This window comes from Occallatibacter sp. (assembly GCF_036502485.1).
GTDB lineage: Bacteria > Acidobacteriota > Terriglobia > Terriglobales > Acidobacteriaceae > Telmatobacter.
Genome location: NZ_DASXYM010000158.1, coordinates 1 through 48,754, shown reverse-complemented (window position 1 = coordinate 48,754; position 48,754 = coordinate 1). Strand labels below are relative to the sequence as shown.

At 60.0% G+C, this 48,754-nt stretch carries 51 protein-coding genes and 1 tRNA gene; 18 read left to right on the top strand and 34 right to left on the bottom strand.

The genetic code is table 11. From position 1 onward, the window contains the following. The 18 genes from VGL22_RS20055 to VGL22_RS19970 all read right to left on the bottom strand — a co-directional run. Positions 1-231 (bottom strand): hypothetical protein (locus tag VGL22_RS20055; protein WP_465268737.1); only part of this gene is annotated, 231 nt, incomplete at its 3' end. A 253-nt stretch (positions 232-484) separates the two neighbouring features. Further along, positions 485-784: a hypothetical protein gene (locus VGL22_RS20050; RefSeq protein ID WP_465268736.1), complete on the bottom strand. Its 300-nt coding sequence runs from the start codon at positions 782-784 to the stop codon at positions 485-487. Beyond that, the gene (locus tag VGL22_RS20045; RefSeq protein WP_465268735.1) at positions 784-1,527 is read right to left on the bottom strand and encodes a VirB8 family type IV secretion system protein; all 744 of its coding nucleotides are present in this window, start codon (positions 1,525-1,527) and stop codon (positions 784-786) included. Before VGL22_RS20045 ends, VGL22_RS20050 begins: the two co-directional genes overlap by 1 nt. A gap of 8 nt (positions 1,528-1,535) precedes the next feature. After that, the gene (locus VGL22_RS20040; RefSeq protein WP_465268734.1) at positions 1,536-2,948 is read right to left on the bottom strand and encodes a hypothetical protein; all 1,413 of its coding nucleotides are present in this window, start codon (positions 2,946-2,948) and stop codon (positions 1,536-1,538) included. Next, a complete protein-coding gene (locus tag VGL22_RS20035; RefSeq protein ID WP_465268733.1) occupies positions 2,945-3,850 on the bottom strand; it encodes a hypothetical protein in 906 nt (301 codons plus the stop codon). Before VGL22_RS20035 ends, VGL22_RS20040 begins: the two co-directional genes overlap by 4 nt. Before the next feature lie 10 nt (positions 3,851-3,860). Further along, complete coding sequence (locus tag VGL22_RS20030) at positions 3,861-4,706, bottom strand: hypothetical protein (protein WP_465268732.1); 846 nt, start codon at positions 4,704-4,706, stop codon at positions 3,861-3,863. Then, positions 4,703-7,255: a VirB4 family type IV secretion system protein gene (locus VGL22_RS20025; protein ID WP_465268738.1), complete on the bottom strand. Its 2,553-nt coding sequence runs from the start codon at positions 7,253-7,255 to the stop codon at positions 4,703-4,705. Before VGL22_RS20025 ends, VGL22_RS20030 begins: the two co-directional genes overlap by 4 nt. Positions 7,256-7,322: 67 nt before the next feature. After that, on the bottom strand, positions 7,323-7,541 hold the full coding sequence (locus VGL22_RS20020) for a hypothetical protein (RefSeq protein ID WP_465268731.1): 219 nt from the start codon (positions 7,539-7,541) through the stop codon (positions 7,323-7,325). 2 nt (positions 7,542-7,543) lie between these two features. Beyond that, positions 7,544-7,888, bottom strand: a complete 345-nt coding sequence (locus VGL22_RS20015) for a hypothetical protein (protein ID WP_465268730.1) — start codon at positions 7,886-7,888, stop codon at positions 7,544-7,546. A 4-nt stretch (positions 7,889-7,892) separates the two neighbouring features. After that, positions 7,893-8,348, bottom strand: a complete 456-nt coding sequence (locus VGL22_RS20010; protein ID WP_465268729.1) for a hypothetical protein — start codon at positions 8,346-8,348, stop codon at positions 7,893-7,895. 10 nt (positions 8,349-8,358) lie between these two features. Beyond that, the gene (locus tag VGL22_RS20005; protein WP_465268728.1) at positions 8,359-9,021 is read right to left on the bottom strand and encodes a hypothetical protein; all 663 of its coding nucleotides are present in this window, start codon (positions 9,019-9,021) and stop codon (positions 8,359-8,361) included. Positions 9,022-9,036: 15 nt separating this feature from the next. Further along, entirely contained in the window at positions 9,037-9,471 is a 435-nt protein-coding gene (locus VGL22_RS20000; protein ID WP_465268727.1) for a hypothetical protein, read from the bottom strand. A 1,355-nt stretch (positions 9,472-10,826) separates the two neighbouring features. Further along, the gene (locus tag VGL22_RS19995; protein ID WP_465268726.1) at positions 10,827-12,086 is read right to left on the bottom strand and encodes a TrbI/VirB10 family protein; all 1,260 of its coding nucleotides are present in this window, start codon (positions 12,084-12,086) and stop codon (positions 10,827-10,829) included. 17 nt (positions 12,087-12,103) lie between these two features. Continuing rightward, positions 12,104-13,060 (bottom strand): hypothetical protein, encoded by a 957-nt coding sequence (locus tag VGL22_RS19990; protein WP_465268725.1) that lies wholly within the window; start codon positions 13,058-13,060, stop codon positions 12,104-12,106. After that, a complete protein-coding gene (locus tag VGL22_RS19985; protein WP_465268724.1) occupies positions 13,057-13,536 on the bottom strand; it encodes a lytic transglycosylase domain-containing protein in 480 nt (159 codons plus the stop codon). The genes VGL22_RS19990 and VGL22_RS19985 overlap by 4 nt, the downstream gene beginning before the upstream one ends. Further along, positions 13,533-14,453 (bottom strand): AAA family ATPase, encoded by a 921-nt coding sequence (locus VGL22_RS19980; protein WP_465268723.1) that lies wholly within the window; start codon positions 14,451-14,453, stop codon positions 13,533-13,535. Before VGL22_RS19980 ends, VGL22_RS19985 begins: the two co-directional genes overlap by 4 nt. Positions 14,454-14,861: 408 nt before the next feature. Further along, complete coding sequence (locus VGL22_RS19975; RefSeq protein ID WP_465268722.1) at positions 14,862-15,842, bottom strand: tyrosine-type recombinase/integrase; 981 nt, start codon at positions 15,840-15,842, stop codon at positions 14,862-14,864. 357 nt (positions 15,843-16,199) lie between these two features. Continuing rightward, positions 16,200-16,274 (bottom strand) — tRNA-Asn (locus tag VGL22_RS19970). A gap of 153 nt (positions 16,275-16,427) precedes the next feature. On the opposite strand from VGL22_RS19970, the gene VGL22_RS19965 reads away from it, so the two are divergent. The 3 genes from VGL22_RS19965 (at position 16,428) to VGL22_RS19955 (ending at position 19,356) form a co-directional block, all read left to right on the top strand. Beyond that, positions 16,428-17,024, top strand: coding sequence for a carboxymuconolactone decarboxylase family protein (locus VGL22_RS19965; protein ID WP_465268721.1), 597 nt, complete (start codon positions 16,428-16,430; stop codon positions 17,022-17,024). Positions 17,025-17,078: 54 nt separating this feature from the next. Further along, entirely contained in the window at positions 17,079-17,675 is a 597-nt protein-coding gene (locus VGL22_RS19960; RefSeq protein ID WP_465268720.1) for an HAD family hydrolase, read from the top strand. Positions 17,676-17,808: 133 nt separating this feature from the next. Beyond that, positions 17,809-19,356 carry a glycosyltransferase family 39 protein gene (locus VGL22_RS19955; protein ID WP_465268719.1) on the top strand — a complete coding sequence of 516 codons (1,548 nt, stop codon included), beginning with the start codon at positions 17,809-17,811 and terminating at the stop codon, positions 19,354-19,356. A gap of 248 nt (positions 19,357-19,604) precedes the next feature. Here VGL22_RS19955 and VGL22_RS19950 read toward each other — a convergent pair whose 3' ends face one another. The 3 genes from VGL22_RS19950 to VGL22_RS19940 form a co-directional block, all read right to left on the bottom strand. Next, entirely contained in the window at positions 19,605-20,240 is a 636-nt protein-coding gene (locus tag VGL22_RS19950) for an MOSC domain-containing protein (protein ID WP_465268718.1), read from the bottom strand. A gap of 175 nt (positions 20,241-20,415) precedes the next feature. Then, complete coding sequence (locus VGL22_RS19945; protein ID WP_465268717.1) at positions 20,416-21,144, bottom strand: CAP domain-containing protein; 729 nt, start codon at positions 21,142-21,144, stop codon at positions 20,416-20,418. A 125-nt stretch (positions 21,145-21,269) separates the two neighbouring features. After that, positions 21,270-22,637 carry an AmpG family muropeptide MFS transporter gene (locus tag VGL22_RS19940; RefSeq protein WP_465268716.1) on the bottom strand — a complete coding sequence of 456 codons (1,368 nt, stop codon included), beginning with the start codon at positions 22,635-22,637 and terminating at the stop codon, positions 21,270-21,272. A gap of 252 nt (positions 22,638-22,889) precedes the next feature. Here VGL22_RS19940 and VGL22_RS19935 point away from each other — a divergent pair, with 252 nt between their 5' ends. Both VGL22_RS19935 and VGL22_RS19930 read left to right on the top strand, forming a co-directional pair. After that, positions 22,890-23,363 (top strand): metallophosphoesterase family protein, encoded by a 474-nt coding sequence (locus VGL22_RS19935; RefSeq protein ID WP_465268715.1) that lies wholly within the window; start codon positions 22,890-22,892, stop codon positions 23,361-23,363. A 253-nt stretch (positions 23,364-23,616) separates the two neighbouring features. Continuing rightward, entirely contained in the window at positions 23,617-24,597 is a 981-nt protein-coding gene (locus VGL22_RS19930) for a M23 family metallopeptidase (RefSeq protein WP_465268714.1), read from the top strand. 455 nt (positions 24,598-25,052) lie between these two features. On the opposite strand, the gene VGL22_RS19925 is transcribed toward VGL22_RS19930, so the two are convergent. Then, complete coding sequence (locus VGL22_RS19925) at positions 25,053-26,099, bottom strand: LLM class flavin-dependent oxidoreductase (protein ID WP_465268713.1); 1,047 nt, start codon at positions 26,097-26,099, stop codon at positions 25,053-25,055. A 118-nt stretch (positions 26,100-26,217) separates the two neighbouring features. Here VGL22_RS19925 and VGL22_RS19920 point away from each other — a divergent pair, with 118 nt between their 5' ends. The 3 genes from VGL22_RS19920 to VGL22_RS19910 all read left to right on the top strand — a co-directional run bounded on the left by VGL22_RS19920 (position 26,218) and on the right by VGL22_RS19910 (position 28,556). Continuing rightward, entirely contained in the window at positions 26,218-26,718 is a 501-nt protein-coding gene (locus tag VGL22_RS19920) for an O-acetyl-ADP-ribose deacetylase (protein WP_465268712.1), read from the top strand. A gap of 93 nt (positions 26,719-26,811) precedes the next feature. Beyond that, positions 26,812-27,810 (top strand): aldo/keto reductase, encoded by a 999-nt coding sequence (locus VGL22_RS19915; protein WP_465268711.1) that lies wholly within the window; start codon positions 26,812-26,814, stop codon positions 27,808-27,810. A gap of 176 nt (positions 27,811-27,986) precedes the next feature. Further along, the gene (locus tag VGL22_RS19910) at positions 27,987-28,556 is read left to right on the top strand and encodes a BON domain-containing protein (protein ID WP_465268710.1); all 570 of its coding nucleotides are present in this window, start codon (positions 27,987-27,989) and stop codon (positions 28,554-28,556) included. Positions 28,557-28,825: 269 nt separating this feature from the next. Here the strand turns inward: VGL22_RS19910 and VGL22_RS19905 are convergent, their stop codons facing one another. Then, positions 28,826-29,833 (bottom strand): zinc-dependent alcohol dehydrogenase family protein, encoded by a 1,008-nt coding sequence (locus VGL22_RS19905; RefSeq protein WP_465268709.1) that lies wholly within the window; start codon positions 29,831-29,833, stop codon positions 28,826-28,828. Positions 29,834-29,963: 130 nt separating this feature from the next. On the opposite strand from VGL22_RS19905, the gene VGL22_RS19900 reads away from it, so the two are divergent. Then, the gene (locus VGL22_RS19900; RefSeq protein ID WP_465268708.1) at positions 29,964-30,200 is read left to right on the top strand and encodes a hypothetical protein; all 237 of its coding nucleotides are present in this window, start codon (positions 29,964-29,966) and stop codon (positions 30,198-30,200) included. 59 nt (positions 30,201-30,259) lie between these two features. Here VGL22_RS19900 and VGL22_RS19895 read toward each other — a convergent pair whose 3' ends face one another. From VGL22_RS19895 to VGL22_RS19880, 4 genes are all read right to left on the bottom strand, one after another. After that, a complete protein-coding gene (locus VGL22_RS19895; protein ID WP_465268707.1) occupies positions 30,260-31,030 on the bottom strand; it encodes an SDR family NAD(P)-dependent oxidoreductase in 771 nt (256 codons plus the stop codon). 85 nt (positions 31,031-31,115) lie between these two features. Continuing rightward, complete coding sequence (locus tag VGL22_RS19890; protein ID WP_465268706.1) at positions 31,116-32,480, bottom strand: hypothetical protein; 1,365 nt, start codon at positions 32,478-32,480, stop codon at positions 31,116-31,118. 126 nt (positions 32,481-32,606) lie between these two features. Next, positions 32,607-33,485, bottom strand: coding sequence for an NAD(P)-dependent oxidoreductase (locus VGL22_RS19885; RefSeq protein WP_465268705.1), 879 nt, complete (start codon positions 33,483-33,485; stop codon positions 32,607-32,609). A gap of 85 nt (positions 33,486-33,570) precedes the next feature. Next, positions 33,571-34,134 (bottom strand): NADPH-dependent FMN reductase, encoded by a 564-nt coding sequence (locus VGL22_RS19880; protein WP_465268704.1) that lies wholly within the window; start codon positions 34,132-34,134, stop codon positions 33,571-33,573. A 79-nt stretch (positions 34,135-34,213) separates the two neighbouring features. Between VGL22_RS19880 and soxR the strand changes: the two genes are divergently transcribed. From soxR to VGL22_RS19865, 3 genes are read left to right on the top strand one after another with little or no spacing between them, the layout of a single operon-like run. Beyond that, on the top strand, positions 34,214-34,774 hold the full coding sequence (gene soxR, locus VGL22_RS19875) for a redox-sensitive transcriptional activator SoxR (protein WP_465268703.1): 561 nt from the start codon (positions 34,214-34,216) through the stop codon (positions 34,772-34,774). A gap of 29 nt (positions 34,775-34,803) precedes the next feature. Continuing rightward, positions 34,804-35,586, top strand: coding sequence for a HipA family kinase (locus VGL22_RS19870; RefSeq protein ID WP_465268702.1), 783 nt, complete (start codon positions 34,804-34,806; stop codon positions 35,584-35,586). Beyond that, a complete protein-coding gene (locus VGL22_RS19865; RefSeq protein ID WP_465268701.1) occupies positions 35,564-35,950 on the top strand; it encodes a DUF3037 domain-containing protein in 387 nt (128 codons plus the stop codon). The genes VGL22_RS19870 and VGL22_RS19865 overlap by 23 nt, the downstream gene beginning before the upstream one ends. A 76-nt stretch (positions 35,951-36,026) precedes the next feature. On the opposite strand, the gene VGL22_RS19860 is transcribed toward VGL22_RS19865, so the two are convergent. The 7 genes from VGL22_RS19860 to VGL22_RS19830 all read right to left on the bottom strand — a co-directional run bounded on the left by VGL22_RS19860 (position 36,027) and on the right by VGL22_RS19830 (position 43,414). Further along, positions 36,027-36,689: a response regulator gene (locus tag VGL22_RS19860; RefSeq protein WP_465268700.1), complete on the bottom strand. Its 663-nt coding sequence runs from the start codon at positions 36,687-36,689 to the stop codon at positions 36,027-36,029. 92 nt (positions 36,690-36,781) lie between these two features. Beyond that, a complete protein-coding gene (locus VGL22_RS19855) occupies positions 36,782-37,600 on the bottom strand; it encodes a response regulator (RefSeq protein ID WP_465268699.1) in 819 nt (272 codons plus the stop codon). A gap of 83 nt (positions 37,601-37,683) precedes the next feature. Next, on the bottom strand, positions 37,684-38,733 hold the full coding sequence (locus tag VGL22_RS19850; protein ID WP_465268698.1) for a sugar phosphate isomerase/epimerase family protein: 1,050 nt from the start codon (positions 38,731-38,733) through the stop codon (positions 37,684-37,686). A 66-nt stretch (positions 38,734-38,799) separates the two neighbouring features. Continuing rightward, positions 38,800-39,942 carry a Gfo/Idh/MocA family protein gene (locus VGL22_RS19845; RefSeq protein ID WP_465268697.1) on the bottom strand — a complete coding sequence of 381 codons (1,143 nt, stop codon included), beginning with the start codon at positions 39,940-39,942 and terminating at the stop codon, positions 38,800-38,802. Positions 39,943-39,990: 48 nt separating this feature from the next. Further along, the gene (locus tag VGL22_RS19840; protein WP_465268696.1) at positions 39,991-41,334 is read right to left on the bottom strand and encodes an MFS transporter; all 1,344 of its coding nucleotides are present in this window, start codon (positions 41,332-41,334) and stop codon (positions 39,991-39,993) included. A 29-nt stretch (positions 41,335-41,363) separates the two neighbouring features. After that, a complete protein-coding gene (gene manD / locus VGL22_RS19835) occupies positions 41,364-42,572 on the bottom strand; it encodes a D-mannonate dehydratase ManD (protein WP_465268695.1) in 1,209 nt (402 codons plus the stop codon). 65 nt (positions 42,573-42,637) lie between these two features. Continuing rightward, positions 42,638-43,414, bottom strand: coding sequence for an SDR family NAD(P)-dependent oxidoreductase (locus tag VGL22_RS19830; protein ID WP_465268694.1), 777 nt, complete (start codon positions 43,412-43,414; stop codon positions 42,638-42,640). Between the two features lie 188 nt (positions 43,415-43,602). Here VGL22_RS19830 and VGL22_RS19825 point away from each other — a divergent pair, with 188 nt between their 5' ends. From VGL22_RS19825 to glyS, 6 genes are all read left to right on the top strand, one after another. Further along, positions 43,603-44,700 (top strand): PfkB family carbohydrate kinase, encoded by a 1,098-nt coding sequence (locus VGL22_RS19825; RefSeq protein ID WP_465268693.1) that lies wholly within the window; start codon positions 43,603-43,605, stop codon positions 44,698-44,700. 21 nt (positions 44,701-44,721) lie between these two features. Further along, complete coding sequence (locus VGL22_RS19820; protein WP_465268692.1) at positions 44,722-45,366, top strand: bifunctional 4-hydroxy-2-oxoglutarate aldolase/2-dehydro-3-deoxy-phosphogluconate aldolase; 645 nt, start codon at positions 44,722-44,724, stop codon at positions 45,364-45,366. Positions 45,367-45,554: 188 nt separating this feature from the next. Then, a complete protein-coding gene (locus tag VGL22_RS19815) occupies positions 45,555-45,815 on the top strand; it encodes a 4Fe-4S dicluster domain-containing protein (protein ID WP_465268691.1) in 261 nt (86 codons plus the stop codon). 95 nt (positions 45,816-45,910) lie between these two features. Further along, complete coding sequence (gene recO, locus VGL22_RS19810; RefSeq protein ID WP_465268690.1) at positions 45,911-46,663, top strand: DNA repair protein RecO; 753 nt, start codon at positions 45,911-45,913, stop codon at positions 46,661-46,663. 71 nt (positions 46,664-46,734) lie between these two features. Continuing rightward, complete coding sequence (locus VGL22_RS19805; protein WP_465268689.1) at positions 46,735-47,697, top strand: glycine--tRNA ligase subunit alpha; 963 nt, start codon at positions 46,735-46,737, stop codon at positions 47,695-47,697. A 131-nt stretch (positions 47,698-47,828) separates the two neighbouring features. Further along, positions 47,829-48,754, top strand: a 926-nt coding sequence (glyS, locus tag VGL22_RS19800) for a glycine--tRNA ligase subunit beta (protein WP_465268688.1), incomplete at its 3' end; no start/stop codon positions are given.

The following is a 48,754-nucleotide window of genomic DNA, read 5'->3' as shown; positions in this document are numbered from 1 at the left end:
GCTCGCCATGCGGTTTTCGACCACAGACTGCTCATACGGCGTCAACTCATACGGCACGCTGACGCGCGCGACTCGGATGCCAGGATAAAGCTGACCGAGGAGCTTTCCCTCGAGCGTATCCTTCCGTCCGAGCTTGGTTGGCTTGCGGGTCACTTCACCGGACGCATCGATCCTAAGTTCGAGAATGAGCTGTTGATCGAGTGCCGCGTTTTGTGTCCTGTTCGCTGTCATGTTCTCCTCACTTGTCTGGCGCTTCGAGACGAAGTGATTAGAGACTTGGCTGAACGCCGGTCTTCAATCTCTTCGCCTGGCCGCCCGGGTTAGGGGTGGGTGTTAACCGAACCAGGCTTCGAGAGTGCAAACCGGGTCAGCGGAATTCCTCATCGCACTTGAGCGATAAGGCGTCAATGAGGCGACACGAGCCGTATTTCAGGTTTGTCTCCTCTTTGAATCCGAACTGACCGGTACTACTTATGTCGGCGCCTTACTTGCGCAGGGGCCGCTTTACCAATGTTGGAGATCCTCCATCGATCTCCGCTTCCGCCTTGTAGGCGAGAACCGTGTAAATCACGCCATTCTTTGACTGAAACGCTTTGATCAGAGCCTCCCCTTCGCTTGCCACTTCCGCACCAAGCTCCGGTTTCTCAATCGACGATCCGTCCTTGGCGAGAAAGTATCGAACACCCTCCTCCGCTTCCCGGCGAGATTTGCGCGTGTTCTTAGGCTTCGATACCTGTGTCGGTTGCGGCAGTATCTCCGCCACCCGAGCGACCGTAGTTGCCATCACTGACCTCCCTTGTTTTGACCTGTGCCACTCTCCGGAACAGCATCGGGGGAATTCAGGATGCGGTCGCGGCGCTCGCCGTCAATCGGCCGTTCGCTGTAATCCGCAATCCAGAGCCCGTCCGGGTTCACATCCGAACGTTTGTCCGCGATGAGGCGCACCCGATACTCGTTGACGAAGTGGTCCGTTGTCTCTGTTCCGTTGGTCAGATGATGAACGTCTTTCACGCCATAGACCAGATAAGTGAGCGGCCCACCACCGACTGCTTCGATCTCGCGCAGATGAAACGCAGACTGGATTTGCCCATCGTCGATCTTGCCTCGCGTATTGTCGTCCGCAATTGCCTTCAACGTGTATGCGCGCAAGTTGCGCGTCATCATATTGAGGCTGCTGGCCCAGTGGTCGTCCACGTCCGCGGGCGAATAGTTAAGGTAGCTCGATAGGAATCGCTTCACGAAAGCTTCATCAAGGAATTGATCAGTCCCTGCGGTCGCGATATCTGTAACGGCGCCCTTTGCGGGTTCGCCCAACACCGAAGCGTCGCCGTTCGGGCCAATACGAATTACTGTCGGCGGCTGCAACCGAACGAAGACCGCAAGCCCGATTGCAAGCAGTGCAATCGGGATGGTCAAAAAAGCGAGGAGCCAGGCGCAATTCGCATTCGCTCTGAGCGCCCCATCCATCTCGTAGTACTTCGGCCTTGAAAATGTCGCTTCGTCCGATACAGCAGCGCTGGTTTTCATGATCCCTCCTATTCGTGCTCCGTACCTCGACTGGCCACTCCGGCGATGCTTCCCGCCGCAATGCGCGCCGCATGGTAGGCAGTCCAGGTTCCCAGGTTGTAGCGATGCACGCTCGGTCCTCTTTTCACGGCCGCTGTTGATCTGGTCACGACCTTGGGCGTCTGCCCACCGGTATTCAGCTGACTCGATAGGTTGCTGGAGTTTTCCGAGGCAACGGTGATTGCGCCTCCGCTCTCCTCCACGGCGCTGCTTGTGCCCATCACGTCACTAATGGAATTGCGAATCTGGTCGGCATGGCTCTCCAGCGAAGGATTGCCGCCGCCGAGCGATAACCCACTTGTGGTAGAGGAAGAGGAGGCAGGTATCGGCTGCGGCGGTACTGGCTGGTTGCCGCCCGACGCTCCCGCAAGTGCGCGCGCAGATCCAGCGGTCGCAGTTCCGGAGGATGCTCCAGCCGAAGTTGCACCTGCAGATCCCGCTCGCGCTGCAGCAACGCCGGCCGCTGCTCCCTCAATGCCGGCAGCGCCAGCGGTTAGCGCGGTGACCGCAGTGCCCACCATAGCAACCGCTGTACTCCCTACATCGCCGCTCACAATCCGCTTCGCGACGAAGGGAATGACGGCAATTGCCAGAGAATAGACAATGCTCACAATGCCAATCAGAATCGAGCCTTCGAGGTTACCAAGCCCTCCGAGAAAATTGTTCTGGTTAAGCATCTGACCAATCTGGCCCATCTGCACTGCACTTAACAGTGCACCGAAGCCGCCATAGAGTATGGGCCATGCATTCCAGATGAAGATGTTTTCTACATATGACTTAGCGAGCCGGTTCGCACCGCCTAGAGGCATGAGAGCAATCACAATCGGACCGAAGATGTACAAAATGCTGCCGTAGAAGATATAAAAGAACCCAAAAATGACAACGACGATCGGATAAAGCAAATAGGCAACAAGAATCAAAAGACCATCAAGGAGCCCAGGAATGTCAGCCGTTATGAGCCCCCATAGCTTTTGATAACCCACCTGGCTGAACTGGGTCTGTAGATCGCTCTTCCAATTGTCAAGGAGATTCAAGGCTCCTGAAGCATCGCTGATCCAGTTGCCTCCATTCACAAAGCCCTGGTTGACTGTAGTGAATATGGTTCCGTAGTTCATCACAACTACCGCGGTGACCACATACTTGATAAGGTTGGTGCCCAATCCACGGACGTCCCCACCGTGCAGCGCCGATTGATAGACCTGCCACAGAAAGCCCACGAGCAGGACTACATACGCTACGTTTTGCATCCCGGAGGTAATGCCGGTCGAGTCGATGCCTGACCTTGCCTGCGTCAGGAAGCGCTCGAAGAGATTTAACTGCGTCGCCTGGAACAACGCGAGCATCAATGCGGGATGAAATTGAGTGAACACCATGTCGGTCACCGATTGGTCAGCGCCCCGTTAATGAGGCCGTTGTTGTTGGTGTTGTCCGATGTCGCGAGTTTTGAGCCCTTGCTCTGGTTGGCGAGATCGATGCCGCGAGTCCGCATCAATTCCGCCAGCGCAGCCTGCGTGTAGGCATTCGCACGTACGACCCACACGTCAGCCTCGGCCTCCAGAATCTCTGCGCTGCCAGGAGCCGCTTCCGAAATCTGCTGCCCCATTTGGTTCGCTTCGCTCAGTTCCGCATCGGCGAGGGCATCGATCTCGATGGCCCGCTTCATCGCGTCCTGCGCCTGCGCGTCTGTCATGTCGGTCATCGTTCTCACCTGGGAGGATGCCGCGTTTTGAGCCATGACAACGCCATACACATTTTGAAATTGACCGGATAGGATAGGGACATTTGCCGCATTCCGGGAAAGCAGTAGGGATTCTAGATTCTGCGACCGCGGTAGCGTGGCACTCGAAACATTCACACGGAACATGCTGCTAACGTTGTTGAATTGATTCTCGAACTGCACCACCGAGGACTTCGCCTGGTTGATGGCTGCGAGTGGGTACATGACTTGTTGTTCGTACTTCGCTATGCTTTGTTCGTTTTGGTTGATGACCCTGAGCGGCGCGGCGATATAGGTATTCATCAACGACTGCATCTTGGATAGCGCCGCCATGATCGCGGCCGTGTCGATGCCGAACTGCCCGTTCGCATGCGTCGGCAGGATTGCGGCCACTGCGAGCACAACCACTGCCACTTTAAGCAAGGTTGGTTGGTACCAGGGTTGCGCCTTGCTATCGATCGCTTGGACACTATGTACAGGTCTAGCCAATTCCTGCGCTAAAGCTGGTTTACGCTGCCAGAAGAATGACCTGCGCTGCTTGTTCGGATTGTTCTTGGGATCGGTCATCGAAACCTCCTTAATGTGCGGTCAGCGCCCCAGTTATAAGGCTGTTGATGCCGCCGGTTGCGGCCGTGCGGCGCTTAACGAAAACGTTGTCGTGTGCGACGCGGCCTGCCTCCTGACGCAACTCCGCCGCGAGCATCTTCTGCATGTATGCCTGACAGCGGAGATTGGCGACTTGCGCTTGAGCCGTAAGGAACGGATTGGAACCGGGAGTACTGACTGCGACCTGATTCTCCATCTGGTTTGCGGTTTGAAGGATGACATCGGCGCCCTGGTCAGCGATGAGCGTTGTCTTCAGGTTTTCCTGGCCTAGGGCGTCGTCGACATCCATCATCACGCGGTCTTGTGGGGAAGCGGCATTTACCTGCGGGATAGCACCGTAATTCGTAGTGAAGCTCGCCTGCAATGCTGGGATCTCGGACGAAAGCCTGCTATGCAAGATGCTCTCGAACTGTTGCGGGCCGGGAGTCACTGCGCTTGTGAACGGCATGTTGAACACCTGATTCATCTGCCCACCAAAACTGTTGATCGAGTAGGCCACAAAGCCGCGAGCCTGATTGAGGGCCGCCAATGGCGCTAGGGTGGTCTGATACAGCTTCTGCGTTTGTTGCATGATCTGATTGATTTGGCTCAGCGAACTGCCAATGTCGTTTTGGATGGAACTGAATATCGAATCGAAAACGCTAAGGAATTGCCCGTGGGCGTATTTCGGCACGAGGACAAAGGCTTCGATCAGAAGGATGCAGGCGACGATTCTCCTTCGCCGGTGCCCCCCACGCCGCCGATTGCGCTTGTCCTCGGCGATGTACGGCTCACCGTTCAGAAGCAATCTCTGCTGATTTTGCGGCATGTCCTTCATCGGCTTATCGCCTCCTGCATTTCTTTCGAGAGTTCGACCGCCAAAGGAGCCAAATCCGCCAGCCCCCTCGGATATTGCGCGGCAAGTTCTTCGTAGGCTTGGATGAGCGGTAGTGACTGGTGCTGATGCAACCACCATTTCCGAAACGCTCGTTCACGTGCGTATGTCGTGGTGATCCAATAGTCCACTGGGCTCGGAACAATCCGGATCGCATGCGTTGATTCTGCCTTTTCCCCAATCGCAATCAGAAACTCAGCGCTGTGACCTTTCTTCGGGTGCGCGAAGGTTTTGATCTGATTCAGTGCCGTCTCGTTCAGGTGGACATGTTCGCGCAGAGCAGTCATATCGCCTGGCTGTTTGCCAATGATTTTCGTAGTCGCGTTCTTGACGATTCCTGCGCCGTGCTCATTGGGCTTGTCAGGTGTGCCAACAAAGTCTTCAGGTGTCTGGCTGATCCCCCAGACGCTGGCATTGCGTTTGCGGGCTGTGCGGAAGAGTTGCACGACGACACTGGCCAGGATCGGCGACTCCAGAAGCGCCCAACACTCATCGAGCAGGACAATGCTGGGTTGTCCAGTCATCCCTGATGCGCGGTACGTGGCCGTGTGCGCAATCAGAAGGCTCATGGCCCGTTCGAGGCGCGGATCGTCCCTTAACTTCTCAACATTGAAGTAGAGCCACGGATTGTTTAGCTGAACCGTGGTCGGCCGGTCAAAGAGGCGTGCATACGGACCCTCATCAACCCAAGCCCGCAGTTTGGTCGAGGCCATCTGCGCCATCGCATTGATCTTCTGATTGCGATCCCGATCCTGCCAGTGGGCCAGTTCGGCGGCCAGATCGCCGAACAGCGGAATCGGGTTCGACGTCTTGGCGCTGCACCGCTTGTAGGTTGAAGCGATGGCTTCAAGCAGGACGCTGTCGAGCAGGTCGATGTCGAGGTCGGGCGGCGTATTCTCGCCCAGCATATGCCGGGTAAGATTTTTGAGAAACGAGATCTGGTCGTTGGAAGGCCTGTCTTCGCCTCTGGGCAAGTCCCAGGGATTGATCGTTTGCTCCGAGTTGAGCGACATTTCGATCATCTCTCCGCCCATCAGCTCCACCAATGGTTGATAGGAGTCACCCCGTTCGAGGATGGAAATGAGCGGATTCGCGCGCGCCGCCATCAGCAGCATTTGTTGAGCAGCGAGAGTTTTACCGCCGCCGCTCTTTGCCATCAGCAAGCCGTTCGCATCGGAAAGATCCGGATCGAACATCGAGAACGGAATGAGCTGGCGATAGGGCGTCTCAAAGAGAATGAGCGGGCTCCTCCGTGTCCCGGTCCAGGGCATCTCTATTGGGACAAGATCGGCGGCATTGGAGGTAAGCATGTCCTGATCGCGCTTGTCTGCCTCGGCCATGCCCGGCAACGTCCCCAGAAAGATGCGCAGCTTTGCGATCGTCTCGGCCACGGCCTTTGCGCCGTTCATGTGCGTGAAGCCGTTCAGCACTTCCTGCGTGCGGTTGGCGAGTTCGCGCTCCGATCGTTCGAGATCGTGCAAGGTGATTGCCGGCTGCGAGGTGCGCACCACGACAGAAAGACTGAGCTTGGCAGTCTTGAGAGAGGAGGAGATGATGTCTCGCTGCACCTGGATGAGCTGCGCCTGAGCTACCTCGGCCTCGGGATTCGATTTGAAGTTTCCGTTGGCGTCCTTTTGCGCAGCGGTCATCTTCTGCAGGCGCTTCTTATAGCTCTTGAGAACCTTTACCTGGTCGGGGATCACGATCTGCCCACTGACGACTACCGGGAAGCCAAGTGTCGAGAAGTTCTGCAGCATCCCCGGAAAAGTCGCATCAGGGAGCTCTTTCAGACTGACAACGGCGTAGAGATACCCATCGATATTCAGGTAGTTCTCGGTTTCGTTGAGAATGCTCGCCTCGACTGCCTGGGACCTCGCGCTCCGATACTCGATCATCTCTTCTGGAGGCACATACGGCCGCCGGTCGCGCCGGCTCGGGTGCTGCGCATGCTTCAACTCCTCAAAGAGTTCTTGTGTAGAGAGTCTCCGGGGCCCGAGGTTGGCCGCCTCCATCGACCCCTCGATGCCCCGGAGGATGGATTCGAACTCGGCCAGGTAGGTCTCGTGCTCCTTCCGCGCACGCTGGATGGCCTTGTTCTGGCTCAGAGTGAATCCACCAAGACTGCGGTTCTGTTGAGTGGAGTGGTAAAGCTTCGCATGTATGCGCGGATCCCAGATCAGATACACATGAAGCCGATTCTCGAAGAAGAATCCACTGTTCTCCTTCTGCCGCCACATCCGGAGCCGATGAGAATCAAGCGCCATCACCTCCGACTGCTCAGTCCGTTGTTCGTGAATGTAACTATTCAGAAGATCTCCGAGATGCTCAGAAATCTCGTAGCGGAACTGAACGCGCATGCTGACATCGGGAACACTGCGAAAAAGCGCTTCAAGCATCGACTTCGACTGATTGCGATCTCCGTCCGTTGCGAAGTATGCGAGAATGCCTCGCAACTCGTAACCAGCGACGAAAGCCCCATTGGTGCGCACCATGATGTTGTCTCCGAATGGGAGATCGCGCAGAGGCAGCAACTCGCATACCGCCGGTACTTTGAGCGCTTTATCGTGTTCTGCTTGGGTCACCGGCATAGCTAACGTCTCCTTCTAGAGTTCCGCCCACCTCAATCTGCAATTGCTGCTCGACGATGCGCGCGAGTGGCGCGATCTCTTCATGAAACCGCGCTGCGAACATCACGCACGCGAATGTGACACGGGCCGCTTCGGCGTCTAGAACAGCAATGACCATTCCGTTTCTCTCGGTTGTGATCGATGCCTGCATCCCTATTCCTCCTCTTCGATCACGTAAGGTTGGGTCAACTCCGAATCCCGTTCAAGCGCACACCAGGCCTTGGGCGAGAAGAGCGAGCGGGCGAGGTCGGTGAGATAGCCGCGCGGCCTCCCATACTTGAACAAGATCAAGAAAGGCACAGCCAACGCCGGGACGATGAACTCCATGAAGACGTTCAGCGGAATTCCGAACACATGCGCATTGCCATTCACGAAGTGCGCAAGGAGATTCATCAGCGCTGCCAAGGCGAGCACAAGAATCAGGTCCTCGAACTCCAGGCCAAGGAACGTCACCTTGGTGTGGAGGTTGCGGTGAACCGGCGTCATATCGAGACTCATGACATCACCCTCCGATTCCATGCGCTTGTGTCACCATCGATTCGGCCAGGCGCACCATCCCCGATACCATCAGCGCGCCAATGGCCGCGACGAATTTTCTGATCCAGGTCGAACCCGGATAGATTTCCGAAACTACGCCTGCCATGTGCATGGCCATCGCTGCCAACTGTGTGAGTGCAAACATGGGCAAGATCACGTTAGCTGTCCAGCTCACCAGGTTCATCGTGGCCATCCAAAATGCGTCGGCATTCGTCGCTCCAGCGTGTTGCACGAAGCCTTCCAGCGCCCGCAACATCCCGGAACACATCAGCGAAGCAAATCCTCCGTACAACGGCTGCTCGAAAGGAGCACCCTTGCTGTAGCGATACACGGCTCCCGCAAAGAACAGTCCGGCCATCGTGGGCATCATGGTGTTACCCGCCCAGGATGCAAGGTTCGTGATGGCTCCATCGAGACTCATACCCTTCTCCTCATGCTGCCATTGCCCGAAAGAGCGAGAGAATGCCGCTTACGCTCAGGAAAGAGATCGCGGCGAAGACAAGCCTGCTCCAGGGTCTGTGCCGCACGAAATTGATCACCGCTCCCACACATGCGAGCCCCGCCGCAGCCGGCAGAATCTGCCCGGCGATGTAGTTCCACAGGGAGGCGAGCATGTCAGTCATCGCGTACTGACCTCCTGAGTTCCATCCCTGAAAGAGCTGCATCGTCGCCGAGAGCGACATCAGAAAAAGTGCCGCAATGATCGAGCCAAGCGGGTTCTCGCCTGCGGCCCCATCAAGGGTCGCTTTCAGAACGAAGTACGCCGCCAGGATCGGCACCAACTTCGCAACCACGATCTGATTCACGAAATTCTTGAAGACTGTCTCCATGCTCGCCAGCCAACTCGTGCCCACCGATCCGCTCGCGGACGGAATGTTGATGCCCTGCACCGCGATCCACGACAACAGTTGCGGAAGTGTCAGAAGAACGACGGTCCACAGAATCCACTTGCCGGCCCGGCCGTTTACGTGGAAGTTGATCCCGCCTTCATGCCGTAAGCTCACCCCCGCGGCGGCCAGCGTGCAGAACGCCGCCGGCACCGCGAGATCGAGCAGCAACTGGAGAAGGTCGAGGAGGAACTGTGGCGTCTGCATCGCTCTGCGCCTCTACTACTGAATGCCTTGCGCCTGAGTGATGAAACCCTCGGCCATGCGTCCGAGACCGGAGATCACCATGAGGGCGACGCCGCTGACGCCCCAACCCATGTAGCCACGCCCGGACTTGAAGTGCCATCCCGCGATGCCGAGGCAGGCGACTGCGATCACTGGAGCAATGACATTGCAACCCCAGTTCACGATGTTGAGAACCGTTCCTTCGACAGTTGTCGCTTGTTGACCTTGCACAGCCTGTCCGAATTGCGGGGAGGTTCCGAGGTTTTGCGCTCTCGCAGCGAAGGGCGCGAGCAGGTTGCCAACAAGGATCAAACTCAGGCCCATCTTGATGGCGAGGTGCAACCAGTTGATCTCGTCGGGGCGATGAAAAACGTGCGTGGAGTTGGGAGCGGACACATGCGAGCGCCGCCAGAAGGCCGGTACAGTTCTCATAGGTTTTCTCTCCTGGACCCGGCTGCACTCACGGCATCCGTGTCGAATCAGAGAATGAGTGGGAACCGAAACTCGGTCAAATCGGTTGGCGGTGCCAGGATGGGCCGTCGTTCTATCTCCAGTCGCATGAGTAGGTTCAGCAGACTGAGAGACGCCAGCTAGGGCCTCCGCCCACTGGTGGGTTGGATAAATATGGAGAAATCGAGCTAAAATTTCAATCGAGGAGCCCGGTGTCGCAAGCTGTCGCCAGGTCATGGACAACGGCATGGCATCCGTTTCGCAGTTGAACCCGTATCAATGCGACCAATGCGGTACCGCGAACATCGTGGCTGCGCCCGTCCTCTATCAACAAGGCACACACACGTACTCGACCAGGTTCCATTCGGGAACAACCCAATCCTTTTCCGCGCAAGCCGCTGGCCCGCCAGATCCACGCGGATATGGACGCCCTCTTCTGCTTTGGGGAATACCAATATGCTTTACCCTCTTTTGGGGATTCGTCGGTCTAGTCGGCATTCTCGATCACTCCAAGTCCGCCACAAGCTTGGGAAGCACCGCCGCAATTCTTTTGTTTCTCGGTTCCGCCTGCATTGGTGGAATGCTCCTGAGCTTCAGCAAGATCGCACGCTACAATCGCGAGGTTTATCCACGACTGCGTTGGAACTGGGAGCACACCTATATTTGCAGGCGTTGCGGACGGTTCCGCTTGATTCCTTCCTAGTCATCCACCGGCTTCGCCGACCCAGGGGAAATGAAGCGGTGCCCCATCCATCGGACGTTCTTGTCTTTGTCCGATGGGTGGGCGTCCGTAGAAGTCCAATGACGAACAAAAGCTTGTTTCTTTGTAGCTCATAGACCTATCCATTTCATCTGGACCGCGATCAGCATAACCCTTGAGTCTCTGAAAGTCTCCGCGCAATCATTGTCATGAGCACGCCTGATTAATTGGGGAACGACGATAACCCAACTCGCACATTGGGGCATTTGGAAGGATCTTTGCTCAATCAGGAAGTGGGTAATCGGGAACGAAAATGCCCCAATCTGCGCACAGGGTAAACGGGACCGTTGTTTACCCATTAGCGAATTGAGTCAACGGGACCGATCTTTGCTCACCTTCATATTGGGACAACGGGCACGAACATTACCCAACTGCGTAGTGGGTCATGCGGACTGATCTTAACCCGAGCGCGAAGTGCGTTCCGAGGGGATACGCATTGCGATTGTTCTATTAGCGCCGCGGCGCAAGAGCAGATGAGCCGCAACGCCCACTCGCCAGTTGAATATGATTGGCCAAACACAAGAACGCCCCGGCACTGAGGCCAGGGCGAAGAAGTGTCGTGCGGTGTGCGGACAATTTATTGAACCGTCGGGTTGACCTTGTGAAGCTCGGAAGGTGTCTGTTCGTGTTTGGTGAATACGACATAGATCTTTGTGTCGGCAGGAACAGAAACCACCACGCGGCTGTTGGCATTGAGGCTCATCACTTCCGAGTCGCCGGCCGTGCCGACATTCTCGGCCAGCCGCTCACGAAGCATGTCGTCCTCAGAGAACGCAGCGCTGGAGTTGTTCCCGGCCACTTCTGCAAGCACCGAACCGATGCCAGATGCCGCCCGCACCAGAAAGTTCTTGCCCGTGTTCTTCCCGTACACGCTTCCTTTGATGGGCCCGAGGTCGAGACTGGTGCCGACGGCGTCGATCTTCTCCCGCGCTCCGTCGAGAAGTTCGATCTCATCGAATTTCAGGCTGACCAATCCGCTTCGGTCGGCCTGCTGAAGTTGGCCATACACGCGCGCTCCTGCGGGAACAATGATCCTGTCGCCGATCGCATAGGTGTATTCGACCACGGCTACCACCGGGGCCTGCACGGCGCTCGATATCTGTGTTTTAAGTTTCGCCTGAATGCGCGTGCCTGGTGTGAGTTCCAGCCGTGGAGCACCATCGTCGTCGGCATTGACCTTTTGTGCAGCCAATACGGGGCCTTGCGTCACAGTCCGCACGAAGATCAGAGACGGCTCCTTGAGGGTGTTTTGTTGCGTTTGCGGCGTCTCTGCGGTGGGACTTGCGCCATAGGGTGCCGGATCTTCCCATTTCTGTTGCGTGTCAGCGAAAGAGGGCACGTTTCCCAGAGAGCTCGCGACAACCAGCTTGCCAGCAAACGGCTTTGTGCCTGCGCTGTTGTCCAGAGTACGTGTCCGCCGAATATCCCCAGGACCGAGCTGCCCACTGCTGTTATCCGGCGCAGGCGTGCGCACGGTATCCATGAGAGGCGTCACACTCCCTTTGGTCGGCGGCGCCTGTTCTTGCTTGGCCTGCTGCGACGGCTGTTTAGCTACCACCAGTTTCTTTGGCGACTTGCCAACGATCGCTGTGAAAACGAAGAAGAGAACCGCAACTGCAAGTCCGCCTCCGAGGAGTATCAGTTTGCCCTTGCTGATTCCTTCAGCTCCCTTGGCGGCAGTTCGCGTTGCAAACCGGATGACAGGTTCCACTTTCTCCGTGCCATCAAGAGGGTCGGGCGCATGAATCGGTCCTTCTGTGGAACTTTGTTCTGACGATTCGCTAATTGGAGTGTTCAGACCCACGCTTCCGTTCCTGTTGTTGTCATTGATGCTCATGGCTTCGGAGCTCCCTTCTATTTGCCATCGCCGGATATAGGCGGGGTGAATGGCAGATGGATCAAGATCGGACGATCCACTTGATCGGCTTGGGCTATTTGCAGAAATAGTTTTTCCGTCGACTCCTTGAAGTTCGGCCGGTCAAAGACGACCACTCCGTCTGCGCGTTCTCCCGGCTCAAGGCGTGTCGTGCTCAACCTGTAGTCCCGGATTTCCAGTTGGTCCGAGATAATGCCTTTTCCTTCTTTCTTTTTCTTCTTGGTGGCTTTGCGACCTGTGATCTGGATCTGCGGTGGAACAATCTCGATCGGCTCATTCGAGCTGTTCAGGATGGAGTAAGAAATCATGGTCTGGTTGCTCAACTGCCGGATGTCGCAAATGGACGTCTCGATTTGCTTGTCGTCCCATCTCGTCCACTTGGGAGCGTTCACGGTCTCCTGCTGTTTGAATGCCTCGTCGAGACTCGACAGCGGTGCCAAACCCAACCGCGTGTTGCCGCTACTCAAGCTGCGCTCTGGTTCCCTGGCGGGCACGCTTCGCATCGCCAGCGATCCCGAATCGGCGGAGATGAGGAAGCTCCGCGCCGTTCTGTATTCGATGAGGAAATCCACCGGTTGCGTTGGGTTCGGGGCACTCGCGCCATCGCTGACCAGTTCGAGCGTCACATGCTGGCCCGATTTGGTTGCGATGAGAAGGTTCGACTGCGCAGCCTCTTTCACGATCGGCTTGACGTAGACGTACTCCGGCTCGCCCTCGTTATGTTCAGCCTTGAAATCCCCCGGACTGCCGAGAATCACGGATGTGATCTCCTCCGGCATGCGAATGGTCGACTCAAACTCTGGCCTGAGACGGAGGACCGTGACCTCTTTCGGATTGATTGTGACAGTGGCGACACGTGCTCCAACTGGTGTGTCACTCGCGCTGAGATGAAGTGGAATGAGGACTGCGACAGGGATGAGCCAGCGAAGTTTCATGGGGTTGACCTCCTCGACGGCCTTGCGGCCGGATACCTGCGAAGCATGTACTGCCTTCGCACCGCTTGCACGTACGCGACAACGGCCGGGTTACGATAATCCAGTTGTTCCCGTCCAATGTTGCGGTGGCCGGCGTAGTAAGCCGCGGCGACCAGACGCAGATCTCCGTGGAATTCCCACATCAACGTCGTCACGTAGCGAGTGCCGGCGGCAATGTTCTGTTCCACATCAAAGGGCTGCAAGGCGCCAAATCGCTTGGCCGTCGCAGGCATGAGCTGCATTAGTCCCATCGCCCCCTTGGCGGAAACCGCTCGCGGGTTCCAACGCGATTCGACATCGATGAACGCAGCGATCAACTCAGGTGGCACACGATAGTGCGCTGCATACTGCCTTACGATCCGCGCCGCCGGCGATGGATCGGTCTGCCCAACGGCAAGACCGGGAACTACAAGCAGCATGAGAACGCACCGAATCATGATGCTGATCCTCCTCGGAGCGCGAGACTCTGGGCGAACCTTGCCCCGTCGTCGAGCAGGCTCTTAAAACCCTCCCGCAACAGGAGATGTCGGCGGTCTTTCTCGGTCTTCGCCAAAAAGGGAAGCAGCACGTCACGGTGCTCCTCTGTGACGTGGTCGGTCCCGAGTAATTGAAGTGCATTGGCAAAATCGATCATCTCTGAGACCGAGGGCGGCTTTTCGAGCGAGTAATTTCGGAAGGAACGAGCAATACCCGCCATCTCGCGGTGAAACTCCTCATTGGCCTGCGGCGTTCGGCTGGCGATGATCTCAGCTTCACGCTCCGGTGTCGGATGCTCGACGCGGACATAAAGGCTGCGCCTACGGATCGGATCACCCAGCCTGCGCTCCTCATTGCTGGTCAGCACGACAAAGGGAATGGTTTTTGCAATGACCGTACCAAACTCAGGAATTGAGAGCTGCCAGGCGGAGAGGATTTCCAGTAGCATGGCCTCAAAACCATCGTCTACTTTGTCCAATTCGTCAATCAACAGCACGCACGGCTTTTCATATTCGAGCGCGCGCATCAGAGGACCAGGACGAAAGAAGTCTCGTCCCTTGAGGTTCGCCTGCAGCGTTTGCCAATCCTCGTGCTGGCCCTTTGAGAACTCCATGTAGAGTCGCTGCAAGCCCTCATCAAAGCGGCCGATGGCCTTGTCTTCGGTCACACCACGGAAGCACTGAAGCCGCTCGATGTTTGTTCGGGCTGCGGCAGCAACAGAAACGGCTAGTTGCGTTTTGCCTGATCCTGCGGGCCCTTCGAGCAGCAGCGGCTTTTGCAGCTTGGCGGCGAGAAAGACCACCTGGGTCATTACTGGGTCGATGAAGTAGCCGGCTCCTTGCAGACTCTCAGAGAGATCTTGGATCGTATCAAACATCGCAGGTCCTCATTTTGGTCAAGCCAGCAGGTCTGAATGTGTCCGGCGTATCACGCACTCGCCGCCAATTTGGTTCGAATCACGCTTCGCGGGGAAAGCCGTCTTCCGTTTCCCGCGCTGGGCAACTCCGCCATCCAATTGTTGAGATCCGATTCTCTATACCGGACCAGGTTGTTGACCTTCACGTATTGGGGCCCGTCGCCACAAAGCCTCCAGCGGCGAAGGCAAGCCAAACTCACCTTGAGGTGAGCCGAAACATCGTTTTCCGTAAGAAGTGATTCCATAAACACCTCGCATGGATGAAAGGGCCTGCATTCCCGGGCGGGACGAAATCCGCGGGTATGCAGGCGTTGAACGTAATGTGATTTGAAAACTCGGTCAAATCGGGCGCGTCGGCTGGCGAATTTTCTATTCTTCTTTCTTTGTGTCTGGTTGCACCACGATGCCTTCGAGCGCTTCGCGCTTGGCCTTCATGCGTATGTGAAGGTAGTCCCGAAGCACTTCCTTCGATACGTGGCCGACGATCTGCCGAATGGTTTCTTCGCCCGCTCCGGATTCGGCGAGTTGCGTTATAAGGGTGTGACGATGATCGTGCCAGCGGCCTGTCACGTTCGCGTTCTTCCGCACATTCTTCCAAGCAGTCTTGAGTGTCGTAACGTGCCGGGTCGGATCACTCGGACGCGGTTTGCCGAATGGGAAGATGTACCACTCGTCCGCAACGGTTTTGAATCTCTTTTCATATTGCTCCCGGTGTTCGAGAATGGCCTGCCGCAAGACCGAGTTGATCGGAATTGTCCTTCCTTCACCGGCCGCCGTCTTACTCTCTTTGACCTCCAGGTATCCCTTGCCCAGATGGATTTGCCCCCAGGTGAGCGATTTGATCTCGGAGTCCCTCATTCCGGCGTTCAATGCGAGCGTGAGAGCAAGCCGGATGTGCGGAGAGCGCGATTGACCGGAAATCTCTCCCATCCTCCGCGTCTCCTCCGGCTCGTAGGCTTTCCCGATTTTGCGTCGCGCGGGCAGCTTAAGTTTCTTTTTCTTGCGGAGCCGGACTCGAATGACATCTCCGGATTCGCCCATTAAGGTCAAAAGAAACCGGACTTCTTCGTTGATCGATTTCGGTGCTGCCTGCTCCTTCAGCCGCGAGGTCTGGTATGCCAGAACCGTCGTCTCATCGATGTCGATCAGGAGTTTGTCGCCGAGCTGGCGAACCACGTGTCCGATTGCGTATTCGGCGAAGGTGACTCCGCGAAAACGCAGCCGGTAATCCGCAAGATACTCGTCAGCAACCTCCCGCAGTTGGCGTACTCGATTCTCTCGTTTGGTCTGAACATTGTTGAAGCCCTGTTCAAGTTCACGTCGCCTCTGGTTCTCGGCGTTTTTGGCCACCGTCTTTGAGGTTGATTTTGACGACTCCCGAATGAGCCGTCCGGCGAAGTAGAATTTGTACCACCAGATTTTGCCGCGTGAAAAAATTGCCATCGATCCCTCCCGTCTCTCGTTTGGCACTAGTACCAATTGGCCTGTGCAGATGGAGATTGGAGCAGGAGGAGAACTCGTGCAAATCGGCAAGTCAGCCGAGAAGTTGCAGTAGATCGAGTCAATTTACTGAGGATGGAAACAACTGAGCAGGATAGCTATGGACAGGGCATCCATTTTGAAGGAGAGTGGGCACAAAAATGGGCACAATTTGAAAAATTGGCGAATTTTTGACTGCTCAATCTTGCTCTAAGTTGTTGATTTGATTGGCTCCTCAGGTAGGACTCGAACCTACAACCCTTCGGTTAACAGCCGAATGCTCTGCCATTGAGCTACTGAGGAGTGTCTGGCGCTTGATTGTCCATTTCCAAGTTACCAGACACCGCGCCCAAGGTCAAAACATCGCGCCTCTCAGGCCTCACGCAGCAGGAAACGCCTGCCACGCGCCTCCGCAACCCCGGTGCCATAATGATCTTGAACGCTCAGGAGCCCCGCATGGCCCGCATCTCCCGTCTCGACCGCAACCAGGTTCGCCCTGGAATCGCCACTCGCTACGACAAGATTTTCGCCCAACGGGGGAATGTTCCCAACATGTTCCGCGTGATGGCGCACCGGCCTGAGATCTTTGCCACCATGCAGGACCACTTCGCTGCCGTCCTCAACACCGGCACCCTCTCCACGAAGCTTAAAGAGCTGATCATCGTTCGCACCAGCCAGATCAACCAGACTCCCTACTGCCTTGCAAGCCACACCATCCTTGCCCGCAATCTGGGCTGGTCTGACGACCAGCTTTCCCACCTCGCCGACTGGCAGACCCGCGACGATTTCAACCCCGCCGAAAGGGCGGCCCTACGTTTTGCCGAGACCGTCACCCGCGACGCCAACGCTGTCACGAACGAGCAGTTTGCCGAGCTCCGCACCTTCTACGCCGAAGGCGAAATCGTTGAGCTCCTCTGCGCCATCGGCCTCTTCAATTACTTCAACCGCTTCAACAACGCCCTACTCATGGAGCCCACCCAACCTGGAGAAGGCGGTTGCGAAGCCCCGGCGGCCACATCCGCGGAATCCCTCGCCGTCCACGGCCTCGAATAGCTCCTTGCGCCGCTCCCCGCGATACCATAAAGGAAGGAGCCATAGCCTTCCTTCATGAAACTTGAACTTCCCGCGGGCACGTTCCGCGCCTATCTCTTCGACTGCGACGGCACCATCGTCGATTCCATGCCTCTCCACTACAAAGCCTGGAGGAGTTCTCTCGCCGAATACGGCGCCACCTACGAAGAGGAGCTCTTCTACTCCTGGGGCGGCCGGCCCATCCGCGAAATCATCCGCTTGCTCAATGAAATGCAGGGCCTCGACATGCCCGTAGAACAGGTCGCCGAGCGCAAGGAAGCCCTCTACCACCAGCTCGTTCCCACCCTTCGGCCCATCCCTGAAGTCGTCGAGCACATCGACGCCAAGCACGGCCATATCCCGATGGCAGTGGTCTCCGGCAGCCGCCGCAGCTCCGTCACGGCTTCGCTCAGCGCGGTCGGGCTGCTCGACAAGTTCGACACTCTGGTTTGCGCTGAGGACTACATAAACGGCAAGCCGGCACCAGACGCCTTCCTCCTTGCCGCCCAGCGCCTCGGCGTCGCCCCGTCTGACTGTCTTGTTTTTGAAGACACCAACCTTGGCATTGAGGCAGCTACAGCCGCCGGAATGCTCAGCGTCAAGGTCCCCCAGCCCCTAGAGCGCCTCTCCTGACCCGATCACAAGCGGGTGCTCCAGGTCTCTCGCATTTTGGAGATCTGGAGGAACCGCTCCTTTCTCACAGTTTGCCAGTGGGGAACTGATATTCTCCCGACATCGTACCCACTCCTGACCCACAAGGAGCACCATGCCTCCCCAACCCGCAGCCACAGCCGATATCCCCACGCTCGCCTCCGCCCCTCCGACGCGCCGCGACACCGCCGTCCTCCTCGCCATCGCCACCGTCTTCGCCCTCGGCCACATCCTCACCAATGGCCGCTACGGTTTCCATCGCGACGAACTTCAGTTCCTATCCGACGCGCGCCATCTCGACTGGGGCTTCGTCGCCTACCCGCCGCTCACACCGTTCCTGCAACGCATCGGCCTCACACTCTTCGGCCTCTCCCTCACCGGCCTGCGACTCTTGTCGGTCGTCGCCCAGGCCGCGGTCATCTTCGTTTGCGGACTGATGGCCCGGGACCTCGGCGGCAATCGCCTCGCCCAGGTCGCCACCGCCGTCACCGTCGGCCTGTCCGGTCTTCCCCTCTTTGAGGCCACGGAGTTCCAATACACATCCTTTTCTTACCTCTGGTGGATTCTCGTCTGCTGGTCCGTCATTCGCCTTCTTAAATCAGAAAATCCCCGCTGGTGGATGGCCATCGGAGCCGCCATCGGCCTTGGCCTTCTCACCAAGTATTCCGTGGCCTTCTTCATCGCCGGCCTTCTCGGCGGACTCGCGTTCACCCGCGCGCGCCGCTACTTTGCGAGCCCCTGGTTCTATGCAGGCGTCGCCCTCGCATTGCTGCTCTTCCTGCCTAACCTTGTCTGGCTCGCAAGCCATCACTTCGTCTCGTACCACTTCCTCCAGAGCATTCATACGCGCGACGTGGGCCAGGGCCGCGCCGACGGCTACTGGAAATATCAGTTCCTGCTCGACGTCAATCTCGTTTCCACGCCCGTCTGGATCGCCGGCCTCATCGCCCTGTTCCGCTCCAGCCGCTATCGCATGCTCGCGTGGATGTACGCCGTCCCCGTCATCGTCTTCTGGCTCAATAAAGGGCGCTTCTACTACGTCGCCGAAGCTTACCCCGCGCTCCTGGCCATGGGCTGCGTGGTAGCTGAGCGGTGGCTCATCGTGCGTCCGCGGTGGGCACGGCGCACCGTCACCACAATCTACTTCGCGGGCGTCCTCGCCATGGGCGCCTACCTTGTCGCCATCCTCGTACCCATTGCACCCAGCGGCCCGCTCCGCGACTTCGCGCTCAAAAACAATGGCGACCTTCGCGAAGAGTTTGGCTGGGACGACCTCGTTCGCGCCGTCGCCGCCGTTCGCGATTCCCTGCCCCCAGACCAATCCGGCCAACGTACCAGCTACGCCATTCTCACCGGCAACTACGGTGAAGCGGGAGCCATCGAGAACCTTGGCTCCGCGTACCAGCTCCCGCCGCCCGTCAGCCTCACCAACTCCTTTTACCTGCGCACCTATCCGCAACAGCAGCCGTCCACTGTCATCGTCGTCGGATGGTCTCAGCAGCAGCTCGATCGCCAGTTCACCGGCTGCCGCCTCGCGGGCCACAACGGCAACACCCTCGGCATCCAGAACGAAGAGAGCAAGAGTCACCCCGACATCTTCGTCTGCGGCCCACCCCAGAAAGGCTGGCCCCAGTTCTGGAAAACCAACCAGCGCTTCGGGTGACGCAGGCAATCAAGACTTCGATTTTCGGGTCGATTCCTTGCTTTAATGGCTGAACTGGTGGCCATGCTGTGGCTGCTGATTGTGGGAGCGAAGGAACAGCCGGCGGTGTCTGCAACTTGATAGTCCCAATCGTTGGCTGTCGGGCTTCCGGCAACAATTCTCACCCTCACCAGAGAGCGATGGGCACAGATCGGAATCACCGTCCAGTTCCTCATGATCGTGAGGACTCTCGGTGATGCGAAAGAGAATCAGGCTCGCGTTTGTCGCTCCAGCTTTTCCTGGAAATACTCCCTCCAGCTCTCCGGCAAGGCATCCAACTCGATTGCCCGCCGCGCCTGGCGCACATCCGCGCTGGTGAATCTCTTGGCGAGGTAGAGCCGCGAAATCGCAGCCACGGGCACCGGCTCCGGCTCCCGGCTGAGCAGCGCAATCTCATCTCCCGCGCCAACCTCTCCCTCACGCGCCACCGCGATGTAGAACCCGCTTCGTCCGGCTTCGAGAAATCGCTTCACCATCCCATCATCTTCAAACCGGATCCCCAGTTTGAAACATGGCAGCCGCGGCTGGGTGACAACCACCTCCGCACTGCCAACAGCGAAACGGTCTCCTATGAAAACCGCGTCTTCGCTCGCCAGCCCTTCGGTGGTGAAATTTTCGCCGAAAGCCCCCGGCGACAACTCCCGATCCGGCAGCTCCGATTTCCAGTACGTGTAGTGCTCCAGCGGGTAGCAATAGACGGCCTTGTCCTTGCCGCCATGGACCGTCAGATCGCTCTGCCGGTCTCCATCAAGGTTCAGAGTCCGCAGAGCAACGCTGCCCTCCACCGGCTCCTTGTAGATGGAAGTGGTCACAGGCCTGCCGTGCCACACAACCTCTCTGGGCATTCCGCGCTGTATCGAGACAATTCTCATAGCTTCGATTGGATGATCCACTCAGCCTCTCGTCGCGAATAGATTTCTGCGACGCCCGGTTGCGAGTCCATCGACCCTTCTCACGACCTCTGGGCGGCGCTCGCGCAGAGTGCCACAGGTCTCGATTCCGAGACACAGGAATCTCGAGTCAATACAACAACACCGCCACCCGATAAGCCGTGAATCCTCCACCATCGCCCCGCGGGGCACAAGCTCCCACATCCGCAGACCGGTACTGCCCTGACCCCAGCCGGTTCACCAGGCTCTGCGGGAGATGCTCAAGGTCCGCTCCCTGCCACCGCATTACGAACATCGCCTCCCCGCCTGTCATCCCCGCGGGGAAGCCCTTATCCACCGTGCACGCCAGCCGCGCGTCATGCGGATCGCGCCGCACCGCCAGGCCGCTCATCCGCACCAGCTCGCCCACCTTTCCTTCCACCTGGGCCGCCGACATGGACTGCACTCCACGGGCATAATCCGCCACCGCGTACATCGCCCCATGCGCCTCAATCACCGCAATCCCCACCCGATCCACCTCGGGATTGAGCAGATTCCGCTGATGTCCCGGCGAATGCATCCATCCGTCGTGAATCTCAGCTGCGTAGGACCCCAGAGCGATATTTTCCTCAATCAGGCTGAAGTGCGCGCCCGTCGCGGCTGCGCGCCCGGTAAGATCCGGCTCGCCCCCAAACCGGTGCGAGAGTGCATGCTCCCGCACCATCCGTTCGCAGTGCCGCATCGCCGCCTCGGCCAGCGTCCGGTCCCATTGCAAGCGCCCCGCCTGCGCCTGTGCCCTCGACTGATTCGCCAAAGCAAACAACTGCTCCGCGGCTGCCGGACGCACACCCGTGCCCTGTGCCAACGCCGCTGCAGCCAAACCTATACTCAAAAAAAAAGCAAAACAGACCCGTATCGACTTCATGCTTCCATTTAACCCGGAATGTCCGCGCGTGTCGCTCCCGCCCTCTCGCGAAACCACGCTTCTGCGGCCCGCTCTCGGCCTCAGAGCTCGCTGGCCGGGATCGCGCCTTCTGATTCGCCACCGGCGCCGTCCCCCGGTGAATCGGCTTTCCTGAAATCATTGCGCGGTCCGACCCACAGGATCAGCAGGATCGCCGGCAATCCCACCAGGCTGGTCAGCAGGAAGAACTTCGCCCAGCCAATCTTCTCCGACAGCACTCCTCCCGAGGAGGCGACCACCGTCCGGCTGAGCGAGGCGAGCGAAGAAAGCAGCGCGAACTGGGTCGCGGTAAACGCCGGTGAGCACAGTTTCGAAAGCCACGTGATCAAAGCCGTGCCCGCCATCGCACCGGTCAGATTCTCGGCCGTCACGCACAAGGCCAGATAGCCTATTCGGTGTCCCCCGACAGCCTGCAGAACGAAGAACAGGTTCCCAATCGACTGCAGCACGCCGCACAAGATCAGCGAGCGCCGGATCCCGTACCGGGTCGTCACCACCCCGCCAATCAGCGCCCCCGTCACAATGGAGAAGAATCCGAATACCTTCGACGCAGTAGCAATCTCCGGCAGCGTGAAACCGAGCGAGATGTAGAGCGGAGTCGACATGACTCCTGCCATCGCCTCGCCCATCTTGTATCCGAAGATCGCAATCAGGATCACCGGCCACAGCGGCCGCTGCGTGAAATCGCGAAACGGCCCAATAACCGCTGTCGAGAACGCGTGGCGGATTGCACTCCATCCCGATTCCCCGGTACGCGAAACCCTCGCCGGAACCTCTGGTTCAGGGCCGAACCAAAACACCAGCAGCCCCAGGGCCAGAAGAGCAGCCATAGTGGCATAGGCAGCGAACCACCCCGCGTAGGCGGCCAGGAACAGCCCGCCTGCCCCCGACGCGAGCATGCCGATTCGGTAGCCGGACTGAATCATGGCTGCGCCCGGAGCCTGCTCGTCGCTGCTCAGGCTCTCCACCCGCCAGGCATCGATCACAATGTCCTGGCTCGCCGACAGAAACGCCACTAGCACCGCCAGCGCCGCCATCAAGGGCAGATTGTGCCTGGGGTTGCAAGATCCCAGTGCGAGCACCGCGCCGATCAGCAGGATCTGAATGGTGATGCCCCAACCGCGCCGCCGGCCCAACGGCAGCGGTGGAGGCACTCGGTCGATCAGCGGCGACCACAGAAACTTGAATGAGTACGGAATGCCGACCAGGGCAAACGTGCCGATCGCCGCCCGCCGCACCCCGTTGGTCGCCAGCCACGCTGAAAGTGTCGAGTAGGTCAGCAGCAGCGGCAGCCCGCTGGCAAATCCCAGCGCCAGCACCTGCAGCACGCGCGGCTGAGTATAGGCTGCGATCGCATGCGGCCAGTTTTTTGGGGTTTGTAAAACGTCGGTTCGGGATGTTTCCTTCATCTCAATATGGGGCACCCTGTTCAACCTCTTGCCCTGTTTCAGCTTCTTGAATGAAGGATGGCGGGATGCGATTGTGGAGAAGCGCCGGACAAGTGCAAACCAACGTGTGGATAGAGTTAACATAACACGGATGGCGTCGTTCACCTTTGCTCCTCGCATGCCGGCCGGGTTCGCCGCGGTCCGGGAATTTGACTGCCCCGGAGCCGTCCTCCCTAACCAGATGGCCCCCGCACACGACGGGAGATGTGGCTTGTGAAACTCGCCGTCGTCAGCGACACCCACGGCCTCCTGCGCCCCGAGGTTCTTCCTCACCTCGAAGGCGCAGAGTCCATCCTCCACCTGGGCGACGTGGGCGATCCCACGATCCTCGACACCCTGCGCGAGTACGCGCCGGTGACCGCTGTCCGAGGCAACATCGACAAGGATGGGCCGTGCAGCCGCCTGCCTGAAACCGAAGTCCTGCTGATCGAGGGCGGCTACATCTACCTGCTGCACGACGTCGGGACGTTGCACCTCGATCCCGCCGCGGCCAAGTTCGCCGCCGTGCTCTATGGCCACTCGCACAAAGCCGAAATCCGCCATCATAAAGGCGTGCTTTATTTCAACCCTGGAAGCTGCGGGCCGCGCCGCTTCAATCTGAAGGTCACGATGGGCTACCTGCACGTCGCCGCGGACGGCTCTCTCACCCCGGAGATCATCGATCTTGAGATCCCGCTGAAAAAGTGATCACCTGACCCATAATCCGGCGCGGGTCACACCCTCATGCGCGGATTCACCCAGCGATACCCCACGTCCGTGAGCAGATTCACAGCACATCACGTCAGCCCAATAGCGAGCAGGCATCCCTTCACCAGGGCGTAATCGCGACTGGAGATTGCGTTGACGACGAGCCGCGGCCTGGGGACAAACTCCATACCGCCGCGCCGCATCCCATCGTCATGCGAGAGTTCCCCCTCGCATCCGCAGGATACGACCGCACGTGAAAAATCGCATCATCTTATCCGCCAGACCAGCCGTCCTCTTTTTCCTCGCCCTCTCACTGGCCGCGCCGGCTCTCGCACAGGCTACGGCTGCGCCGCGGCATGTGGCCGCGCCCCACACCGACCCCATCAAGAACGTGTTCTGGCAGCCCGATCACCTGGAACAGGGCTCGCCGATGTTGATCACGTGCGAGCTCTCCGGCGGGGCCGTCCGCGTGACCGGCACGTGGCGCGGCAAGCGCCTCACCTTTTTCCGCACAGAAAAGCCGCGCCTCTGGTACGCACTCGCCGGCGTCGATATCGACGCCCAGCCCGGCCCGCACGAGTTGAAGGTCAGCGCCCTGATGCGCACCGGTAAATGGGCCAGTTCCACAAAAACCGTGACGCTGGAGCCGGGCAACTTCGGCAGCGGCGATGTGCAGGTTCCTGAGCAGTATGTGCAGCCCGATCCGTCCGAGCAGAAGCAGATTGATGGCGACAGCCTGATGAAGAAGCGCGCCTTTGCCCGCGAGATCAAGCTGCCGCTCTGGTCCGGCGGGTTCAGCCGGCCCATTGACGCGCAGCCCACGCCGAGCTTTGGCGAAACCCGCCTGATGAACGAGGAGAAGTCGAGCCGCCACCTTGGCACCGACTATCCCGCCAAGGAAGGCACGCCCGTCCTCGCCTCGAACTCCGGCGTGGTGGTGCTCGCGCGCTCACTTTTCTATGAGGGAAACTGCGTCATCGTCAATCACGGCCAGCGCTTCTTCACCGTCTATATGCACCTGTCGCGCATTGACGTCTCCGAAGGCCACCGCGTCCGCAAGGAGCAGCGCGTCGGGCTCTCAGGGGCAACCGGGCGCGTCACCGGGCCGCATCTGCACTTTGAGGCGGAGTGGGACGGTATGCCCGTCGATCCGGTTCAACTGCTGCACCTCACCCTGCCGGACCTCACCCCGGCCCAACGCAGGCGGGCGCAGCAAGTGGGGGCAAGCCGCTAAGGCGGGCTTCAGGTTACTTTCTAGTAACTTTCAGCGAATTATGGCGGGCGTAGAGTGTCTGGTTATTCGCCGTTATTTCGTATTTTATTCGGGTTTGGGGCGAAAATTCAATTTGTTCATAAAGTCGGCGTTAATCATTTATTTTGAATAAGTTACTGTCTTTATTTTTCGGCGTCCATTGCAGCGAATGGGGGTGAAACCCTATTAGTTTTCTGGTAAACACACTCGTTGGATAAGTGAGGGGCGCGGGAGCGAACTGCCGCACGGCTTTGGCGGAGCATGTCATGGATGGAGAAATTGATTCTGCGCCCGAATGAACCTGCGGGGCTGTGCCGGCGGTCACAGAGCAAGGCGACGCATCACACAGGCCACGCTCATAGCCGGAGACGACAATATCTCTGGCAGTTCTTTTCGGCAGCGCCCGCCGATCAGCCGCCGAGCGCTGCAGATGCTGCTCAATGCGCTGCGCTTGAGTGCACTACGGCTGCGGACTGTGCCGCATTTTCGATGCTGCGGGCCACGTCCGCAACCCTCTGGTAGGACTCAAGCCGCGCCTCGTGCGTGAACGTGTCGGTGGCGATGATGACCTCGGACGCGCCAGTCTGCTGGATCAGGCGTTCCAGGCCCTCCTTCACTGTTTCGTTCGATCCGACGATCGCCGCGCCCAGCTTGCTCATCACGGCGGCGCGTTCGAAGTCCGTCCACAGGGAGCTCATCGAGTCGACGGGCGGCAGCAACTCCACAGGCTGCGAACGAATGAGGCGCAGGAAACGCTGCTGGGGCGTGGTGAAAAGACGCTGCGCTTCGCGATCGGTTTGGGCGGCGATGACCTGTACGCCCACCATCAGGTACGGCTTGTCTAACGTGGTGCTGGGCTGGAAGGTGCGGTGGTACACCTCAGCAGCCGCATGGAGGTACTCAGGCGCGAAATGCGCGGCAAAGGCGAATGGCAGTCCCAGGCGCGCCGCAAGCTGCGCGCTGAAAAGGCTCGAACCGAGCAGCGTGATGGGGACGTTGCTGTTCTGGCCGGGAGTGGCCTTGACGGCCTGTGCCGGGCGCACAGGCCCGAGATAGGCACGAAGCTCTTCCAGCAGCTCGGGAAACTCGTCTCCCGATTGCTGCAGGCTGCGGCGCAGTGCGCGCATGGTGTGGAAGTCGCCGCCCGGCGCGCGGCCCAGGCCAAGGTCGATGCGGCCCGGATACAGGGCCTCAAGCGTGCCGAACTGCTCCGCCACCACGAGGGGTGCGTGATTGGGCAGCATGATGCCGCCGCTGCCCACGCGAATGGTGCTTGTCTTGCCGGCAATGTGTCCGATCAGCACGGCGGTGGCAGAGCATGCCAGGCCGTCAATCGAGTGGTGCTCGGCGAGCCAGAAGCGCTTGTAGCCCCACTGCTCCGCGCGCTGTGCCAGATCGACCGAGCGCGCGATGGCAGGCGCAGGCCCCTCGGCGGGTTGCATGCCGACGAGGTCGAGTACCGATACTGAAAGTCCCGTAGTCATCTCTGTTTTAGATTCGCGAGCGGGCCGGACGATGCTTGAAGACAGAAGTCAGTTGTCAGCCTGCAGCTCTCCGGCTGAGTTGAAGGCTGATAGCCCACAATGTCATAGAGGTGTGCCTATGGCAGAACTGATCGCGGTCTCAGGCGACATTACAAAACTGCACGTGGATGCGATTGTGAATGCGGCCAACAGTTCCCTGCTGGGGGGCGGAGGGGTGGATGGCGCCATCCATCGCGCCGCGGGGCCCGAACTGCTGGATGCGTGCCGCAAGCTGCACGGATGCGCAACCGGCGATGCGAAGGCCACGCCCGGATTCCGCCTGCCGGCGAGGTGGGTCTTTCACACCGTAGGCCCGGTGTGGAATGGAGGCGGACAGGGCGAAGAGGAGAAGCTGGCCAGTTGCTATCGCCGCTGCCTCGAGCTTGCGCGCGAACACGGTGTGAGGTCGATTGCATTTCCCGCCATCAGCACGGGCATCTACGGATTTCCTTCAGAACGCGCCGCAAAAATTGCCATCCAAACCGTCCGCGACGACATCGAAGGGACGGGGGTGGAGCGCGTGGAGTTTGTGTGCTTCGGCGAAGAGACGCGAAGAATTTACGATGCCTTGCTGGGGTGACAAGTCTGCATCCAGGAGGAGGCCATCGGCAGGCCGCCCAATCGCGATCGACTGACAACTTTGAAGTGCGAACTGAGGACTGAGAATTCGCTTATGGAATATGTAAATCTTGGCAAGACAGGAATGAAGGTTTCGCGCATCTGCCTCGGATGCATGACGTATGGTTCGCCCGCCACCGGCGAGTTGAAGCCCGGCCGTCAGCCGTGGGCACTCAATGAAGAAGACAGCCGGCCTTTTTTCAAGCAGGCTCTAGACGCGGGCATCAATTTTTTCGACACGGCTAACGTGTATTCAAGCGGCGACAGCGAGATCGTGCTGGGCAATTTTCTCAAAGCGAGCGTGCGGCGCGAAGCGGTCGTAATCGCCACCAAAGTGCATGGACTCATGCGCGAAGAGCCCAACGGGAAAGGCCTCTCGCGCAAGGCAATTCTGTTTGAGCTCGATGAAAGTCTCAAGCGCCTGCAGACTGATTACGTGGATCTTTACCAGATCCACCGCTGGGATTACGAAACACCCATTGAAGAAACCCTTGAGGCGCTGCACGACGCAGTGAAAGCCGGGAAGGTGCGCTACATCGGAGCGAGCTCGATGTTTGCCTGGCAGTTTGCCAAGTCGCTCTACCTTGCCGATCTGCGCGGCTGGACCCGCTTTGTGAGTATGCAGAACCATTACAACCTGCTCTATCGCGAAGAGGAGCGGGAGATGGCAGCGTTGTGCGTGGACCAGAACATCGGCATGCTCCCCTGGAGCCCCCTGGCGCGCGGCCGCCTGGCTCGGCCCTGGGCTACTGAGACAACCAAGCGTGTGGAGACGGACAAGTTCGGCAACGCCATGTATTCACGCACAGAGCAAGACGACAAGCGCGTGGTAGACCGACTTGCTGAAGTTGCGCAAAAGCGAGGCGTGCCGCAGGCGCAGGTGGCGCTGGGGTGGCTGCTGCAAAAGCCGGCGGTGACGGCCCCCATTGTGGGCGCTACCAAGGCGCATCACCTTGAGGATGCCGTGCACGCCGTCTCGCTCAAGCTCACCGCGGACGAGATCAAGGCGCTCGAAGAGCCGTATACGCCGCATCCGGTATTGGGCTTCTCCTGAGGGCCGGCTTGCACAGCGCACAGGCCACGCGAGGCGTGTGTAAGCCACTCATTCGGCGGCTGCCGATGGCCCAGGTTGAAGCATGAACAAACCTTTTCGTACTGCATGTCCATCTCACTTCTCGGTACGTAATCGGATTAGGCTTTCGAGGCGTACCCCGAAAGGAGAACTAAAACATGCACCTGAATTCAATTCGCCGCGGGCTGCTTTTTTCATCGGCCGCGGTTCTGGCAACGGTCATGGGCGTGGCTGGATGCCACAACACCAGCAGCCATCCTGACGAGAAAGATGCTGTCACCAGTTCGCTCAAGACCAATTCGCTCAGTGACGTGGACGTGTCGCAGGACCGCGACAAGGGCGTGATGAAGCTAAGCGGCAATGTGGCGAACGACACCCAGAAGCAGCAGGCCGCGACGCTGGCTCAGCAAGCCGCGCCGGACTATCAAATTGCCAACGAGATTGGCGTTCGTCCTCCCAATGCCGACCAGGCTGGCGCCGTCGCATCGGATGTGGACAAGGGCATCGAGGACAACTTCAAAGCAGCCATCAAAGAACACAAAGCGCTTGACGATCAGAGCATCCGTGCCAGCGCGAAAAATGGCACTCTTGAAATCAAGGGCTCCGTAAAAACGGCCCAGCAGAAAGCGGAAGTGGAGAAGCTGGCCAAGAAGGTGCCGAACGTTCAGCAGGTGGTGAACGAGCTTGAAGTGAAGCCCAACAAGCATTCCACCGCTTCAGGAGAGTAAGGCAGAGTAAGGCAGGGAAAACAGGGAAAAAGGGAAAAAAAGGGACAAAGGGACAAAGGGAAAAAGGGAAAAGGGACAAAGGGACAAAGGTCCGAGGCACGAGCGTCTGTCCCTTAACGGAAATCGCCTCGCGAAAGCTAAAGATCCGCGGGGCGATTCTGCTTTGGAAGCCTGACCGGAAACGTCGCCGCGCGGCGCGCAAACTGACCCGTCTGTTCCCCCCTTTTTTCCCTTTGTCCCTTCTTCCCTTTTTCCCTTTGTCGCTGTCTTTACCCGATGGTCATCACCAGTTTGCCGAAGTGGCTGCCCTCTTCCATTTTGGCCATTACTTCCCGTGCATGCGTCCAGGGGAAATCTTCTCCCACAGGCCGAAGCTGGGTGAGCGAGATGGCGCGATTCATCTCTACAAAGTCCTGGCGCGAGCCCACATAGATGCCTTGAATGCGCGCCTGCTTGTGCAGCATAGCGGCAAGAGGGAGCGCTTCCGATGGCTCGACGCCGGTGAGCACGCCGATCTGCGCGATGGTTCCCCCCATGCGGAGTGCGCGCAGAGAGCGTGGCAGCGTGCCCAGCCCGCCGACTTCCACTACCAGATCGACGCCTTCGCCGGTTTGCTCCTGCGCCCAGCGGTCCCATTCGGGAACGTCGTTGTAGTTGATGCCGGCGTCCAGCCCCAGATCGAAGGCGCGATTCAGTTTTTCGGAGTTGCTGGAGATGCCAAGCACCTTGGCACCTCTGAGACGCGCAAATTGCAACGCAAAGATGGATACGCCGCCGGTGCCCTGAATGAGAACCGTTCCACCCGGCTTCAGGTCGCCGGCTCCGAGAGCGTTCCAGGCGGTAACGGCGGCACACGGCAGTGTGGCGGCTTCCTGAAAGCTGAGGTGCTCGGGAATGGCGACCAGCCCGAATTCGCTGAGAAGAACATATTCGGCGAGCATGCCGTCCATATCGCCGCCCAGAGCTCCCTTGACCTTTTCGGGCGTCGGGGCACCGTCCATCCAGTGCTGCATGAAGATGCCGGCAACGCGATCGCCCGGTCTCCACAGCGTGACCCCGGAGCCCACCGCAACCACCTCGCCGGCGCCGTCAGAGCACGGGATCCGTGGCAGCTTGAGCTTGGGGTTGTAAACCCCTTTTACCATCATCAGGTCGCGGTAATTGAACGAGATGGCATGGACGCGGACAACCACCTGGCCAGGGCCTGGTTGCGGATCGGGTCTTTCCACAAATTCGAGAGAATCGATCCCGAAGGATGAAATCTGCCACACGCGCATGATATCTCCAGATGCCGTAAAGCGAAGAGTTAATGCCTCTTAAGCAAGGCTATCGTATCTGAGTGGGACACACCGGCCCAAAAAGTCCGTAAAATGGAGAGGTATGGCTCGTGGATGGGAAAGCAAATCGGTGGAGGAACAGATGGCGAGTGTTGAACATGCGCCTGCGCATGCCGGAAATGTGTTCATTAACCAGGGTGCGAAACGAGCAGCGGAACTGGATCGCACCGATCGCGCGCGGCAAAAACAGACGCTGCAGTTGCAACGCGAGAACATTCTGTCGCAACGAACTTCGAATCCTGCTCGACGAGCAGCCCTGGAAGCTGCGCTCAAGCAGATTGAAGCGCAGATTGCAGAATTGGAATAAAGACAGCCCGCCGCGCGCGGGTTATTTTATGCCCGCGGAAAGATTCGCTGCCCGCCGCCTTACTCGTCGCGGTGGAACAGCAGCGAGTTGGCCTGCTGCACCGGCGTGAGCAGGACGCGCGCAATGTTGACGTGCGCGGGGCGCCCGGCAGCCCAGACAATCACTTCGGCCACGTCTTCCGGCGTGAGCGGCTTCACGCCTTTGTAGACCTTGGCGGCGCGTTCATTGTCGCCGTGGAAGCGCACCGTGCTGAACTCCGTCTCGACCATGCCGGGATCGACGCTGGTCACCCGGACGGGCGTGCCTAGCACATCCTGACGCAGTCCATCGTTGATGGCTCGCTCCGCCGCTTTGGTGGCGCAGTAAACGGCTCCGTTGGGATACGTCATTTCTCCCGCCGTTGAGCCAAGATTGATCACGTGCCCGCGGCCGCGCACCACCATGCCCGGAACCACTGAGCGCGTAACGTAAAGAAGGCCCTTCACGTTGGTGTCGATCATCTCTTCCCAGTCGTCAACACGGCCCATGTAGAGCTTGTCCAAGCCGCGGCTGAGGCCGGCGTTATTCACCAGGATGTCAATGGCCGCCCACTCCTCCGGCAGGCCGTCGATGGTGTTCTGCACCGCGCGATGATCGCGCACGTCAAGGTCAATGGAGTGGACCGATTCGGCGCCCAGCTCGAGCGCCTGGGAGGCAACTTCGGCCAGCCTGGCGGCACGCCGGGCAGCCAACAACAGCCTGGCGCCGCCGGCAGCAAATGCACGCGCAGTGGCCGCGCCAATGCCCGCGCTGGCCCCGGTGATGAAGACAATCTTTCCGCGAAAACTCATAACGATATCCTAACCAATCCCGGCGGGAAATTATGTGATGCAGGATGCACCACGCCTTTCTGAACATGACTGGGGGGGACAGGCATCAGCGGGAATTTTGAGGATGTTCTTCGAGCATCTTCTGGATACCGCGTCTCTGGTTGGCGTACCGGTTGTGCGCCGGGGTGGGATTTTCGATCAGCCAGAACCAATGCGCTGAGTTCTTAACGCTGTAGTTCTCAACCTCAACCGAGCTGAGGCTGGGAACCGTCCAGGTCAGGAGGTCGCTGGGATCGTTGAGAGCGGTGATACGCGGAAGCTGGCACTGGTGCGAGGGATCGATGGTTTTGAGGTAATCACAGCGGGTTTTCCCCCACGCTTCAAGATGGGTGGATAGATTTCTGTCGCTGGGTCCGTCAAGGCCGGCTAATTGGAGAATGCGCAGTTGATTGGCGAAGAAGAAGACAAAGGAAGTTCGCGCCAGAATCTGGTCGAAGCTTTTGTCGGATGGGTTGATCTCCGATGTCTGGAGCTGTGAAAGGTGCGCATCGAGCGCGGCGAACATCAGGTAGCTGCCAAGGCTGTGGGAGACGATGACAAACTCTTCGTTTCGGGGCCGTTCGTCAGGGGCGAGCGCTTTTGAAGCCGCTGAGTCTGAGAGGGACTTGAGAATCAGCTGCCGGATTCCACTGAGAACGTAGGGGCGAAGAGGGCCGAGGAGCATCACGGCGTCTGAAAATCCCCAATCCATGAGGCCGCTCTTCAAGTCACGATTGAGTCTCGCGCCGTGTGAGGGCTTCTTGAGCAGACGGGCAGCGGCGTCCTTGTCGATCCAGTCATACGACTTGAAGCGCAAAGGGACTTCGGCATTAGGCTGGCGACGGGAGCAGACCGGGATCCTCACCTTGTTCGGACCGACCAAGTCAGCCTCGCTGGCGATGATCTGGCGGCACTTGAGCGAAAAAGTGAGGGGCCACCAGTTCAACTCGTCTACGTAAAGGGTGGAACCTCCGCGACGGACCAACTGGAAGTGAATGGAATAGGGAGCTGCTGCCCGCCATTCCTCCTGGTTTTTCCAGACTGGCTCGTCGATGAAGTGCAGATCAGGGGCTTGTGCGTCCGGAGCAAACTCATCATGGTTCGCATAATCCCACTCGCCTATTGCGGTGCCGGCCTCCGTGGTGCAGTCCTTGAGGAACTTGCAGAGGCTCTTGCGAAGGGCGAGTGAATCAAAGTCGTCCGGCCCGTCAGAGCCGATTCCATGAATGTAGAAGATGTGTAGCTCTTTGCCTTGCGAGTGGCGGAGCGTGTCGGCAAAGGACGTGGACTGCTGTACAGGAGGCGCTTGTGGCTGAGCGGGAAGAGCAACCCAGCCAGCCCAGCAGAAGGCGAGCAGTAGCACGGACCGGCGAAGCGTGCAGGTTCCGTTGACACCGGAGGATGGGTCTACTTGCCAGGCCATGTCAGGCAAGGATGGCCCCGCCGGGGGGCAGGGCGATGCTGCAAGAAGTACCAGTGCCCGCTGTGGTCTCCGTTCTTGCTCAGGGCCGACACGCCGTAAAGGACGAGGGGGCGGCGGAGAGAAGCGAAAACCGCATCAGGCTGTGCCGCGCCGTTGCGCCATCTTGTACTGGCCCACCGCCCAGTCCTCCTCCGCGAGCCCCGCCTGCTTTGCCTGCTCAAACACCTCCGCGAGCGAGTCAGCCAGGCTGAGGCGCGCGCCTGCCGAAGCCGCGGCCTCGCGGAGCAGCCGGAGATCCTTCGCACCCAGATTGATTGTGGCGCCCACATGCTCCGGCGGGTGCAACATCACGTGGGCATATCCGGCGTAGAACGGCGACTGGAACAGCGCGCTGTTTACCGCTTCAATGAACACCTCAGGATCGATGCCCTGGGCTTTCGCGTAAACAAACGACTCGCCGAGCGAGTGGATCATGGCACTGATCAGAAAGTTGCCGCCAAGCTTGAGGGCGTGCGCCTGCTTCGGCTCTTTACCCACGACGGAGATCCCGCGCGAGAACGCCTCGAGAATCGGCCGCGCGCGCTCAACCAGATCGTCCGGACCGGCAACCACCGTCCAGAGCTTGCCGGCTTCCGCCACATTGGGACGGCCAAACACCGGCGCGGCGATAAAGGGAATTCCTCGCCGCGCGTGCTCCCGCGTGAGCCGCTCTGACAGCGCCACGCTGATGGTGCTGCAAGCAACGTGCAGCGTCGAGGGCGTCAGCGCGTCCATCAATCCGTTTTGGCCGAAGATCACTTCCTCATTCGCGTGGTCGTCGAACAGCATGGTGATCACGACGTCGGCGCCCAGCTCCGCTTCCGCAGGCGTGCCCGCCGCAATCGCCCCTTCCCGCAGCAACGGCTCGGTCTTTCCTTCACTGCGATTCCAGACCGCCAGTTCATGCCCCACCGCAATCAGCCGGTGTGCCATTGGCGTCCCCATGGCGCCCGTTCCCAGAAAACCAATACGCAAGCGTGTACCTCCCTGGAGCTGGTCCGCCAACCCTCGGCGGCGCTGGCGGCCGCCGCAGCCTATCATCCAAGAATAATCGGATCGCCTATCGGGCGGCGTACGGCACAGCCACACGGGCGTCACGCAAGGCGAGAGCCCACCAGCGCAGCCGGCCAAGCATGGCGCTCATCGAGCGCTCCGCGCGCTCTGGTTGTTTCAGTTTGCCTGTACCGTCAAATTGCTCCCAGGCGCTGGCGAAGCTGACCGAGTCTCGAATGGTGACAGCGTGGAGCTCCGCAAAGACCAGACGAAGTTGCTCCACGGCGCGCAGACCGCCCGAGACGCCGCCATAGGAAACAAACGCAACCGGCTTGGCGTGCCACTCCGCGCCCACTGAGTCGATCAGCATCTTCAGCACCGCGGGATAGCCATGGTTGTACTCCGGTGTGACCACAACGAACGCGTCACACTTCCCCATGCGGTCCCATACTGTCGGCGATGCCGATGACTCCCGGCTCTCTGCCAGGTTCATCTCGGCGGGATCGAGGATATCGATGCTGTAGTGTCCTTGCGCGCGGATCTCGTCTGCCGTCCAGCGCGCGATGGTGTCGCAGAAACGGCCCGGGCGCGCGCTTCCGTAGATAAGTCCGATGTGCAGGGTGTCGCTCATGCCTGAGAAATCTCCTCTCGTTCAATGCCTCTGACACTATACTGCAACCTCAAGTAAACTTGAGGTCAAGGGGCTGCTGATGAAAAAGCCGGCGAAGAAGTCGGTTCGAACAACGGATGGTTGCGAGGACGGCCAGCACGGACCCGTCGAGAAATGCGATTCCGCGGAACGGGGAGCCGTACGCGGGAAATGCAAAACCGATCTTTCGGTGGGGGAGGTTGCGGCTCGCGCGGGCATCGCGATTTCGACCCTGCACTTCTATGAGGCGGAGGGGTTGATTCGAAGCTGGCGCAACCTCGGCAATCAGCGCCGCTATGCACGCGAGGTGCTGCGTCGAGTGGCCGTGATTCGCGTCGCTCAGCGGGCCGGAATTTCGCTGGCCGCAATCCGCGACGCGTTGCAGGCGCTGCCGAATGAGCGCACGCCCACGGCGGAGGACTGGAGCAGGCTCTCGGCGGGCTGGCGCTCCGACCTGGACCACCGCATCCAGCGTCTCATGGGCCTGCGCGACCAGCTCGACGGTTGCATCGGGTGTGGCTGTTTGTCGATGGGCGTGTGTCCCCTGAGGAATCCATGGGACGAATTAGGCAAGCAGGGGCCCGGGCCACGGCTGCTTGATCCGGAACCGGACATCCAGTGAATAGAGCGGCGGCAGTTACACTGACACCGATGCTCCGCACCATTCAGGCGACGCGGTACGTGGTGCCCTTGCGCGAGGGCGGCTCTCTGCCCGCGATTGTAGAGGGTGACGACCTGGGCTTGTATGTTGTGAAATTCCGCGGAGCGGGACAAGGCATCCTGGCGCTGATTGCGGAACTCATTGCGGGCGAGATCGGTCGCGCCCTGGGGTTGCGCGTGCCGGAGATCGTGCTTGCCGAGATCCATCCGGCGCTGGGGCGTAACGAACCTGACGCCGAAATCCGGCACCTGCTCAAAGCAAGCGCCGGCTTGAACCTCGCGCTCGATTACCTGCCGGGCTCTGTCATGTTCGATCCCGCGGCGCGCGATGCGGCGCCCTCGCAGGAGGCGTCGATGCTGGTGTGGTTCGACGCGTTCACCCAGAACGTGGACCGCACGCCCCGCAATGCGAACCTGCTGGTGTGGCATAAGAAGCTCTATCCGATCGATCATGGGGCCGCGCTGTTCTTCCATCACGACTGGGCGACGATGGCGGCAAAATCTGCTTCGCCGTTCAAACAGATCGAGCAGCATGTCCTGCTGCCCTGGGCCGCGGATATCGCCGAGGCCGGAGCTGCTGCGCGCGAGAAGCTCAGCGAGGAGAGATTTGAGCGCATTCTGAATGCAGTTCCGGATGCCTGGCTGGAGGCCGTTCCGGGTGAGTTGAGCGCGACCGAGCGGCGGGCGGGGTATGCGGATTTCTTCCGGCGCCGCCTTGAAGCAGCGCACAGTTTTGAACAGGAGGCGACGGATGCACGCGCCCGCCTCATTTGATTACGCGCTGCTGCGCGTCGTTCCCCGCGTGGAGCGGCAGGAATTCATCAACGCGGGCGTGGTGGTCTACTGCCCGGAGAAGCGCTATCTCAGCGCTCGCATCCGCTTGGACGCAATCAGGCTGAAAGCACTCTGGCCCGATGCGGATGAGGCGCTGGTTGCCAAGCACCTTGAAGCCGTGGAGCGGATTTGCGCCGGAGATGAAGCAGCGGGGCCGATTGCGAAGCTATCGCAGCGCGAGCGTTTCCACTGGTTGACGTCGCCGCGCTCCACCATTATTCAGCCGTCGCCCGTGCACACGGGCGTGTGCGATGGAGCGGATGCATTGCTGGATCGGCTGGAGAAGCAGTTTCTAACGAACTGAGCGAGCCCCTGCTCGCACCCTCTCTTGCCTATGCTGAGCAGACCTGCTGGATGCACCAACGCTCTGCAGGTCGCCCTTACTGCGGCGTCACAAGCTGGTGCGCAATCGCAAACAAGGCCAGCTCCAGGCGCGTCGAGACGCCGGTTTTATCGAAGATGTTCGACAAGTGGCGCTTCACGGTCTCTTCGCTGAGGCCGAACTGCTTGGCGATGTCGCGATTCGAGCAGCCTTCCACGATCGATCCCACCACCTCAAGCTCGCGCGGCGTGAGCCCGAAGGTCTTGCGTTGCGGCACGGCGGCCTGCTGCATCAGGTCGTGCAGTGCGGAGACGAGATTGACGACCCGCTTGCCGCCGATCCAGTAGTCGCCCGCCGAAACAGTTCTGATCGCGGTCTGCAGGTGTCCGGCCAGCGCGTCTTTCAACACGATTCCGCGCGCGCCGATGTGCAGGGCCTCGATGATCTGCTGGGTGGTGATGGTTGAGGTCAGGAGGATGATTTTGACGGTGGGGCTGCCATTCATGATGGCGCGCATGGCCTCGAGACCGGGCAGGCGCGGCATCAGGAGGTCAAGCAAAAGGATGTCAGGCTGCAGTTCAAGCGTCTGGGTGATGGCTTCATCGCCGTCGCCGGCTTCGCCTACGACTTCAAAGCCAACCTCTTCGGTGAGCATATTGCGAACGCCGATCCGCACGACAGGATGATCATCAGCCAGGATAATTCGAATGGGTCGATCCACGAGTTGGACATTCCTCCACAAGGTCTGCTGGGCGCCCGGTCGATCTGCAAGGCACACTGCGTATCGGTGCGGCGTTGCCGGGCTGTGCCGGTTTATTCAGGGTCGCTTCCCTGGGGGGAGAACTCCGCTTTCAGCATACGCTCCAGATTCCGGGTGGCTGAATCCAAAAGCGGTAACAGAGTGCGAATGTACTCTAAATCATCACCCCCGGATTCGATAAGTTCGCCCACCCGCGCAGCTTCCAGCGCACCTGCCATGCCGCAGCCGCCTTTGATGGAGTGGCCCAGACGGTGAACTGTTTCGATGTCCGCAAAGTCGAGGGCCTCTTCGAGCGCCAGGCGCCGCTTTTGCAGATCAGCCACGACGGCTCCGTAGATCTCGCGTACCGCGGTTTCTTTCATCATGTCGCGCAGCTGCGCCAGAGTTTTCGGATTGATGATGGGCGGCATAGCGCCGGGGGGAAGCTGCGTGCCCTGCGAGTACGCCGGCCTGATCTCGAAGGCATGCTTTTCAAGAACCCGCTGCAGAGCCTCTGGGCCTATCGGCTTCAGGAGAAAGCCGTCCACGCCGCCCACCACCGCATCCGGCGCCTGGCTGCCGCTGATGGCGTAAATGGTGGCTGTGGAGCGGGCGCGGAGTTGCTGAATGAGGGGCGGCCCGCTGAGTCCCGGCATCTGGGTATCCATGAGAATCACATCGGGAACGAACTGGTCGGTCTCGAGTATGTTGAGCGACTCACCGCCGTCGGCGGCAGTTTGCACGGTGTAACCGCTCATAGTGAGGACAGTGGCCATGACCTCGCGGCTGACCAGGTCGTCGTCAATGATGAGAACGTTGGGGAGTTTACGGTTTGTTGCGAGCCCATGCACGGATTGAGTATGCCATCCTGACGCGGAGAGGGACAAAGCCATTCATAGACGAGTTAGCTCAGCTGCCTTTGACAGAACCCGGCATCTGACCGCGGCAGGCCCCGCCGGAGCTTGCCGCGTCATTCCTAACTCAGCCCCAGTATCTTCCTGTTGCGCTCCTTATCCGTCGCCCCACCCGCGAAATCATCAAACGCCTTCTCCGTGACCCGGATGATATGGTCCTGGATGAACGGCGCGCCTTCGGCTGCGCCCTGCTCGGGATGCTTCAGGCAGCACTCCCACTCCAGCACCGCCCAACCCGGATAGTCATACTGGGCAAACTTCGAGAAGATCTGGCTGAAGTCGACTTCGCCGTCGCCCAGCGAACGGAAACGCCCGGCACGGTCGATCCATGGCAGATACCCGCCATACACGCCTACGCGCCCCGTGGGATTGAACTCCGCATCCTTTACGTGAAACGCACGGATGCGCTCGTGATAGATGTCGATGAACTCCAGATAGTCGAGCTGCTGCAGAACCATGTGGCTGGGGTCGTAAAGGATGTTAGCCCGCTTGTGATTGTCGACCGCCTCGAGAAACCGCTCGAAGGTCACGCCATCATGCAGGTCTTCGCCGGGATGCAGTTCGAAACACAAATCCACGCCGTTCTCCTCGAAGACATTCAGAATTGGGAGCCAGCGCCGGCCCAGTTCCGCGAAGGTTTCTTCAATCAGCCCCGCCGGCCGCTGCGGCCAGGGATAGAAGAACGGCCACGCCAGCGCGCCTGAAAACGTAGCATGCGCGGTGAGGCCAAGATTGCGGCTCGCCTTCGCTGCAAAATGCAACTGCTGCACGGCCCACTGCTGGCGTGCCTGCGCATCGAGTCCGGCCGGAGCGAAGCCTTCGAGCATCGTGTCGTAAACGGGATGGCTCGCCACTAATTGACCCTGAAGGTGCGTCGAAAGCTCGGTAACTTCTACCCCCGCATCGCGCGCTGTGCCCAGGATCTCGTCGCAATACGCCTGGCTCTCTGCGGCACGTTGCAGATCGAACAGCCGCTTGTCCCACGTAGGAATTTGAATGCCCGCGAATCCCAGCTCCGCCGCCCACCCGGCCATGCCGGCAAGGGTGTTGAACGGCGCTTCGTCGCCCGCAAACTGAGCAAGAAAAATACCCGGTCCTTTAATCGTCCTCATGAACTGATCTCCTCGCAATTCCGATCACACATGACCACCTGATCACCTGATCACTTAAGCATCTGCTTAGAACTCCACCCACTGCCCTGTCCTGCTGCTCTCAATGGCGCGCTCAATGAATCGCATCCCGCGGACTGCTGCGCGAATCCCCGGCAGCGTAGCCGGCGCTTCAGCCTTGTTGGCGCGCCATGCCTCCAGCCACTCCGCAAACTCGCGATAGAGCACAGCGAAGGCCTCGAAATACCCTTCCGGATGTCCACCGGGCAGCCGCGTGACCGCGCGCGCATCGGGCGAAAGGTAGCCGCCCGACGCATGCCTTGTCTCATCCGGACCCGCAGTGCGCCGCAGGGTCAGAGTATTGGGATTCTCCTGCTGCCAGTGCAGGCTGCCCTTCTCACCGTATACGCGGATGCGCAGCCCGTTGCCTTCACCGGCTGCAATCTGCGACGCCAGCAGAATCCCCTGCGCGCCATTCGACAGCTTCAACAGCGCGGTGCAGTCGTCATCCACCTGCCTGCCTTCGACTACAGAACGCAACGTCCCCTGCAGCGCGATTACATCCAGCCCGGTGATGTACTCAAGCAGATGGAATGCATGCGTCCCGATGTCGCCAATGCATCCGCCCGGCCCGTTCAGCTTTGGATCGACACGCCATGATGCCTGCTTCTGCCCGCTGGCTTCAATCGATTCACTCAGCCACCCCTGCAGGTACTCCACGACCACTTTGCGCACCGGCCCAATCTCACCCGCCGCGCACAGCGCCCGTGCGTCACGTACCAGGGCATATCCGGCATAGGTGTGCGTCAACCCGTACGGCAGCCCGGCCCTGGCGACCACCTTCTCAAGTTCCAGCACCTGGTCGTAAGTCGCCGTAGCAGGCTTGTCGCTCATCACCGGGATGCCCGCTTCCAGCGCCGCTTTTGCAACGGGTAAATGCGTACTGTTGGGGGTTGCGATCACCACGAAGTCGATCGCATCCGGGCGCTGCTTCTCCTGGGCGATCATCTCCTCATAACTGCCATAAGCGCGCTGCGGATCGATACGGTAGGAAAGACCGGCCGCCCGCGACTTTTCCGGTGACGAGGAAAATGCGCCGGCAACCAGTTCAATCCGTCCATCCAGCTCAGCGGCGATGCGGTGCACCGGGCCGATAAATGCTCCCGGGCCACCGCCGACCAATCCCATGCGAAGCTTGCGTGATTCTGCCATTGTTTCCAGACCTCTGATTCAGACCTCAGGATTAAAACTTCAGCAAATTCAAACTTCCAGTTCAGCGCGCTTCAATCCCCGTGCCAGCGTCCTGAGCAGGACCAGGGCAACCAGGTAAGCGCAGCCCGAATAGATAAACAGCGGCGCAAATCCCGACTGCGTGTGCATATCGCGCGCTCGCTGCAAAACGTCGCCTGCAATGGGCTGAAAGATCGCTCCGCCGAGCGCGCCGGCCACCTGCCCAAAACTCACAACGGTGCCCACGTGCTCTGACGGAAACATATCTGAAACGGTTGTGAAGATATTCGCCGACCATCCCTGGTGGGCCGCAGCCGCCAAGGACAGCAGGCCCACGGCAAGCCACTGCGAGCTGAGGCCGCCCACGATCACCACCGGCACCACGCAGCACGCGCACGTGAGCATTGCCGCCAGCCGTGCGCGTTTTAGATTCATACCCAGCTTCAGATAGCCTTTCGGCAGCCACCCGCCATACACGCTGCCAATGGTCGACACCACGTACACAATCACCAGCGGCGGGCCCATGTGGGTGAGATCCAGCGCAAACCGCGAATGGAAGTACTGCGGCAACCAGAACAGGAAAAACCACCACACCGGATCGGTGAGGAACTTGCCCGCCATGAAGGCCCAGGCCTGCCGGTAGCGCAGCAATCGCCACCAGCGAAGCACGCGCGCAGGGGGGGCCACGACCACGTGGCCGCGCGTCCAATCCATGGTTTCATGGGGGCGCCGGTAGCGAATCGACCACCACACAATCCACGCAGCGCTGAAAATACCGGTTACGAGAAATGCCGCGCGCCATCCAAAATGCAACGCGACCCACGGCACCATGAGCGGCGCGACAATGGCGCCTACTCCCGCGCCTGAATTAAAGATGCCGGTTGCGAGTGCGCGCTCTTTGGGCTGAAACCACTCCGCCGTGGCTTTAATCGCCGCCGGAAAGTTGCCGCTCTCGCCCAACCCCAGGACGAAGCGCGCAATCCCGAATCCCATCACCGACCGAACCAGCGCATGTGCCATCGCCGCCAGGCTCCACAAGCCGGTGACGATGGGATAACCCTTGCGGCACCCGACGCGATCGACAAACCGGCCGGCGAAGATGACGCCCAGCGCATAGGCGACCTGAAACCCGGCGAGGATATATCCGTACTGCTGATCGGTGACGTTGATGGTGGTTTCCACCACCGGCCAGCCGGGGATCAGGGGCTGCAGGTGAATCGTCTGCCCGTGCAGAATGGGCTTCAGGATCGACAGCACCTGGCGATCAACATAGTTGATGGTGGTGGCCACAAACAGCATGGCGCAAACGGTCCAGCGGCCCCGGAGTGCAGGCGGCTCAGCAAGGGAATCGATCTGTTCTTCTGTGGGGGGCATCAGGGTCCCGACCAATCTATCAGTCCGCACTACCAGTCCGTCAGAGTCCCATCGATCTTGCGATTCACCGGCAGATAGGCGCGCTGATAAGGATACTGCGCCGCAAGCTTCTCATTCAGATCGACGCCGAGCCCAGGCGCATCGCCCGGATACATGTAGCCGTCTTTGAACGAATAGTTGTGAGGGAACACGGCGTCCGTCTCATCGGTATGCGGCATGTGCTCCTGGATGCCGAAGTTATGAATTGCCGTATCGAAGTGCAGCGCCGCGGCCATGCACACCGGCGACAGGTCCGTCGCCCCATGGCAGCCCGTCTTCACGTGATACAACTCGGCGAAGTCGGCGAGCTTTTTCAGTGGAGTGATTCCGCCCGCGTGGGTGAGCGTGGCGCGAATGTAGTCGATCCACTGGTTGCGGATGAGGTCGTGCGCATCCCACAGCGAATTGAACACCTCGCCGACCGCGAGGGGCGTGGTGGTGTGCTCGCGGATCACGCGGAATCCTTCCTGCAACTCCGCGGGCGTGGGGTCCTCGATCCAGAAAAGATGAAACGGCTCAAGCTCCTTGCCCAGCCGCGCCGCTTCAATGGGCGTGAGGCGATGATGGCAGTCATGCAGCAGGTACAGGTCTCCACCGAACGCCTCGCGCACGCGTGCAAAGAGCTTTGGCACGGAGCGCAGATAGGGCTCCGTCTCCCACTCGTACTCTGAAGGAAGCCCGCGCTCGGCCGGCTCGTACCGTCCAGGGCCCTTTGCGACTCCGTATGTCGACTTGAGGCCCGCGATGCCGCTCTGCACGCGGATGGCGCGATAGCCGAGGTCCTTGTGAAGGGCAACATCTTCGAGGGCAGCGTCAATGTCTTTGCCGAAGGCGTGGCAGTAGACGAGCACGCCATCGCGGCTCTTGCCGCCCAGCAGGTTGTAGACGGGTGTATTAAGCGCCTTGCCCTTGATGTCCCAGAGCGCCATGTCGACCGCGCCGATGGCAGACATGGTCACAGGGCCGCGCCGCCAGTAGGGGCCGCGATAAAAGTACTGCCAGATATCTTCGATCTGGAACGGATCGCGCCCGATGAGGCATGGAATCACATGGTCCGCCAGGTAACTCGCTACCGCCATTTCGCGCCCGTTCAGGGTGCCGTCGCCAAGGCCGTAGATGCCTTCATCCGTTTCAATTTTGAGCGTGATGAAATTGCGGCCCGGCGAGGTGATATTGACGTACGCGTTGGTGATTTTCACTCGCTGCCTCCCCCGCCCCTGTATTCCTCTTTCCCTTTTTCCCTCTGCCCTTTTTCCCTGTCCTTCTACCGATTCACTCCGCTGGCCAAGAATCCGCCATCCACGGCCACAATCTCACCGGTCACATACGCCGAGGCTTCCGAGGCCAGGAAGATCGCGGCGCCCTGCAACTCCTCTGCCTTGCCGAAGCGCCCCATCGGCACGCGCATGTGCAGTTCTTCGCCGCGCGGCGTGCCCGTAATCAACTTCGCATTCAACTCCGTTGGAAACATGCCTGGCGCAATCGCATTCACATTGACGCCGCTCTGCGCCAGTTCGATGGCCAGCACCTTGGTCAGCGAACCCACCGCCGCCTTGCTGGCCGAGTACGCCGCCACTTGAAAGAAGCCAACAAACGTTGTCAGCGATGCGATGTTGACGATGCGTCCGTAGCCGGCGTTGACCATGGTCTTACCGAAGATCTGGCAGGCGCGCAGCGTGCCGGTGAGATTCGTCTCGATTACGCGCGACCACTCGGCTTCGCTCTCCTCCAGCGTGGCCGACTTGTGGGTCACGCCGGCCGCATTCACGAGAATGTCCACTTTGCCGAATTCCTTGATCGCGGCGTCGTGCAGCGCCTGAAGCGTCGAGCGGTCCAGCACATCGCTGGTCACCCGCAGGGTGCGGCGGCCCAGCGCTTCAATCTCGGCTGCAACAGTATTCACCTGCTCCGCACGGCGCGAGCTGGCCACCACATCGGCGCCCGCTTCCGCCAGGCCCAGCGCAATCGCGTGGCCAAGGCCGGTGGTCCCGCCCGTCACCACGGCCACACGGCCGCTCAGATCAAACAGACTCTTGTTCATTCGTAGAACTCCGTACAACGGTTCACTTTACAGGATGGGGTTGCGGATGGTCACAAAGCGTTCTTTCCGACGCAAGAAATCTATCACGTAAGTCGATTTACTCGCAGACGCTCCGGTCTCCAAACACACACCGGCCGCGTGCGTTAGAGTGGTCTTTAAATCATTGACGAGGAGCGCCGCAGAGCGAAATGGATTCGATCGTCATTCCTGATTCCCCCCGCCGCTGGGATTGTTTGAGCCTGGGCGAAGTGATGCTGCGCCTCGATCCTGGCGAAGGGCGCATCCACACTACGCGCCGCTTTGACGTGTGGGAGGGCGGCGGCGAATACAACGTCGCGCGCGGCCTGCGCCGCTGCTTTGGCCTGACGACCGCCATCGCCACCGCGCTGGCCGATAATGCCGCCGGACGCCTGGTCGAAGATCTCATCCTGCAGGGCGGGGTCGACTCTTCCCTGCTCCGCTGGGTCAAGTACGACGGCGTGGGACGCGAAGTCCGCAACGGCCTCAACTTCACGGAGCGCGGGTTCGGCGTGCGCGCGGCCGCCGGCTGCTCCGATCGCGGCCACACCGCCGTCAGCCAAATTCAACGCGGCGACTTTGATTGGGGCACAATCTTGGGGAGCCAAAACGGAACGAAGTGGTTTCATACCGGCGGCATCTTCGCCGCGCTCTCGGAGTCCACGGCAGACGCCGCGATCGAAGCCATGGACGCGGCCCGCGCCACCGGCACCCCCATCTCCTTCGATCTCAACTACCGCGAATCCCTCTGGAAATCGATTGGAGGCAGAGCCCGCGCGCAGCAGGTCAACCGCGAGCTGGTCCGCAAAGTCGACGTGCTCCTGGGGAACGAGGAGGACTTCTCCGCGATGCTTGGCGTAGAGATCAAAGGCGTCAGCGAGGACTTCGGCGAGTTGCCCATCGCAGCCTATGAAGAGATGCTCCGCGAGGTTGCCGCTGCCTATCCCAATCTCAAGGTTGTTGCCAGCACGCTGCGCACTGCGCACACCGCCAGCCGCAACGCCTGGGGCGCCATCGCTCTCTACGAGGACAAGATGGTTCACGTGCCGCAGCGCGAGGTCGAGATTTACGATCGGGTGGGTGGCGGCGACAGCTTCGCCTCCGGCCTCATCTACGGCTTCCTCGCCGGCAAAGGCATCGACTGGGCCGTGCAGTGCGGAGTAGCCCACGGCGCACTCGCGATGACCACACCCGGGGACACCAGCATGGCCACCCTCGCGGAAGTCGAACGCACCATGAAGGGCGGCAGCGCCCGCATCGCGCGCTAACCGGATCGATAAGAGGATCGAATGTCTGAATCCACAGCACAAATCATCGAGCGCGTCGGGCTGATTCCGGTTCTCCGCGCCAAAAACGCAAAACAGGCCCATGCGGTAGTCGACGCGATGATGGAAGGCGGCGTCACCGTCGTCGAGGTCACCATGACCGTGCCCGGCGCCATCGACGTCCTCCGCGATCTGAAGCAGAAATACGGCGACAAGCTCCTGCTGGGCTCCGGCACCGTCACCACCGCCAAAGAAGCCGAAGCCACCATCGAGGCCGGCGCCGAATTCGTAGTCAGCCCGAGCGTCCACCTCGAGGTCATCGAGGCCACGAAAGCCGCGCACAAGGTGTCGATTCCCGGCGCGCTCACCCCCACCGAGGTGATCACCGCGCACCGCGCCGGCGCCGATTACGTGAAGATCTTTCCCTGCTCCGCGATGGGCGGCGCGCCATATCTCAAGGCTCTCCTCGCGCCGTTTCCGTTCCTCAAGCTTATTCCCACCGGCGGCGTCACACTGGATACGGCTGAGAGCTTTCTGAAAGCCGGAGCCCGCGCTCTCGGCGTGGGCAGCGACCTCGTAAATCTGACAGCTGTCGACGAAGAACGCCCCGAAATCATCACTCAGGCCGCGCAGGCGTATCTGCAGGTGTTTGCAAGGGCCAGGACATAAACGTTCGCCGTCTGCGCGGGGATCGTATCTGCAAATTTTGCGAATGTATGAGGACCTGAAACGTCCACCGTCGGCGCAGGACCGCGGGACTTACCACATGGCAAAACCCCATCGTGAACTGTTGACCGGGCTCTAGGGGTCCTGTGCTATCCTCAGCGTCGAGAGTTACCCTCCGGAGACTGATCAAGATGGCATACGTCATTGCAGAACCCTGTATCGGCACCAAGGACACCGCTTGCGTAGATGCGTGTCCCGTCGATTGCATCCACCCTAAAAAGGACGAGGACGGCCACGGCGAAGCCGATCAGCTCTTCATCGATCCGGTCGAGTGCATCGACTGCGGCGCCTGCGTTCCGGCTTGCCCTGTGTCGGCCATCTTCGCGGCAGACGATCTGCCCGAGAAGTGGGCGCACTTCACTGAGAAGAACGCCACTCACTTCGGCCGCTAGTGCTCTGCTGAAGCGCCCGCACGGCCTAGGTGTGTCAATGACGCGCATCCCGCCAACACGGGGTGCGCGTTCGTGTTTTGAGAGGATGGATCCGAATGCCCGTCCTCACCTCTGAAGCGATGGTCCTGCGCACCTGGCCGGTGCAGGAAGCCGACCTCATCGTCAGCTTTTTCACGCGCGACTACGGCAAGCTGCGCGGGGTGGCTAAATCAGCTCTCAAAAGCCGCAAGCGCTTTGGCGGCGCGCTCGAACCCATGACCGTCGCCCGCGCCTGGTTCGCCGAAAAACCCCGCCAGGACCTCGTCCGCCTCGACCAGCTCGAAATCCTCTCTTCCCCGCTCAGCCGCCCCGTCGACGCCATTCGACTCGCCGTCCTCAGCTTCTACGCCGAGGTGCTTGAAGAGGCGCTCCCCGAGCGCGATCCGCATGAAACCATCTTTCGCCTCACCACCGCCGTCCTCGAACACACCACCGCGGTCGCCAGCAACACCGTCCAACCCTGGATGCCCCTCACCTACTTCACCCTCTGGATCACCCGCCTCATGGGCCTGCTGCCGGACATCGCCCATTGCACCATCTGCGGCGAAGCCCTCCACGCCGAGGAAGTCAATTTCAACTTCCATGCCGACGGCTTCTTTTGCGAAGTGCACCGCCACACCAGCGACACTCTCCTTTCCGCCGACTCCTGGCAGTCGGCCCTGCGCATGCTCCGCAACCCCGTGGCGAGTTTTGCGACGGAAGACTGGCCCCGGCGCCGCGCCCAGGACCTGCGACGCTTCCTGCAGAACACCCTGGAGCGCCACCTCGAGCGCAAACTGCGCTCCGCGGAAGCTCTCGCCCGCCTCTAGCGATAAGTCCACTGTTAAAATCAACTTCAGTTCCATCCAATCTGCGCCACGCGCAGCAAGAGAGAACCCTCGTGTCATCATCCGCACTCTCCACTCCGCAAACCGGCGCGAAGACCGCGCTCACGTTTCAGGAACTGCTCTTCCGCCTGCAGGGCTTCTGGGCCGAGCGCGGATGCGTGCTGCAGCAGCCCTATGACGTGGAAGTGGGCGCCGGCACCATGTCCCCTGAAACCTTCCTGCGTGTGCTCGGGCCCAAGCCGTTCAAAGTTGGCTACGCCCAGCCCTCGCGCCGGCCCGCCGACGGCCGCTACGGGGAGAATCCCAACCGCCTCTTCAAGCACACCCAGTTCCAGCTCATCCTCAAGCCTCCGCCGGTCAATGTGCAGGAGCTCTATCTGCAGTCGCTCGAGGCCATTGGCATCGACCTGCGCCAGCACGACTTGAAGTTTGAAGAAGACAACTGGGAGTGGCCCGCGGGCGGCGCCTGGGGCGTGGGCTGGCAGGTCATGCTGGACGGCCTTGAGATCACGCAGTTCACTTACTTCCAGCAGTGCGGCGGGCTCGATCTCGAGCCCATATGCGCCGAGCTCACCTACGGCCTCGAACGCATCGCGAAATACCTCCAGGACGTCAAATCCATCTACGACATCGTGTGGGCCCGCGATCCCGAGACGGGCGCAGAGGTCACCTACGGCGACGTTCGCCTGGCAGAAGAGCTGCAGTTCAGTGTCTATAACTTCGAATACGCGGACGTGCCGCGCCTTTGGGAACACTTCAACAGCTATGAGGCGGAAGCGAAAGACCTGCTGGCGAAGGCCGGTGCGCTGCTTGCCAATGAAAACGCAACCGCCGTCGACAAGCGCCGCTTCCCGCTGCTGGCCACGTACGAACTCGCCCTGAAGTGCTCGCACCTGTTCAATCTGCTCGACGCACGGGGCGCCATCAGCGTCACGGAACGCGTTGGCATCATCGGCCGCATTCGCAATCTCGCGGTAGGAGTAGCGAAAGCCTACGCCCTGCAGCAAGGCGCCTGATCTTTGACCGGAGGCCGGGCTCACGAACGAAATGGATTTCTGGCTTTGTAACAGGGCACGATTTAGCCGTGCCGAAACAGCCCGCACATGACTTCGGGCTTTAGCCCCTGAGGGATTTGGAAAGATTTGCCATGCCAGCTTTTCTCCTTGAAATCGGACTCGAAGAAGTTCCCGCCCGCATGATCGCCTCGGCGGAAGCCGAGCTGGGCCGCCGCGCCACGGAACTGCTCACCCGCGAGCGCCTGCTCGACGCCGCCGCAAAGGTCACCACCTACTCCACGCCGCGCCGGCTGGCCGTCGTAATCGAAGGCGTTCTTCCCTCGCAGGCTGACGTCGAAGAGCAGCTCACCGGTCCTTCCTGGGCCGTGGCTTTCAAAGACGGCGCGCCCACCAAGGCCGCTGAAGCTTTCGCCAAAAAGGCCGGCGTGGACGTAACCGCCCTTGCCAAGGTGACTACGACCAAAGGCGAATACGTCGGCGCTACCGTCACCCGCACCGGTCGCACGGCCGCGGAGATCCTTGCCGCCGATCTGCCCAAAGAAGTCCTCTCCATCTACTGGGCGAAAAACATGTACTGGCGCGCCGGCAAGCCGGAGCGCTTTGTGCGACCCATTCGCTGGATCGTGGCCCTGCTTGACTCGGCTGTCATTCCGCTCGAAGTCGCCGGCATTGCAGCCGGCGACACCAGCCGCGGCCATCGCGTTCTCCACGGTGCAGCCCCCGTCGCCATCGCCTCGCCCATTGCATACGCCGAAACTCTGCGCGGCGCCAAGGTCATTGTCGATGTTGCCGAGCGCCGCCAGGTCATCCGCAAAGCCCTGGACCGCGTCACCCGCACCGTCCCCGGCGCCCGCTGGCGCGAAGACGAACCCCTGGTCGAGACCGTTACCCACCTCACCGAGTGGCCCTCCGCCATCCTCGGCACCTTTGAGCCGGAATACCTCGCCCTGCCCGAAGAAGTTCTCGTCACCGTCATGCGCGACCACCAGAAATACTTCGCGGTGGAAGACGCCAACAAGAAACTCGCGCCGCACTTCCTCGCCGTGCTCAACACCGA

Coding starts and splice junctions, on each gene's coding strand:
- VGL22_RS20050 (WP_465268736.1), bottom strand. CDS start 784: ATGGCAACTACGGTCGCTCGGGTGGCGGAGATACTGCCGCAACCGACA.
- VGL22_RS20045 (WP_465268735.1), bottom strand. CDS start 1,527: ATGAAAACCAGCGCTGCTGTATCGGACGAAGCGACATTTTCAAGGCCG.
- VGL22_RS20035 (WP_465268733.1), bottom strand. CDS start 3,850: ATGACCGATCCCAAGAACAATCCGAACAAGCAGCGCAGGTCATTCTTC.
- VGL22_RS20030 (WP_465268732.1), bottom strand. CDS start 4,706: ATGAAGGACATGCCGCAAAATCAGCAGAGATTGCTTCTGAACGGTGAG.
- VGL22_RS20025 (WP_465268738.1), bottom strand. CDS start 7,255: ATGGTGCGCACCAATGGGGCTTTCGTCGCTGGTTACGAGTTGCGAGGC.
- VGL22_RS20020 (WP_465268731.1), bottom strand. CDS start 7,541: ATGCAGGCATCGATCACAACCGAGAGAAACGGAATGGTCATTGCTGTT.
- VGL22_RS20015 (WP_465268730.1), bottom strand. CDS start 7,888: ATGAGTCTCGATATGACGCCGGTTCACCGCAACCTCCACACCAAGGTG.
- VGL22_RS20010 (WP_465268729.1), bottom strand. CDS start 8,348: ATGAGTCTCGATGGAGCCATCACGAACCTTGCATCCTGGGCGGGTAAC.
- VGL22_RS20005 (WP_465268728.1), bottom strand. CDS start 9,021: ATGCAGACGCCACAGTTCCTCCTCGACCTTCTCCAGTTGCTGCTCGAT.
- VGL22_RS20000 (WP_465268727.1), bottom strand. CDS start 9,471: ATGAGAACTGTACCGGCCTTCTGGCGGCGCTCGCATGTGTCCGCTCCC.
- VGL22_RS19995 (WP_465268726.1), bottom strand. CDS start 12,086: ATGAGCATCAATGACAACAACAGGAACGGAAGCGTGGGTCTGAACACT.
- VGL22_RS19990 (WP_465268725.1), bottom strand. CDS start 13,060: ATGAAACTTCGCTGGCTCATCCCTGTCGCAGTCCTCATTCCACTTCAT.
- VGL22_RS19985 (WP_465268724.1), bottom strand. CDS start 13,536: ATGATTCGGTGCGTTCTCATGCTGCTTGTAGTTCCCGGTCTTGCCGTT.
- VGL22_RS19980 (WP_465268723.1), bottom strand. CDS start 14,453: ATGTTTGATACGATCCAAGATCTCTCTGAGAGTCTGCAAGGAGCCGGC.
- VGL22_RS19965 (WP_465268721.1), top strand. CDS start 16,428: ATGGCCCGCATCTCCCGTCTCGACCGCAACCAGGTTCGCCCTGGAATC.
- VGL22_RS19960 (WP_465268720.1), top strand. CDS start 17,079: ATGAAACTTGAACTTCCCGCGGGCACGTTCCGCGCCTATCTCTTCGAC.
- VGL22_RS19955 (WP_465268719.1), top strand. CDS start 17,809: ATGCCTCCCCAACCCGCAGCCACAGCCGATATCCCCACGCTCGCCTCC.
- VGL22_RS19950 (WP_465268718.1), bottom strand. CDS start 20,240: ATGCCCAGAGAGGTTGTGTGGCACGGCAGGCCTGTGACCACTTCCATC.
- VGL22_RS19940 (WP_465268716.1), bottom strand. CDS start 22,637: ATGAAGGAAACATCCCGAACCGACGTTTTACAAACCCCAAAAAACTGG.
- VGL22_RS19925 (WP_465268713.1), bottom strand. CDS start 26,099: ATGACTACGGGACTTTCAGTATCGGTACTCGACCTCGTCGGCATGCAA.
- VGL22_RS19920 (WP_465268712.1), top strand. CDS start 26,218: ATGGCAGAACTGATCGCGGTCTCAGGCGACATTACAAAACTGCACGTG.
- VGL22_RS19915 (WP_465268711.1), top strand. CDS start 26,812: ATGGAATATGTAAATCTTGGCAAGACAGGAATGAAGGTTTCGCGCATC.
- VGL22_RS19910 (WP_465268710.1), top strand. CDS start 27,987: ATGCACCTGAATTCAATTCGCCGCGGGCTGCTTTTTTCATCGGCCGCG.
- VGL22_RS19905 (WP_465268709.1), bottom strand. CDS start 29,833: ATGCGCGTGTGGCAGATTTCATCCTTCGGGATCGATTCTCTCGAATTT.
- VGL22_RS19895 (WP_465268707.1), bottom strand. CDS start 31,030: ATGAGTTTTCGCGGAAAGATTGTCTTCATCACCGGGGCCAGCGCGGGC.
- VGL22_RS19880 (WP_465268704.1), bottom strand. CDS start 34,134: ATGAGCGACACCCTGCACATCGGACTTATCTACGGAAGCGCGCGCCCG.
- soxR (WP_465268703.1), top strand. CDS start 34,214: ATGAAAAAGCCGGCGAAGAAGTCGGTTCGAACAACGGATGGTTGCGAG.
- VGL22_RS19870 (WP_465268702.1), top strand. CDS start 34,804: ATGCTCCGCACCATTCAGGCGACGCGGTACGTGGTGCCCTTGCGCGAG.
- VGL22_RS19865 (WP_465268701.1), top strand. CDS start 35,564: ATGCACGCGCCCGCCTCATTTGATTACGCGCTGCTGCGCGTCGTTCCC.
- VGL22_RS19855 (WP_465268699.1), bottom strand. CDS start 37,600: ATGGCTTTGTCCCTCTCCGCGTCAGGATGGCATACTCAATCCGTGCAT.
- VGL22_RS19850 (WP_465268698.1), bottom strand. CDS start 38,733: ATGAGGACGATTAAAGGACCGGGTATTTTTCTTGCTCAGTTTGCGGGC.
- VGL22_RS19845 (WP_465268697.1), bottom strand. CDS start 39,942: ATGGCAGAATCACGCAAGCTTCGCATGGGATTGGTCGGCGGTGGCCCG.
- VGL22_RS19840 (WP_465268696.1), bottom strand. CDS start 41,334: ATGCCCCCCACAGAAGAACAGATCGATTCCCTTGCTGAGCCGCCTGCA.
- VGL22_RS19830 (WP_465268694.1), bottom strand. CDS start 43,414: ATGAACAAGAGTCTGTTTGATCTGAGCGGCCGTGTGGCCGTGGTGACG.
- VGL22_RS19825 (WP_465268693.1), top strand. CDS start 43,603: ATGGATTCGATCGTCATTCCTGATTCCCCCCGCCGCTGGGATTGTTTG.
- VGL22_RS19820 (WP_465268692.1), top strand. CDS start 44,722: ATGTCTGAATCCACAGCACAAATCATCGAGCGCGTCGGGCTGATTCCG.
- VGL22_RS19815 (WP_465268691.1), top strand. CDS start 45,555: ATGGCATACGTCATTGCAGAACCCTGTATCGGCACCAAGGACACCGCT.
- recO (WP_465268690.1), top strand. CDS start 45,911: ATGCCCGTCCTCACCTCTGAAGCGATGGTCCTGCGCACCTGGCCGGTG.